The sequence below is a fragment of the Ectopseudomonas composti genome (assembly GCF_900115475.1).
Classification (GTDB): Bacteria; Pseudomonadota; Gammaproteobacteria; order Pseudomonadales; family Pseudomonadaceae; genus Aquipseudomonas; species Aquipseudomonas composti.
On the sequence record NZ_FOWP01000008.1, the window covers coordinates 115344 to 173014 of the forward strand.

Genomic DNA, 57671 nt, shown 5'->3' on the forward strand with positions numbered 1-57671 from the left:
CTGCGCCGCCAGCTGCCGTCGAGCCAGGGCGCCAGCGCGCCATAGAGCATGAACAGCAGCGCCACGCCGATCACCAGTGGCCGCGCATGCAGTTGCAGGGCGCTGGCAGCGTGATCGAGGAGGATGGTCGAGCGCCCGGCGATCTCGAACGGCACGAAGAACAGCAGCAGGCCGATCAGGCTGTAACCCAGCAAACGCGCCAGGGCGCGCGGGCGCGACACGCCGGCGCTCAGCGGCAGGGACTCAGACATGACGCGGCTCCTGGCCGCTGCGGCGAACGGTGGTGAACATCGGGGTTTCCTCGTAATTGTTGTTGTGCGAGAAGGTGTCGGGCTCAGAGGCTGAGCAGATGGATCAGCCGCGCTGCCACCTTGGCGGTGCGGTTGTCGATGTCGTGCTCGGGGTTGAGCTCGGCCAGGTCGGCCAGGCGCAGCTTGCCGCTGGCCTTGAGCCGTTCGAGCAGCGGTTCGAGCAATTCCAGGCGCACGCCACGGGCGGCCGGCGCGCTGACGCCCGGTGCTTCGCAGGCCGGCAGCACGTCGATATCGATGGTCAGGTAGAGCGCGTCGCACTCGGCGGCGAAGGCGTCCAGCTCGGCGCCGATGGCATCGAGGGTCGACTCGCGAATCTCATGATCCTCGCGCACCAGCACGTTCAGCTCGGCGGCGCGGGCGAACAGTGCGCGCGTGTTGCTGGCGCGGCTGACGCCAAGGCAGGCGTAGCGGAACGGCCAGCCGCGTGCAGCGCACTGCTCGGCGATCTGCGCGAAGGGCGTGCCGGAAGAATGCACATGGGCCGGGTCGCGCAGATCAAAATGGGCATCGAAGTTGACGATGCCAATCCGTGGCGTGGGATTGCCGGAGAGATGCTCGGCCAGCCCGGACCAGCTACCGAAGGCCACTTCATGACCGCCGCCGATCACCAGCGGCAGATGGCCGGCATCCAGCAGCGCGCAGACGTTGCGACCGAGGCGGGCCTGCGCCGCTTCCAGGTCGCCATCCTCGCAGGTGACATCACCGGCATCGTAGGCCGGTGCCTGACGGTGCCAGGCCAGGTTGGCCAGCGCCTTGCGCACGCTTTGCGGCGCAGCGGCGGCGCCGACGCGGCCATGGTTGCGGCGCACGCCCTCATCGCAGGCGAAACCGAGCAGGGCCAAGCCCGGCTGGCTGTCTTCAGTGAGTGAACGGATGCGCTGGTGCCAACGCGCGCTGTCGGTTTCCGGGTCGGTACGACCGCTCCAGGCGGCCATCGAGTGACGATCAGCGAGCATAGGTAATGGCTCCATTGAACACGCGCTGACGCAGGCGCCCGGCCTGCACCGCGTAGGCCAGTTCGGCCGGTTGCTGGATATCCCACAGGCACAGATCCGCCGGCGCACCGACGGCAATGCGGCCCAACTCGGGCAGCCCGAGCGCGCGGGCGCCATGGGCGGTCATGCCAGCCAGGGCTTCGCGCGGAGTGAGGCGGAACAGGGTGCAGGCCAGGTTGGCCATCAGCGTCGGCATGCAGATCGGCGAGGTGCCGGGGTTGGCGTCGCTGGCCACGGCCATCGGCACACCGTACTGGCGCAACAGCTCGATGGGCGGCAGCTGGGTTTCGCGCAGTACGTGGAACGCGCCAGGCAGCAACACGGCCACGGTGCCCGCCTCAGACATGGCGCGCACACCGGCTTCATCCAGGTATTCAATATGGTCGGCGGACAGCGCGCCGTAACGCGCGGCCAGGGCACTGCCGCCGAGGTTGGACAGCTGCTCGGCATGGGCCTTGATCGCCAGACCATGGGCCTGGGCTGCCTGGTAGATGCGCTCGCACTGCGCCGGGGAAAAACCGATGCCCTCGCAGAACACGTCCACCGCATCGGCCAGCCCTTCACGAGCAGCGGCCGGAATCATCTCGTCGCAGACCAGGCTCACGTAGTCGTCGGCGCGGCCGGCATATTCCGGCGGCAGGGCATGGGCACCGAGCAGCGTGGTGAGTACCCGCACCGGACGCAGTTCGCCGAGGCGACGGGCCACGCGCAGCATCTTCAGTTCGCCGGCAACGGTCAGGCCATAGCCGGACTTGATCTCCACCGTGGTCACGCCATCGGCCAGCAACGCATCGAGGCGCGGCAGGCTGGCGGCGATCAGCTCATCCTCGCTGGCTGCGCGGGTGGCGCGCACACTGCTGAGGATGCCGCCACCGGCGCGGGCGATCTCCTCGTAGCTGACGCCCTCCAGGCGCTGCTCGAATTCAGCGGCGCGGTCACCGGCATAGACCAGGTGGGTGTGGCAGTCGACCAGGCCTGGCGTCATCACGCCGCCACGCCCAGCTTCCACTGCGCCCTGAGCCTGTGCCTCAGCGAAACTGCGCGACGGCCACAGACCGGCAATGCGGCCATCTTCGACCAGCACGGTCATTGCCTCGTCCAGTTGCGCCAGGCCATCGAAGACCTGCACATCGCGCCAGAGCTGTTTCGAGGTGGAATGCATCGGCATGGGATTCTCCCCGCTTATTTTGTATATACAATATGAGTGGATCGATTCGGCGTCAAGCCAGCGCCATGCACCTGAAAGTCTGGCCACAGGCCTGCACCATTCAGTCAAAGTGCGCTGAATAGAGGGCTATAAGCTCCTATCCAGAGGCTTCAGCACCTGCGTTGCGCACAGGACCGTTCGTCGCCCAATCATTTTGTATATACATTTGGAGCAATCATGCCCTGCACCCTGCTCGACCCCGCCATGATCCGTGCGATGCCCTGGAAGAATGGCGGCGGCTCCACACTGGAACTGGCCATCGCGCCAAAGGGCGCCAGCCTCGACGATTTCGCCTGGCGCATCAGCAGTGCGCAGGTCGCGCTGGATGGTGCCTTCTCCAGCTTCCCAGGCATCGACCGCAGCCTGGCCGTGCTCGCCGGAAACGGCGTGTACCTGCAACGCGGAGACGGACAGCGCGAAACGCTGCTCAGCGGTGGCGCCATAGCGGTGTTCGGCGGTGAAGAGGCGATCAGCGCCCAGTTGCTGGACGGTCCGATCACCGACCTCAACCTGATGACCCGGCGCGGCGCCTGGAGCCATGAACTGCGCCTGGTGAGACTGCAGGGCGAGCAGGCGTTGGAGAACGATGCAGAGATTTTGCTGCTGTGGAATGCTGCGCCTGAAGCCCTGCACTATCGACTGCCAGAGGGCGGTCGGCAGATGCTGGCAGCGCACAGCGGTGCTTTGCTGGAGAACGAGCAGGGACGCATCGAGCTTGGCAGTGATCAACCATCGCTACTCTACGTTGGCCGGCTCTACAAAAGCTGAGCACTGACTCAGCGGATGCCAAAAGCGACCTTCACCCGATGCCCATGCGCCATCACGTCGGTATCTGACCACTGACCGTCGCTCTCGCCCCTTGCCTGCCCCCTCAGCTCCGTACCCTCCCCCGGGTTCGCCGCATGCGAACTCTGGGGGATTCGCTGCTTCACGGCCAGCACATCGGCCCTTCCAACAATCTCGCCTGACCAAGGGAGGACGCGACACCCCTTTCTCTGCCGCCAACGATGTCTAACAACATACGGAGAGCAAGCCATGTCACTTCGCAGAAAAACACTACTGGCCCTGGCCATCAGCACCGCAACGGGGGCACCGCTGGTGTTGGCCGATCAGGCCGAAAGCCAAGGCTTCATCGAAGACAGCCACCTGAAGTTCATGACCCGCAACATCTACTGGAACCACGACCGCCATAGCGGCGCTGATGATCGACGCGAATGGGGCCAGGGCTTTCGTCTCGACTACACGTCCGGCTACACCCAGGGTACTGTTGGTTTCGGTGTCGACCTGAGCGCTTATTCGGCGATCAAGCTCGATGGGGGTCGTGGCTACTCCGGGCAGGCGGGTGTACTGGTGCCAGAGGGTGACAGCACCCAGGACGTCGCAGGCTCTGCTGGTGCCTCGGTGAAGATGCGCCTGTCCAACACCGAACTGCGTTATGGCAACAACCTGCGCCCCTACAACCCGGTTTTCGCGCCGGCCGACGCGCGTCTGGTGCCGGGCACCGCTACCGGTTTCTGGCTGACCAGTTCGGAATGGACAGGGCTGGACCTCGAAGCCGGACACATGACCGCTGCCAAGGACTTCAACAGCACCAACAGCGACGATGACTTCTACGCCTCCTATGCCGGCGTCAGCACGGATACGGTGGACTTCGTCGGCGGCAATTACGCCATCACCGACAATCTCAGCGTCAGCCTCTATGGCTCGGAGTACAAGGACATCTGGCGCCAGTACTACGCCAACACCAACTACACCTACTCGCTGAGCGACGATCAGAGCCTGAACTTCGACTTCAACATCTATCGCTCGAACGATGAAGGCCGCAAGCTGGCCGGCGACATCGGCGTCACCGCCTGGTCGTTCGCCGCCGCCTACACCGTCGGCGCGCACACCTTCAAGGTTACCCACCAGCGCATCAATGGCGACCAGCCGTTCGACTACCTGGGCATGGGCCCTGGCACCTTCCACGACTCCATCTACCTGGCCAACTCCTCGCAGCTGGTCGACTTCAACGGCCCGAACGAACGCTCATGGGGTCTGTTCTACGACCTCAACATGGCCAGCTACGGCGTGCCCGGCCTGACCTTCCACGCGCGTTACATTCGCGGTACCGATGTCGATGGCAGCAAGATGGATCCGAGCAGCCCCTACGCCTACTACGCCGACAGCGAAGACCACTGGGAGCGTGATCTCGCCGTGGGCTATGTGGTGCAGAGCGGCCCGGCCAAGGATCTGTCCTTCAAGCTGCGTCAGGCCACCCACCGTATCGGTAATGGCAAGTCCGACGTGTCCTCCGATCAGGTTCGCCTGATCATCGAGTTCCCATACGAGATTTTCTGACCCTGTAAATGCACAAGCCCCGGCACTCGGACCGGGGCTTGTGTACGCACCACACTGAATCAGAACTGTGCAGCATCCAGCAGGTACAGCGATTCGCTGCCCGCCTTGACCGACGCACTCAGCGAGTGGATGCGCGGCAACAGGCGAGCGAAGTAGAAGCGCGCGGTGCCCAGCTTGCTGGCGTAGAACTCGTCCTGCCCTTCCTTGCCCAGTGCGGCTCGTGCCATCAACGCCCACATGTAGGCATAGGCGGTGTAGCCGAACACATGCAGGTACTCGACCGAAGCAGCACCGATTTCGTTGGGGTTACCCTTGGCACGGTCCAGCACCCAGGCGGTCAGCTCATCGAGGTTCTGCACGGCAGCCGCCAGCGGCTTGGTGAACTCGTCGAGATTGGCATCGGCCGAAGCGACGAAGGCGTTGATCTCGTCAGCCAGGTGCTTGTAGAAGCTGCCGCCGCTGCCGACGATCTTGCGCCCCATCAGGTCCAGCGACTGGATGCCGTTGGTGCCTTCGTAGATCTGGGTGATGCGGCAGTCGCGTACCAGCTGCTCCTGGCCCCACTCGCGGATGAAGCCGTGGCCGCCAAAGATCTGCTGGCCGTGCACGGTGGTTTCCAGCGCCATGTCGGTGAGGAAAGCCTTGGCCACCGGCGTCAGCAGGGCGACCAGTTCGTCGGCACGCTTGGCGGTGTCCTTGTCCTCGCTGTACTTGGCGGTGTCGAGCTGCATGGCGACGTAGCTGGAGAAGGCGCGACCGCCCTCGTTCAGCGCTTTCATGGTCAGCAGCATGCGGCGCACGTCCGGGTGCACGATGATCGGGTCAGCGGCTTTGTCCTTGGCCACCGGGCCGGTCGGCGCGCGGCTCTGGATACGCTCGCGGGCATATTCGACGGCACTCTGGTAGCTGCGCTCGCCCAGGGCCAGGCCCTGGATGCCAACGCCCAAACGCTCGTAGTTCATCATGGTGAACATGGCGTTGAGGCCCTTGTTCACTTCACCGACCAGGTAACCGATGGCGCCGTCGAAGTTCATCACGCATGTGGCCGAGGCCTTGATGCCCATCTTGTGCTCGATGGAGCCGCAGCCCAGCGCGTTGTGCTCACCCAGTGAACCGTCGGCATTGACCATCACTTTCGGCACGATGAACAGCGAGATGCCTTTCGGGCCAGCCGGTGCGTCCGGCAGCTTGGCCAGCACCAGGTGAATGATGTTCTCGGTCAGGTCGTGCTCGCCGCCGGTGATGAAGATCTTGGTGCCGCTGATCTTGTAGCTGCCGTCAGCCTGAGGTTCGGCCTTGGTGCGGATGATGCCCAGGTCGGTGCCGGCATGCGGCTCGGTCAGGCACATGGAACCGGCCCAGACGCCGGCGTACATGTTCGGCAGGTACTGCGCCTTCAGCTCTTCGCTGGCGTGGTTGAGGATCGACAGGCAGGCACCGGCGGTGAGCATCGGGTACAGGCCGAAGGACAGGTTGGCCGAGTTGACCATCTCCTCGACCTGGGCGCCGATCACCTTGGGCATGCCCATGCCGCCGAACTCCGGCGAACCGCCAACACCGACCCAGCCACCCTCGGCGTAAGTCTGGTAGGCCTCGGGAAAACCGGCCGGGGTTTTCACCGCGCCGTTGTCCCAGGAGCAGCCTTCTTCATCACCGCTGCGGTTCAGCGGGGCGATGCTGCCCGCAGTGACCTTGCCAGCTTCTTCCAGGATGGCACTGGCGGTATCGGCATCGACCACCTCGGCCAGGGCCGGTAGCTCGGCCCAGAGCTTGGAGACTTCGAATACTTCATTGAGCACGAAGCGCATGTCGCGCAGGGGGGCTTTGTAATCGGCCATGGCACATCCTCGAAAACGGACTTACGTGAGAGGACCGAGTTTACTTGAACAACTTTATAGACACATAGGGTCGTGTTGTGACCATTGATTCACAAAAAGTCAGCAACTATTTGATGTGAAAACCCTCTGCCGCACGGCTGGAAAGCGCTTACGACCATTGGTCTGCCAGGGTCTCATTCGCCCCCTGGAGCCAGTTTGACGGCACCTCGTCGATGTGTAGCGCTGCGTATGCAATTACGCCCGGCAGCCTTGGCACTGTAGAGCGCCTTGTCTGCTTCCTTGATCACTTCCTGCGGGGTGCGCTGCTCAGCCTGACGTTCAGCTACGCCCATGCTCACGGTCACCGACACCTCACTGGCACTCTTGCCAGCGCGGCGCTGCTTGCCTTCGCGGTTATCACGAGGCCGACTCTGCGAGTCGCGCAACTGCATGCGGTACTGCTCGATGGCCAGGCGCACGGCCTCCAGATGCGGCACACACTGCTCCACGTTCTTGCCGGGGAACAGTAAGGTGAATTCCTCACCACCATAGCGGTAGGCCTTGCCGCCACCACCGACCTTGCGCATCTGGCTGGCGACCAGGCGCAACACCTGATCACCGACATCGTGGCCGTGGGTGTCGTTGAATTTCTTGAAGTGGTCGACGTCGACCATGGCGATCACATAATCACGCCCCAGGCGCTGCAGGCGCTCGTTGAGCGCGCGCCGCCCCGGCAGCCCGGTGAGCTCGTCACGAAAGGCCATCTGGTAGGCCTCGTGCGCCACCGCGGCAACCAGCATGAGCATCACCATGCTGATCATCACCTGCAGTGCATTGGCCAGGATGAACACCTGCGGCAACATCCACAGCAAGCCGAACAGCCCCACCAGTTGCGCGGCATGCAATGGCCGTGGCCGACGCAGGTATTGCACCAGCAGGGCAATGAAGGCGATCAGGAACATCAGGTACACCAGCTGCGCAAGATTCATCCAGGCAGCATGCAGCGACGGCCAGTGAATCTGCGCCAGCCACTCGGCGATACCCTGCGGATAGCGTCGCGCCAGGCCGAACGCTACGGCACTGACGGCCAGCAACACCAGGGCACGGGCAAAGATGTCCTGCAGCAGATGCGAACGCTCCTCCCAGCAGCCGTAGAGGGCATAGAGCAAGGGCAGCAACAGGCAGATCAGATGGAAGACCAGCGCGGCGTCATCGCGAACCTGGCCGCTGTCGCGAAAATGGTCGACCTGAACATCCAGTAGGAAGTAGCCGACATACAACGCCAGCAGCAGAAACACCTCCCGCTGACGGCCATAGACCAGACAGAACGCACCACCGAGCAGCAACAGCAGGGTCGGCAAGACATTGAACAGGGAGATGAAGAACTCGCTCAGCACCGGCAAGCGTGCAGCCACCACCCCGCCGACCAGCAAAGGCAACGACGAGTAGAAGTGACTGAGGCGCAGATTGGCCGGACGGATCACGCTGGCATCCTGTGCGAGAGATGCAGGCATTCTGCCTGCTTCGACTCCTGAAAACAGCGACAGGATGCGACATTCGCTTCAGTGCACGGCGCAAAAACGACAACGCCGCCCTAGAGGGCGGCGTTGCGGTTCAACCGAATAAAGATAGCTTAGAGCCTGTTTACGATCTCGCGAGCTAGAGCCATGCAAGGCAAAAACAGGCGAGGACGCGGAGTTTACGAGCTGTAAATGAGCAGTCCGAGCCTGTTTTTAACGCAGCAGGGCCGACGCGCAGCAGATCATAAACAGGGTCTCAGAAGCCGAGCGCGAAATGCTCTTCATCCATCTCCATCAGGTTGCTGGCACCGGACAGCATGGTTTCGACATGCGTACGGGTACGCGGCAGGATGCGCGCGAAGTAGAAGCGAGCGGTCTGCAGCTTGGCTTTGTAGAAAGCCTCGTCGCCAGTACCGGCAGCCAGCTTCTCGGCAGCCAGACGCGCCATGTCAGCCCAGAAGTAAGCCAGGCAGGCGTAGCCGGAGTACATCAGGTAGTCCACCGAAGCGGCACCGACTTCCTCGCGATCTTTCATCGCGGCCATGCCGATCTTCATGGTGATGTCGCCCCACTCTTTGTTCAGCTTGACCAGCGGCTCGACGAATTCCTTGACGGCGTCGTTGCCTTCGTTGGCCTGGCAGAACTTGTGCACGATCTTGGTGAAGTTCTTCAGAGCGCCGCCCTGAGTCATCAGCACCTTGCGGCCCAGCAGGTCGAGCGCCTGAACGCCGGTGGTGCCCTCGTACATCATCGAGATACGGCAGTCACGCAGGTTCTGCTCCATGCCCCACTCGCTGATGAAGCCGTGGCCACCGTAGATCTGCATGCCGTGGGAAGCGGACTCGAAGCCCACTTCGGTCATGAAGGCCTTGGCGATCGGGGTCAGGAAAGCCAGCAGTTCATCAGCGGCTTTCTTCTCTTCTTCGTCCTGGCTGTGCTGAACGATGTCCACCTGCTTGGCGGTGAAGTAGACCATGGCGCGGTTGCCTTCGGCGAACGCCTTCATGGTCAGCAGCATGCGGCGTACGTCCGGATGCACGATGATCGGGTCAGCGGCTTTGTCCGGCGCTTTCGGGCCAGTCAGCGAACGCATCTGCAGGCGCTCACGGGCGTACTTGATGCCACCCTGGAAGCCGACTTCGGCGTGGGCCAGGCCTTGCAGCGCGGTACCCAGACGAGCGGTGTTCATGAAGGTGAACATGCAGTTCAGGCCTTTGTTGGCCGGGCCGATCAGGAAGCCAGTAGCACCGTCGAAGTTCATCACGCAGGTGGCGTTACCGTGGATGCCCATCTTGTGCTCGATCGAGCCACAGGAAACGGCATTGCGCTCGCCTACGCCGCCTTCGGCATTGGGCATGAACTTCGGCACGATAAACAGCGAGATACCCTTGGTGCCAGCCGGGGCATCGGGCAGGCGGGCCAGAACGATATGGACGATGTTGTCGGCCATGTCGTGCTCACCAGCGGAAATGAAGATCTTGGTACCGGAGACCTTGTAGCTGCCGTCGGCTTGCGGTTCAGCCTTGGTGCGCAGCATGCCCAGGTCGGTGCCGCAATGCGGCTCGGTCAGGCACATGGTGCCGGTCCACTCGCCGGAAACCAGCTTGGTCAGGTAGGTGTGTTTCTGATCGTCGGTGCCGTGAGCGCTCAGGGTGTTCATCGCGCCGTGGGAGAGGCCTGGGTACATGCCCCAGGACCAGTTGGCCGAACCGACCATCTCGCTGACGGCCAGGCCGAGCGATTCCGGCAGGCCTTGGCCGCCGTGCTCGACGTCATGAGCCAAGCTCGGCCAGCCGCCTTCGACGAACTGCTGATAAGCCTCTTTGAAGCCGGTCGGCGTCTTCACGCCGGATTCGCTCCAGGTGCAGCCTTCGGTGTCACCCACACGGTTCAGCGGAGCCAGAACCTGCTCGCAGAACTTGGCGCCTTCTTCGAGGATGGCGTCGACCATGTCCGGAGTGGCGTCCTGGCAGCCAGGCAGGCTCTGGTAGTGCGCTTCATAACCCAGCAGTTCGTCGCGAACGAAACGAATGTCACGCAAGGGGGCCTTGTAGTCAGGCATAACGGTAAACCTCTGCGGTGGATTCCTAGTAGTTGGGGTGACCGTCTTGGCGGTCGCTCTCGGGATGAGTCCCGGCTGCCTGGCCACGTGGCTGCGGCCGAAGCAATCAAACAGGCGTTTGAAACATACGTTTACGCCATCCCCTTGTCAAGCGCTGCCAATCGGCCGGCTACGCGACCAGATCGATGCGGGGCTCCGGCGCAGGCAATTCGCCCAGGCGCCGATACAGATCAAGATTAGGCGCTGGCGGCAAAGCCTGCTGCGACTGCTCGGCCGACGACTCATCGGCGGGTCGAGCCGTATCATCCGCCTTGCCCTCCGCGTCGGTAGCGGTGGCCTCATCACGCCGCAACTCGGCCAGTTCGACACGAGCCTGCGCCGCTTGCGCCTGGGCCAGAGCAGCTACGCGCAAGTCCTGCGGGGAAGGTTCGATGGGCGCGAGTGCCGCACGCAGGACGATCTCCATCTTGCGCAGCGTCGCTTCGGGATCGTTGGGGACAGGGGCGGTATCGATGCCGACTTCACCGGAAACGGCATAACGCTGCCCATCGGGGCCGCGTTTGAAACTGTAGGTCGGCGCCCCTGCGTATTGCCCACCAACGGCAGCATGCGCCTGTTCGTGGGTGCGTACTTCACGATCACGCTGCACGAGGTCGGCGATTTCCAGCTGCTGCTGGCGCTGCTCCTGAGGGCTTGGTTCGGGCTTGCCTGCGCCGGGCGATGAGCGGGCGTCGCGATCCGCTTCCTCTCGACCAGAGGCTGCGGAATCGGCCTGCTGCTCCTGCGGCGCCGCGACAGGTGCCTGGTCGGCACGGGCGATATCAGGGGAAACATCGGACGACAGCGGTCTTGCCGAACTGACGGACGGCGCGGGAGTGAAAGGTGGCAGGCTGCTGCCGATCTGCATGAGCGCCCTCCCGCCCCGCTGCTGGCCGCATCCTCGCGGCGGGGTGAAACGACTTAAGCGCGGGTATCGATCAGGGTGCCCAGCACCTCGTCGGCGGTGTCGACGACACGTGCGTTGGCGCGCACTTCGTTTTCACCGACACGCAGCGCCACGAGGCTTTCGGTCAGGTCGGGGCGGTTGCGCTCGGACACCTGCGAACTCGGGTTGACCTGATTCTGCGGCGGGGTCTGATTAGCCTGCTGCGCAGGATTGATGGTGTTGCTGGCGATATCACCGGCCGCCTGCTCGACACGGCGTTGCCCGGCCTGAATACCGTTCAAACCCGAATTGAATGCGTTGGCGGAAATTTCCATCGGCAGCCCCCAGGGGGAAGTAGAAACTTGATACCTGTATTGAAGCAGAGATCGGCTAAAAAACGTACAGACAAAAGGCTATGGTCGTTTTGCTGTTTATTACCAGTCAGCCAGCAACTCGAGATTCAGATGCTCCGACACCGCTGCTGGCGTCGCTTTGCCCAGGTGCGGCACACGCCCCAGGCAGGGTGCTGGCAGCCGTTCACTGAGGGTGGCGAGATTCTCTTCCAGGCGTGAGGTCTTCGGTTCGACGATATTGGCCACCCAGCCGGCCAGCTTCAGCCCGTCACGTTCGATCGCCTCTGCACTGAGCAGTGCGTGATTGATGCACCCCAGACGTACACCCACCACCAGAATCACCGGAATGCCCAACGCAATGGCCAGGTCCGACAGGTTTTCCTCGCCGCCCAGCGGTACGCGCCAGCCGCCTGCGCCCTCCACCAGCGAGAAATCCGCGCCCTTGGCCAGGATCGCCCGCACCGGTTGCAGCAGGCTGGCGACATCCAGCTTGATAGCCACTTCGCGGGCCGCCAGGTGCGGGGCAATGGCCGGCTCGAAGGCCAGCGGGTTGACCTCTTCATAGCGCAGCGGCAACGAACACTGGGCGAGCAAGGCCAGCGCGTCGTCGTTGCGCAACCCGTCGGCAGTGCGCATGCAGCCGGAAGCGACCGGTTTGGCCGCCGCAGTGCTCAGGCCCTGTAGACGTGCTGCATGGAGCAGTCCAGCGGCGATAGTCGTTTTGCCGATTTCGGTGTCCGTGCCGGTGACGAAGTAGGCTTGAGTCATCTGATCTTCCCGTAGCAGCGAGCTCTGCTCGCGAAGCGTGTTGGCGAGCGAGGCTCGTTCATATCAAGGCTTCTGCAGCACGCCGTACACCACCTGATAGGTTACCGGCAGCCCTTGTGGCTGGCGAAAGTGCTCGTAGGCCTCTATCAGCGCACGAATGCGTGAGCGCCCGGTCAGCCCACCCGGACGCCCCGGGTTGAGGTTGTGCGCCCCGAGGTCCTTCAGCGAAGAGGTCAGGCTGCGCAGATCAGGAAAATGCAGGACTTGCGCTTCACGCTGGAGCGCCAGCACCTGCAAGCCACTGGCCGCGCACATGTGTTGATAGTCCTCGAAATGGCGGAAGCGATTGACGTGGACCAGACCGTCGACCGCCAGCCAGCTGTCACGCAGTTCCTGCAACGTGCCCACGCACAGGCTGGAGAACGCCAGCACGCCACCGGGACGCAACACCCGCTGCGCTTCGCTCAGCACGCGCGGGAAATCAGCACACCATTGCAGTGCCAGGCTGGAGAACAACAGCTCCACGCTGGCATCCTGCAGCGGCAGGGCTTCGGCATCGCCAGCGATGAAATATGCAGCACCGCCCTGGAGGCGAGCGTGGCGCAGCATGCCTTCGGCGATATCCACTGCCAGCCCTTCGCCCTGCGCATAACGCTGAGCCAGAGCGCGGGTGAAATGGCCCGTGCCGCATCCCAGGTCCAGCCAGCGACGCGGCTGTAGCGAGACAGGCAAATGCGCCAGCAGCTGGCTGCCGACGTTGCGTTGCAGCTCGGCTACCGAGTCGTAGCTCGCGGCCGCGCGAGAAAACGACGCGGCGACCTGACGTTTGTCCGGCAGCGCCGCATCACCGTAGGGTGCACCGTGCGCACCAGGGAACGCATGAAGCGCCCCACGTAGCTCAGACATCGCTGGCCTCGCGAATGAAATCGAGCATCAAGGTCGCCAGGACATCCGCCTGTTCGCGCACGAAGGCGTGGCCACAGTCTTCCAGCACATCCACCTGACCCGCCGGCAGCAGCGCCAGCAGCGCGTCGCCAGCCGCTGCCGGCACCAGCGCATCCTGCTCGGCCAGCAGGTGCAATTGCGGCCCGTCGAACGCGGCCAGCGCCGCGCAATTGTCCAGGCTCGCCAGCAGCCGCAGCCCGCCCAGCAGAGCAGGTTCGTCGCTGGCCGCCAGATTGCTTTGCAAGCGTCGTGACAGGCCGCGCGCATCGGCGCTGCCCTGGGCACAGAGCATGGCGAAGCGTTTGAGGGTAGCGCCGGCGTTCTCCTGGCAGCCCTCATAAAAAGCGCCATAGGTCTGCGCCGGCATGGCCGTCGGCCAGGTATCGCTGGCGACGAAACAAGCATTGCTGGCCAAGGTGATCAGGCCACGGCAGCGCTCGCCACGCCGCGCAGCCAGGGCGGCGGCCAGCATGCCGCCCAGTGACCAGCCGGCCAGCCAACAGCCATGCGGCAGGCGCGTATCCAGCTCGTCGAGCCAGTCGGCAGCGGCCGCACTGCTCAGTCGCGGCAGTGCCGGTACCTGCACCTGCATGTCACTGCGCAGGGCCTCAGCCAGCGGTTGCAGCACGGCACCGTCCAGGCCCCAGCCCGGTAGCAGGATCAACGTCTCACGCATCGTTCTGTACCTGCGGCCAGCACTCGGCCAGCGCCTCGAGCAACAGTTCGAGCTGTGCATCGTTGTGCGCGGCTGACAGCGTCACGCGCAAGCGGGCACCACCTGCCGGCACGGTCGGTGGACGAATGGCGCCGACCAACAGGCCGCGATCCTTGAGCAATGCCGACAGCTTGAGCGCACGCGTGCTGTCGCCCACCAGGATCGGCTGAATAGGAGTAGGACTGTCCATCAGGCTCAGGCCGATCTCGGCGGCGCCCTGACGAAAGCGGGTGATCAGTCGCTGCAGATGTTCGCGACGCCAGCTTTCGCTGCGCAGCAGCTCCAGACTCTTCAACGTGGCACAGGCCACGGCGGGCGGCTGGCTGGTGGTATAGATGTAGGGCCGGGCGAACTGGATCAGCGTCTCGATCAGTTCCTCGCTGCCGGCGACGAAGGCACCGGCTGTACCAAAGGCCTTGCCCAGCGTACCGACCAGCACCTGCACATCATCCTGGCCCAGGCCGAAATGCTCGACAATGCCGCCACCGTTAGCGCCCAGCGGGCCGAAGCCGTGAGCATCATCGACCATCACCCAGGCCTGGCTCGCCCGCGCTTCGGCACACAGTGCCGGCAGGTCGGCCAGGTCGCCGTCCATGCTGAACACACCGTCGGTGACCACCAGGCAGTTGCCCGTCGCCTTGCGCAAGCGGTTGGCCAGGCTCACCGCATCGTTGTGCAGGTAACGGGAAAAGCGCGCGCCACAGAGCAGCCCGGCATCGAGTAGCGAGGCGTGGTTGAGGCGATCCTGCAGCACGCTGTCGCCCTGCCCGAGCAAGGCGGTGACGACCGCCAGGTTGGCCATATAGCCGGTGGAGAACAGCAGCGAACGCGGCCTGCCGGTGAACGCGGCCAGGGCCTCCTCCAGCTCGTGATGCGGGGTGCTGTGGCCAATCACCAGATGCGAGGCGCCGCCACCCACGCCCCATTTCTCCGCGCCCTGCTGCATGGCGCGAATCACCTCGGGGTGGTTGGCCAGGCCGAGATAGTCGTTGGAACAGAAGGCCAACAGCTCCTGGTCATCCGCGCGCACCTGCGGCCCCTGCGGGGTCTGCAACAGCGGGCGCTGGCGGAACAGATCGGCGGCCTGGCGTTCGGTCAGGCGAGCGGAGAGATCGAAACTCATGCACGTTTCCCGTAGGAGCGAGCGTCGCGAGCGAAAAACCAGGACAGGAGGTCATTCGCGAGCAGAGCTCGCTCCCACATAAAAGGAATCAGGCCGAAGCGGCGTTGTAGAACAGTTTGGAATCACGCTGCTCGACCAGGGCCTGCTCGATGGCTGCCTGGTGCACCTCGTCGGCATGCTCTTCGCGCTCTTCGGGCTTGATGCCGAGGCGCTTGAACAGGGCCATGTCCTTGTCCGCCTGCGGGTTGGCCGTGGTCAGCAGCTTCTCGCCGTAGAAGATCGAGTTGGCGCCAGCCATGAAGGCCAGGGCCTGCATCTGCTCGTTCATCGCCTCGCGGCCAGCGGACAGGCGCACATGGGATTTCGGCATCATGATCCGCGCCACCGCCAGGGTGCGGATGAAGTCGAACGGATCGACGTCCTTCTCTTCGGCCAACGGCGTGCCCTTGACCTTGACCAGCATGTTGATCGGCACGCTCTCCGGATGCTCAGGCAGGTTGGCCAGTTGGATCAGCAGCCCGGCGCGGTCGTCCACCGATTCGCCCATGCCGAGGATGCCGCCGGAGCAGATCTTCATCCCGGACTCGCGCACGTAAGCCAGGGTCTGCAGGCGCTCGCCATAGGTGCGGGTGGTGATGATGTTGCCGTAGAACTCCGGCGAGGTATCGAGGTTGTGGTTGTAGTAGTCGAGGCCCGCTTCGGCCAGCGCCTGAGTCTGCTCCTGGTCGAGGCGACCGAGGGTCATGCAGGTTTCCAGGCCGAGTTTCTTCACGCCTTTGACCATTTCCAGCACATAGGGCATGTCCTTGGCGGACGGGTGCTTCCAGGCCGCGCCCATGCAGAAGCGCGTGGAGCCGATGGCCTTGGCCTCGGCGGCCGCCTCCAGCACCTTCTGCACCTCCATCAGCTTTTCCTTGTCCAGGCCGGTGTTGTAGTGGCCGGACTGCGGGCAGTACTTGCAGTCTTCCGGGCAGGCGCCGGTCTTGATCGAGAGCAGGGTCGAGACCTGCACGCGGTTCGGGTCGAAATGCTGGCGATGGACGCCCTGCGCCTGGAACAGCAGATCGTTGAAAGGCTGCTCGAACAGCGCGCGAACCTCGGCGAGGCTCCAGTCGTGGCGGGTGGTGATTTCAGCGGTTGCGCTCATCTGAGAAGTCCTTCGACGCTTGGTGGCATCTGTTGTCAGGCCCACGCGGGGCGTTCAGGCTTTGGCCATCATAAGTGGCGATTGGATGCTGTCAACCACATGAAAGACACAGGTTTACATTTGATCAAATATCGATCAATAGAACTTATGTCATGGCACAAGGCCAAATGCTTACCCCTCCCACAGGATGTTCTGCATGCAGGTTGAAGGTTTTTTCGAAGGTCTCGGCGAAGCGCTGGGCCGTGCCATCCGTTTCATCGTCGACATGCTGTCCGGCGTGCTGGGTGCCATGGCCGATGCGATTGACGACTTTCTCCAGGGTATGGCCAGGGCCATCGGCATGGATGTCTCGATATTCAGCATCATCCTGCTGATCATCGGTCTGCTGTTTCTGTTCAGCGGTGCTCGCTCGCTGCTGCGCGGTTCGATCATCGGCGGGGTGATCTGGCTGTTTCTCGGCCTGGTCGTCATGGGCTGGCTCATCCGCTGACGCGAACTACACTTCAGGCACCACCGCTCATGGATGAGCCGCCATGCCACCGCTCGACCTCACCGCCCTGCAACGCCTCCCCTGGCGGCGCCCGCGCCACCATTGCCAGCTTTGCGACGAAGCCACCGATCACCCCACGCACAGCATCTGCACCGCCTGCGAGGCCGAACTGCCGTGGCTCGCTGCGCACTGCCAGATTTGTGCGGTGCCGTTGCCGGCACACGGCATGATCTGCGGCGCCTGCCAGAACAAGCCGCCGAGTTTCAGCCGGGTGGAAGCGCCCTGGCGCTATGCCTTCCCCGTCGACAACCTGATCACCCGCTTCAAGCACCAGGCGCAATGGCCACATGGCCGTCTGCTCGCCGAGCTGCTGGCCGAACACCTGCGCCACGCCTTCGATGAAGGCCTGCCACGCCCCCAGGCGCTGCTGCCAGTACCGTTGGCCCGCAAGCGCCAACGGCGACGCGGCTTCAACCAGGCGCAGATGCTCGCCGACTGGCTGGGCGCCAGCCTCGACCTGCCCGTGCAGCATGACTGGCTGCAGCGCCGCGTCGATACGCCCGCCCAGCAAGGGCTGGATGCCGCGACGCGCAAGCGCAATCTGCGCCAGGCCTTCAGCCTGGAACTGCAAGCCCAGGTCGCCGGCGCTCACCTGGCGTTGGTCGACGATGTGCTCACCACCGGCGCCACGGCAGGCGTGCTCGCCCACCTGCTGCGGCGCGCCGGTGCGCTGCGCGTCGACGTCTATTGCCTGGCCCGCACACCACGGCCGGGCGATGGCTGACTTGACGCGCCAGGCACAGTCGCGCACCTTGCCCGGCATCCTACTTGGCCATGCCTGAATCATGTCGCAGCTCGATCCCATCGCCCAACTGCTTAGCCGCCGCCCGAAACGCCTGGCTCTGCTCGAGCAGATCGCCGAACAAGGCTCCATCACCCGCGCTGCCAAGGCCGCCGGGCTGAGCTACAAGGCTGCCTGGGATGCCATCGACGAGCTGAACAACCTGTCAGAGCAGCCCCTGGTCAGCCGCAGCGTCGGTGGCAAGGGCGGCGGCGGTGCGCGCCTGACACCAGCCGGCGAGCGCCTACTGGCACTGCAGCAACGCCTGCAGGCGCTACAGGTGCAACTGCTGCAGGCCGCCGGTGACGATGCCGACCTGCAACTGCTTGGCCGCCTGATGCTACGCACCAGCGCGCGCAACCAGTTGACCGGTCGCGTACGCGCTATTCACCGCCACGGGCACAACGACCTGATCGACATCGAACTGCCAGGCGGTGGCCGTCTGCAGGCGCAGATCACCCATGACAGCACCGAAAACCTGCAACTGAGCGAAGGCAGCAGCGTGGTCGCCCTGATCAAGGCCGGCTGGCTGGAGCTGCAGCCGCTCGATGCATCGCCTGCAGAACAGCACAATGCGCTCGAAGGCCGTATCGAGCAGATTCTCAGCGCCAGCGATGGCCCCAGCGAAGTACGTGTGAGCCTGGCCAACGGCCAGACGCTGTGCGCGTCGCTCGAACCCGAGCGCCTGGCCGCTCTGATGCTGAAGGTGGGCGATCCGGTACGCGCGCAGTTCGCCGCCAGCCAGGTGCTGCTGGGTACGCAACTGTAGGGCGGATGCAGCCGCCAGTCATTTCAGCGGCGGGTTGTACCCGCCCTACGGCAAGCGCATCCGCCAGGTACACTGTGTGCCCCCTTATGCGGAGCCGTTCATGAGCCATCCCTTTTCCACCCTCACCCCGGATCTGGTGCTCGATGCCGTGGAGAGCCTTGGCTACCTCAGCGACGCCCGCGTATTGGCCCTCAACAGTTACGAGAACCGCGTCTATCAAGTCGGCATCGAGGACGAAACACCGTTGATCGCCAAGTTCTATCGCCCGAATCGCTGGAGCGATGCAGCAATCCTCGAGGAACACAGTTTCAGCGCCGAACTGGCCGAGCACGAGGTTCCGGTAGTGGCGCCACTGGCGCGCGATGGCGAGACACTGTTCGAGCACGGCGGCTTCCGCTTCGCCCTGTTCCCCCGTCGCGGCGGCCGCGCGCCGGAGCCGGGCAACCTCGACCAGCTGTACCGCCTCGGCCAGTTGCTCGGACGCATGCACGCCATCGGTGCCAGCCGTCCCTTTGCTCATCGTGAAACCCTGGCAGTGGATAACTTCGGCCACGCCGCCCTGGCTTCCCTGCTCGACGGTGGCTTCGTGCCGCGCAGCCTATTGCCGGCTTACGAGTCGGTAGCCCGCGATCTGCTCGCACGCCTGGATGAACTGTTCGCCCGCGCGCGCTACACGTCCATTCGCCTGCATGGTGATTGCCACCCTGGCAACCTGCTGCACCGCGATGACGCCTTCCATGTCGTCGACCTCGACGACTGCCGCATGGGCCCGGCGGTACAGGACCTGTGGATGATGCTGGCAGGCGAGCGCCATGAACGCCTCGGTCAGTTGGCCGAACTGGTCGACGGCTACCAGGAGTTCCATGATTTCGCCGCCCGCGAGTTGCCGCTGATCGAAGGCCTGCGTGCTCTGCGCCTGATGCATCACAGCGCCTGGATCGCCCGGCGCTGGGACGATCCGGCGTTCCCCATGGCCTTCCCCTGGTTTGCCGGCGAACGCTACTGGGGTGACCAGATTCTCGCCCTGCGCGAACAGATGGCCGCTCTGAATGAAGAGCCGCTGCGACTGTTCTGAGCTGATCGCATCCGGAACCGCAGTTCCCGGATTGCATCCGGGCTACCCAAATGAGCGTAATAATTGAGGCTATCCGAGCGCTGAAGCGTTCGCGGCTGAAGCCGCTCCTACAGGTGTTCACCTGCCCCGTAGGCGCGGCTGGGCAGCACTCCGCTTCAACCGCGATGCTTTCCGTTACATCCCAGGGCTCCGGATTGCATCCGGGCTACCAACGACCGCGCCAACCCCGCAGACCGATACAGTTGCGCGCGCCGCGTAAAGTTTGCCTTACGACTTTGCCGGCGCTTCGGTATACAGAAAAAGCTGAACGAACAGACAAGGCAGAGGCCAGAGCGCTAGAATTTCGCGGCAAACGTTAGCTGCCTAACCAAGGATTTTCGATGGCCACCGCCAACCCGCAACGCGGGTACATTCTGGGTCTCACTGCCTACATCATCTGGGGCCTGTTCCCGCTCTACTTCAAAGCCCTGCAAAGCGTACCGGCGATGGAAATCATCGTGCACCGCGTGCTCTGGTCGGCGCTGTTCGGCGGTTTGCTGCTGCTCGTCTGGAAGCACCCGGGCTGGTGGCGTGAACTGCGCGACAACCCCAAACGCCTGGCGGTGCTGGCCGGCTGCGGCCTGCTGATCGCCACCAACTGGCTGGTGTACGTGTGGGCGGTGAACAACGATCGCATGATCGAAGCCAGCCTGGGTTACTACATCAACCCACTGATCAACGTATTGCTCGGCCTGCTGATTCTCGGTGAGCGCCTGCGTCGCCTGCAGTGGCTGGCCGTGGCCCTGGCCGCGATAGGCGTGCTGCAACAACTATGGCAGGTCGGCAGCCTGCCCTGGGTGTCGCTGGTGCTGGCGCTGACCTTCGGTTTCTACGGTTTGATCCGCAAGCAGGCGCCCGTGGCTGCACTGCCCGGGCTGGTGGTGGAAACCTGGCTGCTGGTACCGGTGGCACTGGTCTGGCTTGTACTGCATCCCGCAGCGATGAGTAGCCAGGCAAGCTTCTGGACCAGCAGCGAAGCGTTGTGGCTGGCTGCCGCCGGGCCGATCACGCTAGTGCCGTTGGTGTGCTTCAACGCCGCAGCACGGCATCTGCCCTACACCACGCTGGGCTTCTTGCAATACCTGGCACCGACCCTGGTGCTGCTGCAGGCCATCCTGCTGTTCGATGAACACTTCTCGCCAAGCACCCTGCTGGCCTTCGCCTGCATCTGGGCTGGGCTTTTTGTATACAGCCTGGATATCTGGCTGAACCTGCGCAAGCGCTCGACGCAGTAAAAGGCTGGTGCGCACGGCGCACCCTACGACCCGCGCCGGCGTATCTGCGAACCTCGTAGGGTGTCGCGAGGCCGCTCAGGTTGTGCGCACTGGCGTCGATAGGGTACTGAGCAGAAAACGCTCAAGCATCGCCAGGCCGCGTCAGTCCTGAGGCTGCACCCGTCACCCCCGGCTTATCCACAGATCCATCCCCGGCATTTGTGCACAAGCCGTTGATTCTGATGAACTTTTAACCAGCCAATGAAAAGCCCCGGCGCACTAAGCAGTGCGCCGGGGCTCCAGAGCTTATCCACAGGCTGATCCACACAGGCCGTGGATATCAGTCCTCGGCGCGCAGGTTCAGCTCCACCATCAGGTCATCGGCCAGGGTTTCCAGGTGTGCCTGCAACTGCTCCAGGGCCAGCGTTTCCGGCACGGCCAGCAACGCTTCGGCGGTGAACAGCAGCTCGCCACTCATCGGCGCTGGCGCCACTTCGGTAAGCAGGCTCTCCAGGTTGACGCCCTGCTCCGCCAGTACGCGGGTAATGTCGCGGACGATACCGGGCCGGTCGTTGCCCACCAGCTCCAGACGAATCGCGGTGAAGCGCCCGCCCGGCTCGCTGCCGCTGGCCGCCAGTTGCACGCGAATGCCCTGCGCGCTGAGGGCTTCGAGCGCCTTGATCAGGCCACCATGGGCCTCAGCCGGTACATCCACTCGCACGATCCCGGCGAATTGCCCGGCCATGCGCGCCATACGGCTCTCCAGCCAGTTGCCACCATGGGCAGCCACACAACCCGCCAGGCGCTCGACCAGGCCAGGTTGGTCCTCGGCAATCACCGTCAGTACCAGATGATCCATGCACTACCTCACTCATTCACAGGATTCGAAAAAGTCAGCCGCGCAGCGACAACCAGTAGGTGAAGAACTGCTCGTCACGCACGTAGCCGAGCCGCTCGTAAAGGCTCTGCCCGGCCAGGTTGGTTTTCGCCGTTTCCAGCTGCAGACCGCAGGCGCCGGTCGCCTCGGCATGCGCGCGAGCGGCATTCATCAGCGCCTCACCAACGCCGGAGCGGCGCGCACGTTCGTCGACATACAGATCACTGAGCAACCAGGCCGGTTCCAGCGCCAAAGAAGAATGAAAGGGATAAAGCTGCACGAAACCCTGCGCGGAGCCCTCCTCGTCTCGGGCGATGAACAGTTGCGAATCCCTGCGCTGCAGGCGTTGGCCAAGAAAACTGGCAATCTCCGGCTCGTCCCGCGGCACTTGATAGAAGCGCAGGTAGCCGGCGAACAGACGAGTGAGATCAATGAGGTCGGCAGTAACAGCAGCAGATACCGTCATGGCAGGCTCCAGAATGCGTAAAAAGCAGTATAGGCGAGGTGGCGTAGGCCATATTGGCGCCGCTGTCAGCAGCCAATTCAATTAATCGTGTACGTTTTTACATTTTTTATGGAACAATAGCGCACTTTTTTGCACACATAGCGTACTGAATGTGACCGTAAATAGTCTTTTGGTCGCAGACTGACGCAACCCCGCTGCATTTCCCCAGGATCTTGATGTAGTATGCCGCGCTTTGGACTACAAGACGGAAAACCCGTCTCCAAAGCGGCTATTGAGTAGAGCTCAGAGAGAGTGAGGCAAGTGATGACTGAACGCGTTCAAGTCGGCGGCCTGCAGGTCGCCAAAGCCCTGTACGACTTCGTGAACAACGAGGCCATTCCCGGTACCGGCATTGCTGCCGACAAGTTCTGGGCTGGTGCCGCTGCGGTCATCAAGGACCTGGCGCCGAAGAACCGTGCCCTGCTGGCCAAGCGCGACGAACTGCAGGCGCAGATCGATGCCTGGCACCAGGCGCGCAAGGGTCAGGCCCATGACGCGGCTGCCTACAAGGCCTTCCTCCAGGAAATCGGCTATCTGCTGCCGGAGCCGGAAGACTTCCAGGCCACCACCACCAATGTCGACGAAGAGATCGCCCGCCTGGCCGGCCCGCAGTTGGTCGTACCGGTGATGAACGCACGCTTCGCCCTGAACGCCTCCAACGCCCGTTGGGGCTCGCTGTACGACGCGCTGTACGGCACCGACGTGATCAGCGAAGAAGGTGGCGCCGAGAAAGGCAAGGGCTACAACAAGGTCCGTGGCGACAAAGTCATCGCCTTCGCCCGCGCCTTCCTCGACGAGGCAGCGCCACTGGCTGCCGGCTCGCACGTCGACTCCACCGGTTATGCCATCGTCGACGGCAAGCTGGTCGTCGCGCTCAAGGGCGGCAGCAACAGCGGCCTGCGTGACGACGCGCAACTGGTCGGTTTCCAAGGCGACGCCAGCGCGCCGATCGCCGTGCTGCTCAAGCACAACGGCCTGCACTTCGAGATTCAGATCGACGCCTCCAGCCCCATCGGCAGCACCGACGCCGCTGGCGTGAAAGACGTGCTGATGGAAGCCGCGCTGACCACCATCATGGACTGCGAAGACTCCGTCGCCGCCGTCGATGCCGATGACAAGGTCGTGGTCTACAAAAACTGGCTGGGCCTGATGAAAGGCGACCTGGCCGAGGACGTGTCCAAGGGCGGCAAGACCTTCACCCGCACCATGAACCCGGATCGCGTATACACCCGGCCGGACGGCTCCGAGCTGACCCTGCATGGCCGTTCGCTGCTGTTCGTGCGTAACGTCGGCCACCTGATGACCAACCCGGCCATCCTCGACGCCGAAGGCAACGAGATCCCGGAAGGCATCCAGGACGCGCTGTTCACCAGCCTGATCGCGGTGCACAACCTGATCGGCAATACCAGCCGCAAGAACACCCGCACCGGCAGCGTGTACATCGTCAAACCGAAGATGCACGGCCCGGAAGAAGTCGCCTTCACCAGCGAAATCTTCGCCCGTGTCGAGGATGTGCTGGGCCTGGCCCGCAACACCCTGAAAGTCGGCATCATGGACGAAGAACGCCGTACCACCGTCAACCTCAAGGCGTGCATCAAGGCCGCCAGCGAGCGCGTGGTGTTCATCAACACCGGCTTCCTCGACCGTACCGGTGACGAGATCCACACCTCCATGGAAGCCGGCGCCGTGGTGCGCAAGGCCGCCATGAAGAGCGAAGCCTGGATCGGCGCCTACGAGAACAACAACGTCGACGTCGGCCTGGCCACCGGCCTGCAAGGCCGTGCGCAAATCGGCAAGGGCATGTGGGCCATGCCAGACCTGATGGCCGCCATGCTCGAGCAGAAAGTCGCGCACCCGCTGTCCGGCGCCAACACCGCCTGGGTTCCGTCGCCGACCGCCGCAGCCCTGCATGCCCTGCACTACCACAAGGTCGACGTGTTCGCCCGTCAGGCCGAACTGGCCAAGCGCACCCCGGCTTCGGTCGACGACATCCTGACCATTCCACTGGCCAAGGACACAAACTGGAGCGAGGAGGAAATCCGCAACGAGCTGGACAACAACTCGCAAGGCATCCTCGGCTACGTGGTGCGCTGGATCGACCAAGGCGTCGGCTGCTCCAAGGTGCCAGACATCAACGATGTCGGCCTGATGGAAGATCGCGCCACCCTGCGTATCTCCAGCCAGCTGCTAGCCAACTGGCTGCGCCACGGCATCGTCAGCGAAGCGCAGGTGGTCGAAAGCCTCAAGCGCATGGCGCCGGTGGTGGATCGTCAGAACGCCAATGACCCGCTGTATCGCCCGATGGCCCCGGACTTCGACAACAACATCGCCTTCCAGGCTGCGCTGGAGCTGGTCGTCGAAGGCACCAAGCAGCCCAACGGCTACACCGAGCCGGTACTGCACCGCCGTCGTCGCGAGTTCAAGGAAAAGAACGGTCTGTGATGCGCAGGCTGCGCAAATAAAAAAACCGCCCTCCGGGGCGGTTTTTTTATGGGAAGTGTCGCGGCTAAAGCCCCTCCCACAAAGTTGAGTGTCCCATGGGAGGGACTTTAGCCGCGACAGGCAGTCAGGGCTTAGTCTGCGCCGCCTTGTCCGCCGTCACCCCCGTGGTATTACCCTGCAGACTGGAGGTCGCGGTCTGCACGAAGGCCGACAGCTTGCGCTCCAGATCGCTGCGCCGCTGTGCGTCATCGACCACCTCGGCACGAGCCTCGTGACCCAACTGGTAGCGATACAGGCGCGCATCACGGTCACGCGGTTTGATCAGGATGTTATCGCCTGTCACCAGGCCCACGGTCTGGTCGCTTCCGGATGGTTTGATCACCGCCACGCCGGCATCGCCCTCAGGCAGCGCCAGCAGGTCGCGGCCCCAGCACTGCTGCTGCACAGGCTGACCGAGGCGCCCCATGATGGTCGGCACCACGTCGATCTGGCTGCCAACGGTGTCGCGACTGCTGCCGAAGGTGTCCTGCACGCCGGGGCCGATCAGCAGCAGCGGGATGCTGAAGCGTGACAGGTCCATCTCGGTGATCTGCTCGTCGTTGCCGAAGCCGTGATCACCCAGCACCACGAACAGGGTGTCCTTGAAGTAAGGTTCCTGGCGAGCTTTGGCGAAGAACTGGCCGAGCGACCAATCGGCGTAGCGCATGGCGGTCAGGTGCTCATCCAGGGAGCCGTGGCCGGTGACGCGTTCGACCGGGAGGTTTTCCGGCAGGGCGTAAGGCGTGTGGTTGGACAGCGTCTGCAGCAATGCGTAGAACGGCTTGCCCTGGCGCCCGAGCTTGGCCAGCTCATCGGCACCGCGACTGAACATGTCCTGGTCAGACACGCCCCAGGTCGGATCGATGAACACCGGATCGACAAAATCGTCACGGCCGACGAAATTGCGCATGCCCTGGTTGGCGAAGAAGCCGGACTGGTTATCCCAGGCGAAGCTGCCGTTGTACACGTAGACGTCGTCATAGCCGCGGGCGCTGAGCAACTGCGGCAGGCCGGAGAACTGGTGACCGCCCTCGGGCATGCGCATCAGGTATTCGAACGCTGGCAAGTTGGGGAAGCAGGCCATGGTGGCGAACATGCCCTGGTGGGTGTGGGTGCCATTGGAGAATACGCGCTGGAACAGCAGCCCCTCCTTGGCCAGGGCATCGAAGTTGGGGGTGATGCCGTCCTGGTTGCCCATGGCGCCGATGTAGCGACCAGCCATGCTCTCCATGAGGATCACCACCACGTTGCGCACCTGCGGCAACTGGCCTTCGGCCGGCGGCGTGTAAAGGCGGCGCACAGCAGCCTGGTCGGCGTCGATCAGCTTGTCGCGCGGGGTCAGCAGCAGGTCGCGGGTGATCTGTTGCGCCTCGTCAGCCGGCAGTGTCGCCTTCCAGCTGTTGTCACGGTGCTCGGAGAAGAAGTTTTCGGCGGCGTCGACCAGGGTCAAGGTGCCATTGAGGCCCAAGTGATTGGCGAACATCGAATCGGTGGTATAGGCGTCGCCCCAACGCAGCGGCGGGCCGGAGCGCAGAGTGCCACGGGCAGCGATCACACAGACCAGCAGGAACAGCACGAACACAGCCGTGCGCACAGGCCAGCGCGGCGGCGTGGCATGACCACGTGCCCGGGTGGCGCGCTCGATACGGCGGAACAGCCAGGCCAGCAGCAGCGTGGCCAGGGCCCAAGCCAGCAGCAGACGCAGCACCGGGAAGCCATTCCAGATCATGCTGGTGACGGTGCCCAGGTCTTCCTGCATGTACTGGAATACCAGGCTGTTCAGGCGCTGGTGAAACTCACGGTAGAAGTTCAGCTCGACCACGGCGAAGAACAGGCACAGGCTGGTGGCGACCGTCAGCCAGGCCACATGCAGGCGCCGCGCACGCATCGCCGTGGCGCTGAGCAGCGACAGGCTGAGCGGAATGCACAGGTAGACGATCAAGCGCAGGTCGAAGCGCGCGCCGTTGACGAAGGCCTCGGCGAAGGTGCTGGCCGGCGTATCGGCGATCAGCGCATGGTTGTAGGCCAGCAGCCCCAGACGGGCCAGGGCGAAGAGCAGCAGCATGCACAGCGCGCTGCCGAGGATGAAAGCCAGGTGACTACCAACACTGACCTGCGCCGCCTCACGGGCAGCTGGTACGGATGACTGCATGGATGTGCCTTGCTCTTTACGAAATAGGAGGGCCGGTGCAGTTTGCCTGAGTGCACGTCAAAATTTCGTCAAAACTGCGTTGCCTGCACCCTACTTAGGTGCAATGGGCAACACGCCAGGCCAGGGCCACACTGACAACATCCCGAAACTGCGAGGCGCAAGCCCATGAGCAAGGCCGACGCAATGGCCGACGCGGGCAAGACTGCGGTGCTTCAGAACATCCACGGCACCATGGAGTTCCTGCAGAAGTTCCCGCCCTTCAACCAGATGGACACCGCTCATCTGGCGTTCCTGGTCGAGCACTGCCAGCTGCGCTTCTATGCCGAGGGCGACTCGATCATCAAACCCAGCGATGGCCCGGTCGAGCACTTCTATATCGTCAAACAGGGGCGCGTGCACGGCGAGCGCCCGCACAGCGCCCGGCGTGGCACGGAAACCACCTTCGAGATCACCGCTGGCGAGTGCTTCCCCCTGGCGGCGCTGATCGGCGAGCGTGCAACGCGTACCGAGCACCTGGCCGCCGAGGACACCTTCTGCCTGCTGCTGGCCAAGCACGCGTTTATCAAGCTGTTCGCCGTCTCCAACCCGCTGCGCGACTTCGCTCTGCGCGGGGTCAGCAGCCTGCTCGATCAGGTCAACCAGCAGGTACAGCTGCGTGCGGTAGAAACACTGGGGGCGCAATACTCGCTGGACACTCGCCTGGGTGAGCTGGCCATGCGTCAACCCATCGGCTGCGCCCCGGACACGCCGGTTCGCGATGCCGTGCGGCTGATGCACGAGCAGCATGTGGGCAGCATCGTGGTGCTCGACCCAGCCGACAAACCGCTGGGCATCTTCACCCTGCGCGACCTGCGCCGGGTGGTGGCCGACGGCATCGACCTGGCCCAGCCGATCGACAACCTGATGACGCGCAACCCCTTCCATCTGGCACCGGATGCCAGTGCCTTCGACGCCGCCATCGCCATGACCGAACGGCATATCGCCCACGTCTGCCTGGTGGAACACGAGAAACTCTGCGGGGTGATTTCCGAACGCGACCTGTTCAGCCTGCAGCGTGTCGACCTGGTGCACCTGGCGCGCACCATTCGCCATGCCGGCAAGGTCGAGACCCTGGCCGGGCTGCGCAGCGACATCCGCCTGCTGGTCGACCGCATGCTCGCCCACGGCGCCAGCTCGACGCAGATCACCCATATCGTCACCCTGCTCAACGACCACACCGTAAGCCGGGTGATCGAGCTGACCCTCGAGCAAATGGGCGACCCGGGCATCCCCTTCACCTGGCTGTGCTTCGGTAGCGAGGGCCGGCGCGAACAGACCCTGCACACCGACCAGGACAACGGCATCCTCTTCGAGGCCGAGAACGCCAGCGAGGCCAACGCCATCCGCGAGCGCCTGCTGCCAATTGCGCGCGAGATCAATCAGCGCCTGGCGCAGTGCGGCTTCACCCTGTGCAAGGGCAACATCATGGCCGGCAACCCCGAGCTGTGTCTGTCACGTCAGGAATGGTCGCGACGCTTCGCCGGTTTCGTCCTCGAGGCTACGCCGGAGAACCTGCTGGGCTCGTCGATCTACTTCGATCTGCGCACCATCTGGGGCCCGGACGAAGGCTGCGAGCAACTGCGCGAAGAGCTGCTCGGACGCGTCGCCAGCAACAGCCTGTTCCAGAAGATGCTGGCCGAGAACGCCCTGCGCCAACGCCCACCAGTCGGGCGGTTCCGCGATTTCGTGGTGGCGCGCTCCGGCGCCGACAAGGACACCCTCGACCTCAAGGTGCAGGGCCTGACGCCCTTCGTCGATGGAGCACGCCTGCTCGCGCTGGCCAACGGTATTGGCGCGGTCGGCACCCTTGAGCGCCTGCGCGCGTTGATCGCCAAGGGCGTGATCGACGCACTGGATGGCGCCGCCTACGAAGAGGCCTACCATTTCATTCAGCAGACGCGCATGCAGCAGCACCAACTGCAGGCGCGCGACGAGCAGCCCTACTCCAATCGGGTCGATCCCGACCACCTCAATCACCTGGACCGGCGTATTCTGCGCGAGTCGTTCCGCCAGGCGCAGCGCCTGCAGAGCAGCCTGGCCATGAGGTATCAGCTATGAGCAAGTTCACCTGGTTCACTGGCCGTGGACCGGCCCTGACCCAGCAGCAGTTGCAACGCCGCCAGGCCCTGAGTGCGCCGGCAGCGTTCGACGAACGCCCACTGCATCAGCAGCGCTTCGTGGTGCTCGACCTGGAAACCACCGGCCTGAACATGCGCCGCGATCAGGTGCTGGCCATCGGCGCGGTGGTGATCGACAACGGCGCCATCGACTTCGCCGAGCAGTTCGAATGCACCCTGCACCGCGCCGATCACCAGGCCAGCGCCAGCACCCTGATTCACGGTATCGCGCCCAGCGAAGTGGCCCGCGGCGTCGAACCGAGCGAAGCGCTGCTGGACTTCATGGAATTCGTCGGCAGCAGCCCGCTGCTGGCCTTCCATGCCGAGTTCGATCAGCGCATGCTCGCTCGCGCACTGCGTCAGAGCCTGGGCTATCGCCTGCAGCACAACTTCTTCGATGTCGCCGAAATCGCGCCGCTGCTGTGCCCGCAGTCGCGTGTTCGCCAGGGCGGGCTCGATGACTGGGTCGCCGAATTCGGCCTCCAGGTGCACCAACGCCACAACGCCAGTGCCGACGCACTGGTCACCGCCGAACTGGCACTGATGCTGTTCAGCAAGGCACGCCGTCAGGGCATCGACAGCCTCGGCGAGCTGGAGCGCCAACTGGCCAGCCGGCGTCGGCGCCAGCAGGCCATGTAGCCGCACGCAGCCAATCGCCTACCAGCAGGCTCCTCCATCTTGCCGCACGCCTCGTGCGCATCGGAGCCACCAAGATTCGCGGCTTAAGCCGCTCCTACAGGTTGGTTTGCGGCAGGCAATGCATCCAACGAGAAGCCTACAGATCCCGCATCAGCAGGCCGTATTCCAATTGCACATCTGCCGGCAGCGGCAAGTACAGGATGTGGCCGTCGCCCGGTGCCACCTGCTGCGCCCGCCCTTGAGCGTTCTGCAGTTGCTCCAGAGTGAAGCGCAGGTTGCCTTGCGGGGTCATCAGTTCCAGTCCGTCGCCTACGGTAAAACGGTTCTTCACCCGCACTTCGACCAACTCGCCACGGCGCTCGCCAGTCAGCTCACCGACGAACTGCTGACGATCCGCAAGCGAGCTGCCGCGCTCGTAGTTCTGGTATTCGTCATGCACGTGGCGACGCAGAAAGCCCTCGGTGTAACCGCGATGCGCCAGTGAGTCCAGGCTGCCCAACAGGCTCGGGTCGAAGGGCTTGCCAGCCAGTGCATCATCGATGGCACGGCGGTAGACCTGCGCGGTGCGTGCCACGTAGAAGTGACTCTTGGTGCGCCCCTCGATCTTCAGCGAATGCACGCCCATGTGCACTAGACGCCCGACATGCTGCACCGCACGCAGGTCCTTGGAGTTCATGATGTAGGTGCCGTGCTCATCCTCGAAGGCGGTCATTTCCTCGCCCGGCCGCCCGGCCTCTTGCAGCACGAAGGCCTGACTCGTCGGCGTACCCTGACCGAGAGTCGGATCGACCATGCGCACGATCTCGCCCAACTCGTTCTCTGCGGCCGGTGTCGCCTGGTACTGCCAGCGACAGGCGTTGGTGCAAGTGCCCTGGTTGGGATCGCGGCGATTGATGTAGCCCGACAGTAGGCAGCGCCCGGAGTAAGCCATGCACAGCGCACCGTGAACAAAAACCTCCAGTTCCATAGCGGGTACCTCGCTGCGAATCTCCTCGATCTCTTGCAGTGACAGCTCGCGCGACAGGATCACCCGCGTCAGCCCCTGCTGACGCCAGAACTCGACGCTGGCCGAGTTCACCGCATTGGCCTGTACCGAGAGGTGAATCGGCATCTGCGGATAGTGCTGGCGCACCAGCATGATCAGGCCTGGGTCGGACATGATCAGCGCATCCGGTGCCATCTCGATAACCGGCGCCAAGTCCTTGAGGAAGGTCTTCAGCTTGGCGTTGTGCGGAGCGATGTTAGCCACCACGTAGAACTGCTTGCCCTGCGCGTGCGCCTCGGCGATGCCGAGCGCGAGGTTGGCGTGGTCGAACTCGTTATTGCGCACGCGCAAGCTGTAACGCGGCTGCCCGGCGTAGACCGCATCGGCGCCATAGGCGAAGGCGTAGCGCATGTTCTTCAGGGTGCCGGCTGGCGACAACAGTTCGGGAAAACGAGGCATGACCGCAAGCTCGAAAAATCGGGGCTGGCGATTCTATGCAGGTGGCAGGTGTGGATATTGATCTGGGTCTATCGGGCGCTGAAAAGCGGCCGAGTCAGGCACCATCGGTGAAGGGTCGGTGCGCACGGCGCACCCTACAGTGAGAGGCATCCGCAAATAGGGAGTGGTCACCCAGGTCACGCGCACCGATGCGCTTTCGGGCAGGGTGCGCTGCGCGCACCACCCCCGTAACGCACGGATAGCGCGCTAGCGACACACCTGACGATACAGCGCGTCGTCCTTGTCGATGCGCTTGAGCTGAGCCAGCTGAGGCTGCTGCTTCTCGTCCAGCGGCAACAGCTCGCCAGTTGTGCAATTGAGCAGATGGGCACGATGCGAAACGTGATCGATATGCTGTTTCTCGAAACGATAGAGCATGAACTCGGCCACTTGCGCATCCGCCACCTGCTCGCGCACGACGCTCTTGCTGTCGAGCACGGTGAACGCAGTGACCATCGGCACGAAGTAGCTCCACGGGCGCCAGAACACGTGACCGGTTTCGGTCGCAACCACCACCGACTCCTTGGGCTGACGCGCCTGCTGATGCTCGAACCAGGAATACTCGTAGAACACCTGATAACCCAGCATCCCCAAACCACCGAACAGTGGCACGATCCACTTCGGCAGCTTGTTACGCGTCAGTTTGCGCAGCAGCAGAGCGATACCGGCAGCACCGAGCCCCGCTACCACGATGGCAAGCAAAGTCCACAACATATGATTGTTCCCGAAAAAAGACGGGCCTCCAGTGGAGGCCCGTCTGTCAGACCCTGGACCATCGACAGATGGCGTCAGGCCAGGATTATGCTTAGTGGTTCAGAGCGGCACCAGCACCTTTCGGGGTACGTACGCTTTCCACCAGGTCCTGGATTTCCTGCGGCGGCTCGGCGGTGACCATCGATACGCCGTAGGCTACGGCGAAGTTGATCAGCGCACCGACGGTACCGAAGGAGGCCGGGGAGATACCCATGAACCACTGGTCCGGGGTATTGGGCAGCATGTTGGTCTCCGGAATGAAGAACCAGCCCAGGTAGGTGAAGATGTACAGCAGGGTGATCACCAGGCCGGCGACCATGCCGCAGATCGCACCCTTGTCGTTCATGCGCTTGGAGAAGATCCCCATCATCAGCACCGGGAACAGGGTCGCAGCGGCGATACCGAAGGCCAACGCCACCACCTGCGCAGCGAACCCGGGTGGATTCAAGCCCAGATAGGTCGCCAGCAGAATCGCGCACGCCATCGATATCCGCGCCGCCCTCATCTCGTTCTTCTCGCTGATCTTCGGATTGATCAAGGTCTTGATCAGGTCATGACTGATCGCCGAAGAAATCGCCAGCAACAAACCAGCCGCTGTCGACAGTGCCGCCGCAATGGCGCCCGCTGCGATCAGACCAACGACCCATGCAGGCAGGTTGGCGATCTCAGGGTTGGCCAGAACCAGGATGTCGTTGTTCACGGTCAGCTCGTTACCGTTCCAGCCACGCTCCTGAGCGGTAGCGGTGAAGGCCGGTGCGGCATCGTTGTACATCTGGATGCGACCGTCGCCGTTCTTGTCTTCCCACTTGATCAGACCGGTCTGTTCCCAGTTCTTGACCCACTCAGGACGCTCTTCGTAGGACAGGGACGGGGCCGTAGCGCCTTCCGGATAGATGGTGGTCACCAGGTTCAGACGTGCCATGGAGGCTACGGCCGGAGCGGTGAGATACAGCAGGGCGATGAAGATCAGAGTCCAGCCAGCGGACCAACGAGCATCGGCCACCTTCGGTACGGTGAAGAAGCGAATGATCACGTGCGGCAGACCGGCAGTACCGATCATCAGCGACATGGTGAACAGCACCATGTTCAGCTTGTTGTCGACATCGGCGGTGTAGGCAGCGAAGCCCAGCTCACGGACCACTTCATCGAGTTTCTGCAGCAGCGGCACGCCAGACTCGACATGGTCACCGAACAGGCCCAGCGGCGGAATCGGGTTACCGGTCAGCTGCAGGGAGATGAAGATGGCCGGGATGGTGTAGGCGACGATCAATACCACGTACTGAGCGACCTGGGTGTAGGTGATGCCCTTCATGCCGCCGAATACGGCGTAGGCGAACACCACTGCCGCAGCGATCCAGATACCCGTGGAGTTGCTCACCTCGAGGAAGCGCGAGAAGGCAACACCGGCACCGGCCATCTGCCCGATCACGTAGGTCACGGAGATGATCACCAGGCAGATCACTGCAGTCAGGCGCGCGCCACGACTGTAGAAGCGATCACCGATGAAGTCCGGCACGGTGAACTTGCCGAACTTGCGCAGGTAGGGCGCCAGCAGCATCGCCAGCAGGACGTAGCCACCGGTCCAGCCCATGAGGAACGTGGAGTTGGCATAACCACCGGCGGCAATCAGGCCCGCCATGGAGATGAAGGAAGCAGCGGACATCCAGTCAGCGGCTGTCGCCATGCCGTTGGTGACCGGATGCACACCACCGCCAGCGACGTAGAACTCTTTGGTGGAGCCGGCACGCGCCCAGATGGCGATACCGATGTAGAGCGCGAAGGACGCACCTACGAACAACATGTTGATAACGAATTGGCTCATGACCACTTACTCCTCAACGCCAAATTCTTTATCAAGTTTGTTCAGTCTCCACGCGTAGTGAAAAATGAGCCCGATAAAGAAGAGGATTGAGCCTTGCTGCGCGAACCAGAATCCGAGGTCGGAACCGCCAACGGAGATTCCCGCAACCATCGGGCGCAGAATCATGGCGAATCCATAGGAAACCAGCGCCCAGACAATCAGGCTCCAGGTGATGAGCCGCACATTGGCCTTCCAATAGGCCGCGGCATTTGCTTGTTCAGAAGTCATAGACGCCTCCGGTTATTTTTATTCTGATGCAGCTTCAAGCTATCAGCAGGCCAGCACTGGCCGACAGATAGACATTGGTATTAGCCGCATCGCGACGTTTCGGACACTTGATGGGAAACGCTGAAACTGTAGAAGAAAAACGAGCCTTCCGAAGGTAGTTTTGCGACAAGCACGCATTTGATAATGATTATCTAAAACATTAGAATCCTGGGCCCTCACCTCCCCCCGCCCCAAGGATTCACACCATGCGACGCCTGGTCGTACCGCTGCTCGCCCTTCCCGCCCTCACCTGCCATACCACCTTCGCCAGCACGGACAACGACACCCCGCTGGCGCTGGAAGAAATGCAGATCACCGCCCCCGGCGAGCAGGCAGACGGCCCGCTGGATGGCTACCGCGCCACTCGCTCGGCCAGTGCGACACGCACCGACACGCCGATTCATGAAATCCCGCAGTCGATCAGCGTGGTACCGGCGCAGGTGGTGCAGGACATTGGCGCGGTGCGCCTGGAAGATGCGCTGGACTACGCCGGCGGCGTGGAACGCGGCAACAACTTCGGTGGCCAGGGCCTGACCGAGTTTCTGATTCGCGGCTTCAACAGCCAGGAGTTCTACCGCAACGGTTTCGCCGCCAACCGTGGCTACCCGAACATGCCCGACGCCAGCACCATCGAGCGCATCGAGGTGCTGCGCGGACCGGCCGCCATGCTCTATGGCCGCAGTGATCCTGGCGGTACCTTCAATATCGTCAGCAAGCAGCCACAGGTTGAGCGCCGCACCGTACTGGGCAGTCAGATCAACAGCGAGGGCCGGCGCCGTGGCACCCTCGACACCACCGGAGCGTTGGATCAACAGGCCGACTTCACCTATCGCCTGAATTTGGTGGCCGAGGGCGGCGACAGCTTCCGCGATGACGTCGAGAGCGAACGCTACAACGTCGCCCCGGTGCTGCGCTGGCAGCTCAACGAAGACACCGCCGTCACTCTCGAAGGCGACTACCTGCACAATCGCCACCCGCTCGATCGTGGCGTTACCCGCTACTCCAACCAGAACGGCAAGCTGCCGCGTGACCGCTTCCTCGGCGAGAAGGATGCCGGCAAGCTGACCAACGAGAACGCCACTACGCAACTACGCATCGAGCACCTGCTCAATGACAGCTGGACCCTGCGTGGCGGCGTGCAGTACCTCGATGGCAAGATCTACGGCGGCGCCGTGGAGAACAACAGCAACGCCTACAGCGGCCTGCCTGCAGGCAGCAGCACCGTCGGGCGCAACTACAACGAGCGCTGGCTGAATTGGAACGACGTCAACGCCCAGGCCAACGCCGAAGGCAACTTCGACCTTGCCGGTTTCGCCCACACCCTGCTGGTGGGTGTGGAGTACGACAAGTTCAACTACAACTCGCTGATCATCCGCTCGCCAGGTGGTGGCGCTTACCCCATCGACCTGTACAACCCGGTACACGGCCAACCGCTGCCGGCGCTGACCCGTACCACCACCCACGACGCCGAGACACTGGAGTCCTACGCCTTTTTCCTGCAGGACCAGATCGCGCTGACCGAACGCCTCAAGGCGCAGGTGGGTGCGCGTATCGAGCGCTTCGAGCAGAGCTACGTGGACAAGCTCAACTCTGGCGGCGACTGGGATCAGGCGCACAATGCCGTCACCCCACGCTTCGGCCTGATCTACGACCTCACCGACGAGCTGGCGGTATTCGCCAATATCTCGCGTTCGTTCAAGCCCAACCGTGGCGCGGATCGCCTGGGCAATGCATTCGACCCGGAAAAAGGCATCGCCCATGAAGTCGGCATAAAGTACGACATGGCCGACCGCGACCTGAGCCTGACCGCCGCGCTGTTCCATATCGTCAAGGAAAACGTGCTGACCAGCGACCCACTGGACAGCACTCGCAGCATCGCTGCCGGCGAAGTACGCAGCCGTGGTTTCGACATCAACCTGGCCGGCAACATCACCCCGCAATGGCGGGTGATCGGCGGCTATGCCTATGTCGACGCCGAACTCACCGAAAGCACCAGCGCCACCATGCCGGTGGGTACGCGCCTGGCCAACGTGCCGCGCCACAGCTTCAACCTGCTCGACACCTACGAGTTCGACAGCGGAGCCCTGGCCGGCCTGGGGCTGGGCATTGGCCTGAAATACGTCAGCGAGCGTCAGGGCCAAACCAGTAATAACACCTTCGACATGGACGGCTATGGCCTGGTCGACCTGCTGGCCTACTACCCGCTGACCGAGAACGTGCGCCTGAATCTCAACCTGAACAACGTCTTCGACAAGCACTACGAAGAGCGCGCCTGGAACGTCTGGAGTTATCCGGGTGAACCACGCACGCTGCAGGCGGGGATTTCGGTCAGCCTGTAACCACGAGCGTCAGGTGGGCGGCGCTCACCTGGCGTTCAGCGTTGTAGCCCTGATGCAATCCGGGGATGGTCTGTTGCACTGTTTCCGGATTGCATCCGGGCTACATGCCTTCAGAGCGGGTCGGAAGCCAGCTCGATCGGCAGCAGGTAACGATCGTCGCCGTATTCGATAGGCAGTTGGTAGCGATGCGTGCTCTCCTCGACGGTCTGGCATTCGCCATCGCCCTGGGCCGTGCGTCGTTCGACGCGGGTGTCCTTGAGCAGCAGGTCGCGATAGCCCTGGTTACCGATGCGCTCGGTAATGATGACCACCCCCTTGGTTTCGCTGAACTCTCCCGTGCAGTTGGTATCCCACTCGCCCCAGGACAGTGCGACCGGTAACTCTCCCAGCAGCGGTCGAAGGCGCTGTGCCTCCAGCTCATACAGATGCAGCTGCGTTTTGCTGAAGGGATTCGCCCGCGAACTGTTCTCGCGCGAGATTCGCAGACCAAAAGCCAGATCATCCCCACGCAGGCGATAAGGCGCGGTATCGAAGGCCAACCTCGTCACGTAGATCGCATCCCAATCCAACCGATTGGGCTCCACCAGCCGTGCCACGACCTGCTGCTTGACGCTATCGAGCAGCAGCACTTCAAGATCCGTCTCGCCATGACTGTCGTGCTCTGCACGCACCAGCGGCATCGCGATCAAGGTCAGCTCAGGCCGCGCCGGCCAGACCTTGCAAATGCTCTGTTCGGCATCCACCCGATAGCGCCCGCGCTCATCCTCGAGCACCTGACGGGCTGTATGGCCCGGGTGAGCCATCTCGATCCAGGTGGGTAGCTGCTGCCGGCAATCATCGGCCTGTGCCAGGCTCGCCAGCAGCAGACCACCAAGGGCTATGGTCAGTCTCTTTTTCATCCTTGAAGCACTCCCGTTCAACGAGCCGCGAGTCTACGCGGCTACCTGCGCACTGCACATGATGGACATCGCGAAACAGCCAGGCGATGCGCAGCGCCAACAGGTGCCCGGCACGCGCGTCCTCACGCAAACCGATGTGCCCGCTCATGCCCGATACCACAGGCGCATGAAGCCCAGCGCCAACAGCAGGCCGACCTGGCCCAGCGCCGCGCACAGCGATAGGAAGGAGCGCAGCGTGCCGTTGCTCGCAGCATCCTGGATGCCGGTCAGGGCGTTCCAGAAGCCTTCCGGCAGCACCATCAGGCTCAGGCTGGCGAGCGGTTTGCCCGTCAGCAGCAGGCCATCGATCAGGTTGAACCAACCGCAGAACATCAAGCCGATGAGGATCATCACCGCCACCACCAGACCGAGGCCCAGGCACGCGGAAAACTGCATGAGAAGACGCATGGGATTACCTCCAGAGAAGGGGCGCGGCTCCCGCCGCGCCGTTCGGATTCAGGCTTGCGGAGCGCTACGGCCGACGCCGTACCAGTCCAGTTTGCGGGTCAGCACCATCACGCTACCGAGCACGCCGAACACCAGCAGCGAGCCCATCAGCAAGGCGTAGTCCTCGGCGTTGAGCAGGCCGTAGAGCATGGCGTACAGGGCTGCCAGCAAGGCGCCGAAGCCCAGCCCGCGCCGCCAGCTGTGCAACACGAAGCTGACGTAGAAGCCGATCAGGCCGACGCAGGCGCTGGCCGAGAGCAAATAGGCCAGGGCGAACTCCAGATGCTCGGACAGCGACAAGAGCAGCAGGTAGAACAGCGCCAGCGACAGACCGACCAGAGCGTACTGCACCGGGTGCACGGCCAGGCGCTTGAGCACTTCGAAGAGGAAGAAGGTGGCGAAGGTCAGGGCGATGAACAGCAGCGCATATTTGATCGCACGGTCGGTCTTCAGGTACTGATCGACCGGGTCGACGAAACTGACCCCGAAGTTGCGGCCGAACAGCCCCTGGCAACGATCACCGCCTACGCAGTCGCGCAGTGCCTCTTCCAGGTTGGTGGCGAAGAAGCTGGTCTGCCACTCAGCAGTGAAGCCTGCGGCGCTGATCTCGCGGCTGCTCGGCAGGTATTCACCGACGAAACTCGGGTGCGGCCAGTCGGAGTTCAGCTTGACCCGGCTGTCACGCCCAACCGGCACCACCGAGAGCTGCTCGGTGCCCTGTAGTTTGAGGTCGAAGGCAAATTCCAGTGTTTGCCCACCCTGCGCATCCAGAGCGGGAAGCGGTGCATGCACGCCAGCGCCGAAGTTATCGTCACCGCTACCCGGCGCGAAACTCAGGGTCTGACCATTCAGGCGCAGCTGCAGGTCGTTGCTGATGCCACGGATATCGCTGATGCCGACCGAGAGAAAGGGTTTCTCGAAGCGGTAGAAGCCCAGGTCGTCGCCCAGCCCCATACGCGCCGGCAGGCGGAATTGGCCGCTGACCTGGCTGTCGCTGCGGTACAGGCGCGCTTCATAGATGCCACGGGCGCGCAGTTCGGTGCCGACCTGCCCTTCGAGCACGAAGCGCTCCGGCAGGAAATACAGACGGCCGCGACGCTGACGCTCCTCGCTATAGCGCTCGCCGGTCTTCTCGTTGGTCTTCCACTCATGCGTGGTCTTGATATAGGGCAGCACCAGGATCGGTCCGGTGATCTGCTGGCGGTAGCTGGAACTGCGGGCGATATCCTGCAGCACCTCGTAGCGCATGCCTTGGCGCTCGTCGACCAGGCCATCGATCATCAGCAGGGGAATCATCAGCAGCAATATCAGCAGGGCAATGGCGCCCAACTTGAAGCCCAGGGTGCGGGTCATGGTACGGCTCTCCGTAGCGAGTGAAGGTACGGCAGAGTCTGGGCAGCTACGGTGGCAGGCGTGTGGGATGAGCGTGGAGATTGTGTGGAGAATGGGTGAAAGAGAAAGGGCGCCGATTGAGGGCGCCCTTTCTAACTGCAATGCGGCATAAGACTACTCCCGCGTGATGGAAGACCGAATTAGCTGATACGGCTGGCACCCACGCGGTCGGCACCATCTTCGGCTACACGGTTCAGGCCTACGCGATCTGCGCCACCTTCTGCTACGCGGTTCAGGCCAACGCGGTCAGCGCCACCTTCGGCAACACGGTTCAGACCAACGCGGTCAGCACCACCTTCTGCAACACGATTCAGACCAACGCGATCAGCGCCACCTTCTGCAACACGATTCAGACCAACGCGATCAGCGCCACCTTCTGCAACACGGTTCGGGCCAACACGATCAGCGCCATCTTCGGCTACGCGGAAACGCTCCAGCGTACGCTCGGCACCGCCTTCGGCTACACGGTTTACACCGACGCGGTCTGCACCATCTTCAGCGACTACAGGGGCTGCAGACTGTTGAGCGTTGATCTGCGGCAGGGCGAAAGCACTGGCGGACAGGGCGGCAATAACGAGGCTGGCGAGGATTTGCTTTTTCATGTTCGTTCTCCTGAGTGGGTAAGTAACTGGCTACGGTTGCCATGTTACGCACGCCCCAGAACGGCAAAAGGCACATCTCGGGATAGTGACCATCGACGCCATCGATACCTGGAAAAGCGCTTATCGATCAGACAGATAGTTGCCACGATCACTCGCACAGCGCCGCCCTCGCCTTCCGTCTACTCTGTGCGGTTGCGGGTGAACGGCACTGGCATCTGTATAAAAAACCAGTAAAACTTCGCAGCATGCTCAGCCTCGACGCCCCTGAACTCTATTACCTGGCCAACTTCCGCAAGGCCCTCGCCTGGCTCGACACCCATCACCGCGAACTGATGGATGGCGCCGAGCGCGCCTTCCTCGCGGATTTTCCCCAACTCCCCCTGCCTGCCCAGGCGCTGCTGGTACGCCTGGTGATGCGCAAGGGCGTGCACTTTCGCGTGAGTAAGCTGCGCTATGCCGAGATTGGCGATATCCCGACCGCTGCCGCGCCCTTGCTGGAACTAGGCTGGCTTATCGACTGCGCCGCACTGAGCTTCGACGAACTGGGCGCTCTGCTGCTCAAGGACGAACTAGCCGCACATTTCGCCAACGACCTGCCGCGCGGGCCGTTGAAAAAAAGCGCAGTGCTCGACCACCTACGCGAACTGCACAGCGAACCGCGCAGCCTCACCGACTGGTGCCCGCAACTGGACGAGCGCCTGCTGAGCCTGGCCATCGGCCCGCTGTGCGACCGCCTGCGCCTGATGTTCTTCGGCAACCTGGCGCAGGACTGGTCGGAGTTCGTGCTGGCCGACCTGGGAATATTCCGCTACGAGCAGGTGCCGATCACCCCTGGCTCGCGCGGTTTTCGCAGCCGCCAGGACGTGGACGACTACCTGCACCTGCGCACTTGCCGTGACGCCTTCGAGGCCGGCTTGGCAGTCACCGAGGTGCTGCAGCACCTCGGTGATTTCTCCAGCGACAGCCCGCATATCGGCGAACGCCACCAGCGCCTGCTGCTGCAATTGGCGCAGCATCTGGAGCGCGCTGGCGAGCTGGACTCGGCGCTGGCGCTATACCGCGACACCCGTGCGGTGGGTTCACGCCAGCGGCAGATTCGCGTGTTGGAGCGCCTGGGCCAAGATGCCGAAGCGCTAGCCTTGGCCGAGCAGGTAATAGCAGCACCGCACAATGCCGAAGAGGCGCAACTGGCCGAACGGGCGCGCACTCGCCTGCGCAAACGCCTCGGTCTGCCAGCAGCGGCCAAGGCGGCGAAACTGATCGAGGATCGTCTCGACCTGCGCCTGCCGCGCGCCGCCAGCGTCGAGCTGGCCGTGGCCATGCACCTGGCCGAACCCGACGCGCCGGTGTATTACGTGGAGAACACGCTGATCTGCGGGCTGTTCGGCCTGCTCTGCTGGAAGGCGATTTTCGCCCCGCTGCCCGGCGCTTTCTTCCACCCCTTCCACACCGGCCCGGTGGATCTGCACCGCGCCGACTTCCACGCCCGCCGCAGCGAGCTGTTCGCCGCCTGCATGGCGCGTCTGGAGGATGGAAGTTACATCGAGGCCATGCGCCGCACCCACTCTGAGAAATTCGGTATCCAGTCGCCCTTCGTGTTCTGGGAGCTGCTCGACGCCGAGCGCCTGGAGCAAGCGCTGGTCTGCCTGCCGCCGGAGCACCTGGCCGCCTGGTTCCGCCGCCTGCTGGGCGACATCCGCGAGAACCGCGCCGGCATGCCTGACCTGATCCAGTTCTGGCCCAGTGAGGCGCGCTACCGGATGATCGAAGTGAAAGGCCCCGGCGACCGCCTGCAGGACAACCAGAAACGCTGGCTGACCTTCTGCGCCGAGCACGGCATGCCGGTCAGCGTCTGTTACGTGGAGTGGGCCGAGTGAGCCTGCGCATCGCCGTGCGCGAGCTGTGCGAGTTCACCGCCAAGGAAGGTGACCTCGACCTGCGCTTCACACCCTCACCCACCGCGCAGGAAGGTATGGCAGGGCACGCCACGGTGGTGGCCCGGCGCGGCCCGGATTACGTCTCCGAGCTGCCACTGATAGGCGAGTTCGAAGGGCTGACGGTCAGCGGCCGCGCCGATGGCTTCGACCCCGAATTTCGCCTGCTGGAAGAGATCAAGACCCACCGTGGTGACATCTCGCGCATCCCGGCCAACCACCGCCTGCTGCACTGGGCGCAGGTGAAGATCTACGGCTGGCTGCTGTGCCAGGAACTCGGCTTCGAGGAACTGGATCTGGCGGTGGTCTACTTCAACGTCATGACCCAGCAGGAAACGGTGTTCCGCGAGCGCCACAGCGCCGCCTCGCTGGCCGACTTCTTCGCCCTGCACTGCCGCCGTTACATCGAATGGGCGCGGCAGGAACAGGCGCATCAGCACGCACGTAACCAGGCATTGGAAGCGCTGGAGTTCCCCTATGGCGAATTTCGTCATGGCCAACGGCAACTGGCCGAAGCCGTGTACCGCGCCGCACGTGACGGCCACTACCTGCTGGCGCAGGCCACCACCGGCATCGGCAAAACCCTCGGCACCCTGTTCCCGCAGCTCAAGGCCATGCCCGGCCAACAGCTCGACCGCCTGTTCTTCCTCAGCGCCAAGACGCCAGGCCGACGCCTGGCACTGGATGCCCTGCGACGCCTGCGCGAGCCGGACACGCCGCTGCGCGTGCTGGAGCACGTGGCCCGCGATAAGGCTTGCGAGCACCCGAGCAAAGCCTGCCATGGCGACTCCTGCCCGCTGGCCAAGGGCTTCTACGACCGCCTGCCGGCAGCACGCAGCGCGGCGCTCAAGGAGCGCTGGCTGGATCAGAAAGCCGTGCGCAATATCGCCATCGCCCACGGCGTGTGCCCCTACTACCTGAGCCAGGAACTATGCCGCTGGAGCGACGTGGTGGTGGGCGACTACAACTACTACTTCGACCTCGGCGCCCTGCTGCACAGCCTGACGCTGATCAACCAGTGGCGCGTCTGCCTGCTGGTGGACGAAGCGCACAACCTGGTGGAACGCGGGCGCGGCATGTACAGCGCCGAGCTGGATCAGGCGCGTTTCAAGGCCATGTGCCGCGACGCGCCGAAGCGTCTGAAGAGCGTGCTGGAACGAGTCGACCGCCACTGGGATCAACTGCACCGCGAGCAGGAGGTGCCCTACCAGGTCTACCCGCTGGCGCCGGACTTGCTGTTGGCCGCTCTGGGCAAGGCCGTCAGCGCGATCACCGACCTGCTCACCGACCAGCCCGAAGGCAATGGCGGCGAGCTGCTCAGTTTCTATCTCGACGCCATGCTGTTCTGCCGCCTGGCGGAAAGCTTCGGCCCGCACTCGCTGTTCGACATCAACCGAGATGAAGCCGGCAACGGGCGCAGCTATTCCACCCTGTGCATCCGCAATATCCTGCCGGCGCCCTTCCTCGGCCCGCGCTTCGAGGAGGCCCACAGCGCCACGCTGTTCTCCGCCACCCTCAGCCCCAGCCACTACTACCTAGACCTGCTCGGCCTGCCGGAGGAGACCCAATGCGTGGACGTCGCCTCGCCGTTCAGCGCCGAACAACTGCACGTACAGGTGGTGCGCAACCTGTCTACCCGCTACCAGCACCGCGACGCCTCGCTGGCGCCGATCTGCCAATTGATGGCGCGCCAGTACGCCGAACGCCCCGGCAACTACCTGGCCTTCTTCAGCAGCTATCAGTATCTGGAACAGGTGCTGCAGCAACTGCGCCGCGAGCACCCGCAGATTCCGGTATGGACGCAGTCACGGCAGATGGACGAGGCAGCGCGCCAGGGCTTTATCGAACGCTTCCAGATCGGCGGCCGCGGCATCGGCTTCGCCGTGCTCGGCGGTGTATTCGGCGAGGGCGTTGACCTACCTGGCGAACGCCTGATCGGCGCCTTCGTCGCCACCCTCGGCCTGGCCCAGCTCAACCCCATCAACGAAGAAATCCGCCAACGCATGGACACCCTGTTCGGCAATGGCTACGACTACACCTACCTCTACCCCGGTCTACAGAAAGTGGTGCAGGCCGCTGGCCGGGTGATCCGCACGCCAGAAGACCAGGGCGTGCTCTACCTGATCGACGACCGCTTCGCCCGCCCGGAAGTACGCAAACTGCTACCGACCTGGTGGCAGGTGGAGCTGCTGCGTTTGCCGCTCCAGGCACCGTTGCTGGAAAGCTGAAAAACGCGGTGCGCACGGCGCACCCTACGGGAACCGCGGCGCTATTGTAGGGTGCGCCGCGCGCACCATTGCCCGAAGGCTCAAGCGACTGGCAGCTTCAGCGTCACTTCAACACCGTTATCGACATTACGGATGTGCAGCGAACCACCGTGCAGATCAACCACCTCCTGCACGAAATTAAGACCGAGGCCGGTGCTCTTGCGGCCGCCATTAGGGCGTGGCAGGGAGTAGAAGCGTTCGGTCAGGCGCGCCAGGGCGTAATCGGGGATGGCTTCGCCTTGGTTGAACAAGCGTAGCACGATGCGCTCGCCGTGGCGTTCGGCGACGAGGCGGATAGTCCCGTCGGACGGGGTGAAGTCAAGTGCGTTATCCAGCAGGTTGGCCAATGCCTGACGCAGCAGGAAGCGTTCGCCGCGCAGGCTGAGACCGGCTGGCAGCGCCTGTTCGATCTGCAGGTTGGCAGCGGTGATACGCGCCTGCTGCGCTTGCAGCAGTTCGTCCACCAGCGCCGCCAGCGGCACGCTCACTCGCTCCTCGAGGCCCTGACGCTGTTCCACCTGGGCCAGGTGCAGCATACGTTCGATGAGGTTCTGCAGGCGCGCGCTTTCCTGCTGGATATTGGCCACGAAGCGCTGGCGCTGTTCGGTGGGCATGTCGCCGTCGAGCAGTTCAGCGGCGCCACGGATGGCCGCCAGCGGGCTCTTCAGTTCGTGGGTCAGGGTGTGCACGTAGCGCTCGACATAGGCTTTGCCTTCCAGCTCGGTGCGCATGCGCTCGACCGCCACAGCCAGTTGCCCGAGTTCGCCGCCGCGCACAGCGGGCATCTCGGCGCGTTGGCCCTCGCTGACGGCCTGGGCGTAGCGAGTGAGCTTGCCCAGCGCAGCGCTGAGCCACCAGGACAACCCCGCGCCAATCAACAGACCAAGGCCGATCAACCCGGCACCGAGCCAGCCGAGGCGCGTCTGCGAGCGCTCGATATAAGGCTGCAGGGTGCGGTTGGGTTTGGCCACCGAGACCACGCCGATGATGCGCTCGCCATCCTTGATCGGCGCGGCGACATACATAACCGAGGAGTCGGGGTCGTTCGGGTCTTCGCGGGTCGAGCGCGCGCCGTACTGGCCACGCAGAGTCAGCAGCACATCATTCCAACGCGAGTAGTCCTGGCCAATGGCCTGGCCGGTGGAGTCGAGCAGGACGATGCCATGGGCATCGGTGACGTAGATACGGTGATTGACCTCGGCCTTGGTCAGCCCCCAGATGCTCGCCTGCGGCTGGCGTCGGCCATAGGCCTCCAGCGCATCGTTCAGGCGGCCCTGCCCCAGAGAGCCGGCCTTGACCTCGTCACGCAGGATCTCGGCCAGCAGATTGGCGGTATCGACCAGCGTCTCCTCGGTGCTCTGGCGCACGCCGGGGCGAATCTCGTCCATCACCGTGCTCAGCACGAACCAACCGGCCAGGCCGACAAAGAGGAAGTAGACGAGAAAAATGCGTACGCCCAGCGGCATAGCTCTAGGCCTCCGGCTCGTAGCTGTAACCGAGACCACGATGGGTCTGGATCGGCTCTTCGCTCGGGGCGATGGCGCGCAGTTTGGCGCGCACGCTCTTGATATGGCTGTCGATATTGCGCTCGTAGCCGGCCTCGCTGGCCACGCCAAGGGCATCGAGCAATTGCTCGCGCGAATAGACCCGTCGTGGCTGACCGAGCAATGTACGCAGCAGGCGGAATTCATGGCGGGTCAGGCTCAGCGCCTGGCCGTGGTAGTGAATGCGAAAGGAGGCATCGTCGATCTGAAAGGTGCTCGGCGCACTGGCTGCAGGCGCTTCACGTGGCGCCACGCGCTTGAGAATGGCCTTGACCCGCGCGGCTACCTCGCGCGGGCTGAAGGGCTTGACCACGTAGTCGTCGGCGCCGATCTCCAGGCCCACCACGCGGTCGATCTCCTCGCTGCGCGCGGTGAGGAAGATCACCGGCACCTCGGAGAAACGGCGTAGGCGCTTGCACACGTCGAAACCACTGATATCGGGCAGGCCGACGTCGAGAATGGTCAGGTCGAAGGTGCCGTTCTCCAGCAGCGTCAACGCCTCGCCACCGAGGCTCGTCCACTGCGTGACGAAGCCTTCGGCCTGCAGGGCATAGACCAGCGTATCGGCAATTGCGGCTTCGTCTTCGACTATGAGTATCTGCGGCATCGGGCGTCCTGCACCTGTGGGGCGACGGCAGGAGACTGCCGAGCGCGGGAGCCAGCGTCAAGCGAGGGATAGGCGGGCAAGTGAAACCCGCCAGTCAGGTATTGGCGGGTTTCACCCGCCCTACGGGACAAACGCCGCTATTGCATCCGGGCTACCCGTTCAGGGAATCTCGCCGCGAATGTACTGCTCCAGCTGGCGGATCAGGTCAGCCTGCTCGGCGATGGTTTCCTTGACCAGGTCACCGATGGACAGCAGGCCGATCAACTCGCCTTCGGCCAGCACTGGCAGGTGGCGCAGGCGCCGCTCGGTCATCAGCTCCATGCAGTGCTGAAGGCTATCGCGCGGGCCGACGCTGATCACGTCGCGGGTCATGATTTCGCTGATCTTGGCGCCCAGCATGGAGCGCTCGGCCAGAGCCACTTTGCGCACGTAGTCGCGCTCGCTGACGATGCCCACCAGGCGACCACCGGACAGCACCACCAACGCACCAATGCCCTTCTCCGCCATGATGCGCAGTCCATCGAGCAATGAATCATCCGCGTCGATGCTGTAAAGAAGAGCGTTCGACTTGGTTCTGAGGACTTCGGCAACCGTTTTCATGCTGGGGCTCCGTGTTGTTTGCATTGTTTTTAGCAGAGTTGGCCAGCCAGGTCAGCCTCGACCTCAGTCGAGACTGAAGCGCCCGGTATTCTGCGCCAGCCCTTCGCTGCCCCTGCGCAGTTGTTCGGCAGCGCTGCTCACGGCCTGGGCACCATCGAGCAGTTGGCCGGCAGCCTGATCGACCTGCTGGATGTTGCCACTGACCTCATCGGCAGTCGCCGCCTGTTGCTCGGCGGCCGTGGCGATCTGCGCCAGGCGGTCACTGACGCGCTGCACCGAGTCGACGATGTTCTGCAACTCGTCGCCCATGGCCAGCACGCTGCCGATATCGCCATCGGCCTGGCTGCAGGCCTCTTCCATCAGGGTGACCGACTGGCCGACCACGCGCTGCAGGTTGTCCACGGTCTGGGCGATTTCCTGGGTCGAATCCTGGGTGCGCTTGGACAGCGAGCGTACCTCGTCGGCGACTACGGCGAAGCCTCGCCCTGCCTCACCGGCACGCGCGGCCTCGATGGCGGCATTGAGCGCCAGCAGGTTGGTCTGCTCGGCGATGCCCTTGATTACCTCGACCACGCGGTTGATCTGTTGGGTCTGGTCACGCAGTTGCTGCAACGCCGCCGCGCTGTCGCCCAGGCGACTGCTGAGATGGCGCATGCTGGCGCTGGTGCGCTCGCTGCGCTGGTTACTGCTGAGCGCCACTTCACGGGTCTGTTGCGCTTCCATAGCCGCCTGCTCGCAGCTTTGCGCCACGCTCTGCGCGGTGGCGGCCATCTGCGTCGCCGCGGTGGCGATCTGGCTCATTTGTGCCTGTTGCTGCTCGACAGCGTCCAGCGCATCGCGTGCCTGGCCACCGAGCAGTTGCACCGTGCTGTCCAGTTGCTGGCTTTCGCGGTTGACCCCCTGCAGAGAGTCACGCATCTGCTCGACTGCGGTATTCAGTGCCTGAGCGATGGCGGCCAGGTCGTCACGGCCGTTGACTTCCATGCGCACGCGCAGGTCGCCGTCTCGCAGGCCACGCGCAGCGTCGATGATGTTGCTGGTGCTGATGCGAATAGAGGCGTTCAGACACATCAGCACGTACATCGCCAGCAGGGTCAGCACGATGAAGGCGCCAATCACCTCGATCATCGAATGCAGCGCCTGTTGCCGGTAATGGCCGAGGCTGGCGGAGAACTGCTGGTAGATCGCCTGCTGCAGGCTCTGCAATTGGGTCTCCAGCGCTTCGACGCGTTGCACGAACTGCTCAGGCGTGAGTGCCATGGGACTGGCCTCGAACATGTCGCGGTCGATCTGGGCGAGGAATTCATCGAACGCCTTGAGCGAGGCATCGAAGGGCGCGCTCAGTTGACGCATCGCCCGCGGCGCCTCGCGCGACAGGGTGATCTGCGCCTTGACCAGTTGCGCCCGCTGCTCGTCCAGGCTGCGTCGCAGGTCGCGGATCAGTACTCGGCTTTGCAGGGTGAAATGCTGCGAAACCACGGCGCCATGGCCTTGAGCGGCGAAGGTGCCGAGCTGCTCGAGCAGCCGCGGCATGACGTAGGTGATCTGCTCCATCATCAGGTAGGTATCGAGGCGTGGATCGAGGATCAGGGTGCTGTCGGTCGCCACTTGCTCGCGCAGGGCAATCAGCGACAGCAGCGCCTTCTGGTAGCGCTCCAGCGCATCCGGTAGGGCAACCTTGGTCAGCCCGGCAGCTCGCAGACCATCACGCTCGCTCTGCAGGGCCTGGAAATGCTGGCGCGCCTGGTCACTGATCAGCTCGCTCTGCAGCGGCTCGGCCGCTTGCTGCAAGGCCTCATCGAGCTTGCCCTCACGTTGCTGCAGCAGCCCCTGAGCGGCATTTTCGGTGCCTTTCCAGCGCGCCAACAGCGTGCGCTGGGCGACCAGCTCATGCTGTACCTGCGCCATGCGTTCCAGTGCCCGCGCGCCTTCAACCTCGTAGTCCACGGATTGCAGGCGCGACAGGTAGTCGCTGCTGATGATCCACAGCGCGTAACCCAACGGAAGCGCGAACAACAGGAACACCAGCTGGAACTTGTGGGCAAAACTGAAACGCTGTAGCAGCCGTACACCCGGCTTGAGTACTCCCGTCATAGCGACACCTCAGTACCTTTAGGGCCTACAGGCCTGGCAAAGAATTGCACGAAGCAAAAAGCAGGCCCGGCTGTCCTGGGTATGAGGAAGTCGTTACAGGGCACTCTCGACGAGTGTAATGGCCAATGGGTATCAGCCTTTTCCGAAATGCGACAATTAACTCAGCATTGGGGACGATCGCGGGTGTAACGCTCGGCTGGGTCCACTGCCGCACCAAGATCGCGCATGGCACTGGCGCCGATCAGCAGTGGGTAGCTGAAGGTGCTGCGGTCGGTCAGGTTGACCTCGATGGTGCGCTCTTCCTCGCCCAGGCAGATCGGCATCTCGATCACCGGACGCTGCGAGTAGGCGACTTCCTTGACCTCGGCGTCGCCCTCTTCGGTGCGCTTCTTGATCTCTGCGATGCGCACCAGCGGGTGTTCGTAAACCGTATCTTGGGCGCCGTCGACGGCCAGGCGGAAGCGTACCCAGTCCTCACCATTGCGCTCGAAGGGTTCGATGTCCTTGGCTGACAGCGAGGCCGTCATCGCGCCGGTGTCCATCTTGGCCTTGAGGGTCTGGCCCAGAGCGGGGAGCTTGATCAGTTCGTAGCGGCCGTAAAGGTCCGGTTGTTCATCGGCCATGGCCGGCAGGCTGATGGCAGCGGCCAGCAGGAGCAGAGCGTATTTCAAGGTTCGGTCCTCTCGTTTGCGGTGACCGAACCTCCGACTGCTCTGCGCCTGACATGTTCCGCCGAAAGCGTTACAGCGTGCTGCGAACCTACGACTATGGATGCAACAGCCTGTCAGCGACCGCGCCCCTCAAGCTCCATCCCGCTCCAGAGTTCATCGAGCCGTTCGAAGCCCCACTCCTCGGCCGATTCACGACCGACGATGCGGTCCTGGTCGGTGACCTTGCTCAGGTCAACGACGCTCTGCGGCAACGGCAGGCGCGACTTGGCCGAGAAAAACACCTTGACCCTGGGCGCCAGCAGCGCCTTGGGATTCTGCTCCATGACCACCGCCAGGCGCCCGCTCTGCAAACGCACCAAGGCGCCGACCGGGTAGATGCCCACGGTCTTGACGAAGGCCTGGAACACCAACTCGTCGAAATGCCCTTTCCACTCGGCCATCTTGCGGATCGACTCGGCCGGGTCCCAGCCCTGCTTGTAAGGCCGGTTGGAGGTGATGGCGTCATACACGTCGCACACCGCGCCCATCTTCGCCAGCAGGCTGATCTGATCGCCCTGCAGGTGATGCGGATAGCCACTGCCGTCGACCTTCTCGTGGTGATGCAGGCAGACGTCGAGCACCAGCGCGCTGACCTGCTTGCTGGCGATCAGAATGCTGCCACCCTCCTCCGGATGACGGCGCACCGTGGCGAACTCGTTGTCGGTGAGCTTGCCGGGCTTGTCCAGCAACTCCTGCGGCACCGCCATCTTGCCGATGTCGTGCAGCAGCCCGGCCAGGCCGGCTTCACGCACGGCAGCCTCGGGCAGGCCGAGCTGACGCGCCAGAGCGATCATCAGCGCGCAGACGGCGACCGAGTGCATGTAGGTGTATTCGTTGCTGTGCTTGAGCCGCGCCAGGCTGATCAGCGCATTGGGGTGGCGCATCACCGACTCGGAGATTTCCTCGACCAGCGACTCGGCCTGCTCGAACTGCAGCGCCTGGCCCATGCGCGCATCGCAGAACATGTCCATCACCGCCTGCTTGGAGCGCGCGCAGAGCTTCACCGCCTGCTCCAACTCCTGCTCCATCGACAGCGTCTTGATCTTTGGTGGCTCGATGGCGGCCAGCAGTCGCGCCTCGGCTTCGCACTGGACCTCGGCTTCGGTCGCGGCCTGGACGCCAGCGGCGACATCGGCGCCCCTGCTGACATCGATCCACAACTCGCTGATCGCGCTATCGCGAATACGAGCGAGATCTTTTTCGGAGTTGAGGAGAAACTTGGACTTCCAGAAGGGATGATCCATCCAGGAGCCGCAGAACTCCTGAATGAACATTCCGACGCGTAGATCAGCGACGGCGATCCGTTTGAGCATGATGCGTACCGGCAGATTGAGGCGCCTTCCGTGGGCAGGGTGTCCCGTGGTTACGATCATCGGGTTATAGACGCTGATCTGGCAATAGGCCAGTGGGGGCACACTTTGAGCAATCTGTCGCGCTTGCATAAGATGACCGCTCACCGCCCGCCATGGAGTCGACATGCGCCCTCTGCTGACCGGCCTAGCCAACATCGTCCTGCTGCTCGCCAACACCTTGATATTGATCGGCCCGCTGCTGCTGATCGCCCTCGGCAAATTCGTGCTGCCCGGGCAGAGCGCCCGCGACGCCTGCTCACGCGGGGTGATGTGGGTGGCCGAATTCTGGGCGGAAAACTGCAAACGCATCTTCGCCTTGCTCACCCCGACTCACTGGGACATTCGCGGCAATGCTGACCTGCGCAGCGACCGCTCCTACCTGGTAATCAGCAACCATCAGTCCTGGGTCGACATTCCGGCGCTGGTGCAGGCGTTCAATCGCAAGACACCGTATTTCAAGTTCTTCCTCAAGCAGCAGTTGATCTGGGTTCCCTTTCTTGGCCTGGCCTTCTGGGCGCTCGATTACCCCTTCATGAAGCGCTACTCCAAGGCCTTCCTGCAGAAGAATCCGCACATGAAGGGCAAGGATCTGGAGATCACCAAGGCCGCCTGCGAGAAGTTCAAGCGCCTGCCGGTGACCGTGGTGAACTACCTGGAGGGCACTCGCTTCACCCCACGCAAGCAGGCCCAGCAGCAGTCTCCCTATCGCTACCTGCTCAAGCCCAAGGCCGGCGGCGTGGCCTTCGTACTCGCTACGCTGGGTGAGCAGATCGACGCCGTGCTGGACGTCACACTGGTGTATCCCGGCAAGCAGGTGCCGGGCTTCTGGGCACTGCTCAGCGGCCAGGTGCCGAAGGTGATCATGGATATCCAGACCCTGGAACTCGACCCGGCGCTGTACCAGGGCGACTACGAGAACGACGCTGCATTCCGCCAGTACCTGCAGGACTGGGTAAGCCAGCTGTGGCGGGACAAGGACGCCCGGATCGAGCAGTTGCGCGAGCGCGCCACATCCTAGGGTGCGTGCGCACCGATGCTGCAGAGCCATTGCTGCGCACGCCTGGGCGGCCCTGCGAGCCTTGCCGTTCGGCTTTCCGAACGAGCCACCCCTACTTATTCGCCCAGCCGAACGCATTACTTCGCCGAATAAAAATAAATTCTTTTAAATTCAGATAATTAACTGATGATTAGGTACTGGCACATATCCTGCTCCGTCCTCCTCAGGAATGCGATAGACCTTCCCTGAGCAAAGTGGCGTACCGCGCCATCACAACAACAACATCGAGGACTCGATTCATGCGTACCTTCCACCGTGTACTGAGCGTGGCCATTGCCGCTGCCGTCCTTTCCACTCCGGTGATCGCCGAGGAACTGACCGGCACCCTGAAGAAGATCAAGGACAGCGGCACCATCACCCTGGGTCACCGCGATTCGTCCATCCCCTTCTCCTACTTCGGCGACAACTCGCGTCAGCCGATCGGCTACTCCCACGACTTGCAACTGAAAGTGGTCGAGGCGCTGAAGCAGGAACTGGGCATGCCGGAGCTGAAGGTGCGCTACAACCTGGTGACCTCGCAGACCCGTATCCCGCTGGTGCAGAACGGCACCGTCGATCTGGAGTGCGGCTCCACCACCAACAACATCGAGCGCCAGCAGCAGGTCGACTTCTCGGTTGGCATCTTCGAGGTGGGCACCCGCCTGCTGGCCAAGAAGAGCAGCGGCATCAACGATTTCGACGACCTCAAAGGCAAGAACGTGGTGACCACCGCTGGTACCACCTCCGAGCGCCTGATCAAGTCGATGAACGCCGAGAAGAAGATGGGCATGAACGTGATTTCCGCCAAGGATCACGGCGAGTCTTTCCTGATGCTCGAATCCAACCGCGCCGTCGCCTTCATGATGGACGACGCCCTGCTCGCGGGCGAAATGGCCAAGGCCAAGAAGCCGGATGACTGGGCCGTGGTCGGCACCCCGCAATCCTTCGAGATATACGGCTGCATGGTGCGCAAGGGCGACGCTGGCTTCAAGCAAGTGGTCGACAAGGCCATCAGCGCCACCTTCGCTTCCGGCGAGATCAACGATATCTACAACAAGTGGTTCCAGCAGCCCGTCCCACCGAAGGGTCTGAACCTGAATTTCCCCATGAGCGACGAGCTGAAGAAGCTGATCGCCAACCCGACCGACAAATCTGCAGAACAGATCTGACGGTGATGCGCCGCCACGCTCACAAAGCGTAGCGGCGCGGGGACTCCGGGGAAGCCAGCGGCTTCCCCAACCTAATTTCTGACGAAGCCGAGACCATCCGCCCAGGCGGATACGAGCGACTCTTGCCTTCGTCAAAGTAGAAACATATCCACGATCTCGCGAGCTAGAGCTATGCAAGGCGTAACGACCAACGGGAGTAACAGCCAAAGGCTGGCCCGAAGGGCGAGCGCCAGCGAGTAAAACAGACGAGGAAGCGGAGTGTGCTGTAGCACATGAGCATGACTCACTTCGTTCGCCCCCTCGGGGCCGCACTGAAGTGCGTTAGTCGCAAACGACTTCCGAATCTGCTTTTAACGCAGCAGAGCCGACGCGCAGCAGATCGTTTCCTCACAAGAGGGAATCTGCAATGAATTACAACTGGGACTGGGGTATCTACTTCAAGTCCACCGGCATCGGCAGCGAGACCTACCTGGACTGGTTCATCACCGGCCTGGGCTGGACCATCGCCATCGCCCTGGCTGGCTGGATCATCGCCCTGGCGCTGGGCTCGCTGCTCGGCGTCATGCGTACCCTGCCGAACCGCTGGCTGTCCGGCCTGGCCACGGCCTACGTGGAAATCTTCCGCAACGTGCCACTGCTGGTGCAACTGTTCCTCTGGTACTTCCTGGTGCCGGATCTGCTGCCCGAGCCGCTGGAGCTGTGGTTCAAGCAGGATCTCAACCCGGCCACCTCGGCCTACCTGTCGGTGGTGGTGTGCCTCGGTCTGTTCACTGCCGCGCGGGTGTGCGAACAGGTGCGTACCGGCATCGAGGCGTTGCCCAAGGGGCAGACTGCAGCGGCCTACGCCATGGGTTTCCGCATGCCGCAGATCTACACCAACGTGCTGCTGCCGCAGGCCTACCGCATCATCATTCCGCCGCTGACCAGCGAATTCCTCAACATCTTCAAGAACTCCTCGGTGGCATCGCTGATCGGTCTGATGGAGCTGCTGGCACAGACCAAGCAGACCGCCGAATTCAGCGCCAACCTGTTCGAGGCCTTCACCCTGGCCACGCTGATCTACTTCACCCTGAACATGAGCCTGATGATGATCATGCGCCTGATCGAGAAGAAGGTCGCCGTGCCGGGCCTGATTTCCGTAGGGGGTAAATGATGGACTTCAGCGAAATCATCCCCGCTCTGCCGGGCATGTGGGACGGCATGCTGGTGACCCTGCAGCTGATGGTGCTGGGCGTGCTCGGCGGCGTGGTGCTGGGCACCCTGCTGGCGCTGATGCGCCTGTCGCACAGCAAGCTGCTGGCCAATATCGCCGCCACCTACGTCAACTACTTCCGCTCGATCCCGCTGCTGCTGGTGATCACCTGGTTCTACTTCGCAGTGCCGTTCATCCTGCGCTGGATCACCGGCGAAGACACACCGGTGGGGGCGTTCAGCTCGTGCCTGGTGGCCTTCGTGATGTTCGAGGCAGCCTACTTCTGCGAGATCGTCCGCGCCGGCATCCAGGCCATCCCCAAGGGCCAGATGGGCGCTGCCTCGGCCCTGGGCATGACCTACGGCCAGAGCATGCGCCTGATCATCCTGCCGCAGGCCTTCCGCAAGATGACGCCGCTGCTGCTGCAGCAGAGCATCATCCTCTTTCAGGACACCTCGCTGGTGTACACCGTGGGCCTGATGGACTTCCTCAACGCCGCTCGTTCGCGTGGCGACATCATCGGCCAGCCCCATGAATTCCTGATCTTCGCCGGCCTGGTCTACTTCACCATCAGCTTCGCCGCCTCGCGCCTGGTCAAGCTCCTGCAAAAAAGGTTAGCCGTATGATTTCCATCCAGAACGTCAACAAGTGGTACGGGGACTTCCAGGTGCTGACCAATTGCAGCACCGAGGTGAAGAAGGGCGAAGTGGTGGTGGTGTGCGGGCCGTCCGGCTCGGGCAAGTCGACCCTGATCAAGTGCGTCAACGCGCTGGAGCCGTTTCAGCAGGGTGACATCAACGTCGACGGCACCTCGATCGCCGACAAGAAGACCAACCTGCCCAAGCTGCGCTCGCGCGTCGGCATGGTGTTCCAGCACTTCGAGCTGTTCCCGCACCTGACCATCACCGAGAACCTGACCATCGCGCAGATCAAGGTGCTCGGCCGCAGCAAGGCCGAGGCCGAGAAGAAGGGCCTGGCCCTGCTCGAGCGCGTCGGCCTGGCTGCCCATGCGCACAAGCACCCTGGCCAGCTCTCCGGTGGTCAGCAGCAGCGCGTGGCCATCGCCCGAGCCCTGGCCATGGACCCGGTGGTGATGCTGTTCGATGAACCGACCTCGGCGCTCGATCCGGAGATGGTCAACGAGGTGCTGGACGTGATGGTGCAGCTCGCCCACGAGGGTATGACCATGATGTGCGTGACCCACGAGATGGGCTTCGCCCGCAAGGTCGCCGACCGAGTGATCTTCATGGACGCCGGGCAGATCGTCGAGGATTGCCCCAAGGAAGAGTTCTTCGGCGACATCAACGCCCGCTCCGAGCGCGCTCAGCAGTTCCTGGCGAAGATCCTGCAGCACTGAACGACATGTGGCCCCGGATTGCATCCGGGCTACAGGTAGGGTGCGCTGTGCGCACCAATGCCTCCGCACCACAAGCCGGTGCGCGCGGCGCACCCTACTTCGGGTATCTGGCCAGTCTGGGGAGGACTATGATGCAATGCCTGCCCGCCCCTTCTCGCGCCGATCTGACCGTGAAACCGCGCCTGCTCCGTCACCTGTTGCTGATTCTGCTGTTCCTGCTGCTGGTGCTTGGCTGCGGCTACGCCGGCTATCACATCAGCGACCGCGCCGGTATCCGCGCGCTGGCCGAGAACGGCGAGCGTCAGCTGGAGCTCAACGCCCGCGCGGTGGAAAGCGAAATCACCAAGTACACCTACCTGCCCAGCCTGCTGGAGCTGGAAGGCAATGTCTCGCGCCTGCTGCTGGCGCCCACCGCCTACCGCCGTCATCACGTCAACATGTACCTGCAGGGGCTCAACGAGCGCAGCGGCAGCCTGGCCATCTACGTGCTCGATCCGGACGGCCGGGTGATCGCTACCAGCAACTGGGACGAGGCCGACAGCTACCTCGGTGAAGACCTGTCGTTTCGCGCCTATTACCAGGACGCCATCAAGGGCCGCCCCGGCCGTTTCTATGGCATCGGCAGCACCACCGGCGAGCCCGGCTACTACCTGGCCCATGGTCTGCGCGACGGCAATCGCATCATCGGCGTGGCGGTGGTCAAGGTGCGTCTCGACGCCCTCGAAGAACGCTGGCAACGCGCCTTGCTGGAAGCCTACGTCAGCGACGAGAACGGCATCATCATCCTCGCCAGTGATCCGATGGTGCGCCTCAAGGCCGTGCGCCCGCTCAACGATGAGACCAAGGAGCGCCTCGCACGCAGCCTGCAATACCACTGGGCGGCGCTGGAGGAGTTGCAACTGTTCAACCGCTCGCCGCTGGACAACGGCATCGAACAGGTCAGCTTCGCCACCGCCGGGGTGCCCGCCAACTACCTGCTGCAAACACGTCGCCTGGAAGACACGCCCTGGCATCTGACCCTGCTCAGCCCACTGCAGGAACAACGCAGTGCGGCTATGAGCCACGGCACGCTGGCAGCCGTGGCGGCGGCCCTGCTGGCCTTCCTGCTGATCGCCTGGAACGAGCGCCGCAAGGTCATCGCCACCCGCCTAGCCGCCCGCGAGGCACTGCAAGCGGCCAACGACGAGCTGGAACGCAAGATCACCGAGCGCACCGCCGACCTGCAGGCCAGCAATGAACGCCTGCAAGCCGAGGTGCGCGAGCGCAAGCAGGCCGAAACCACGTTGCGCCAGGCCCAGGACGAACTGGTGCAGGCCGGCAAGCTGGCGGTGATCGGGCAGATGTCCACCAGCATCGCCCATGAGCTGAACCAGCCGCTGGCGGCGCTGCGCACGCTGTCCGGCAATGCCGTGCGCTTTCTCCAGCGCGGCGCCCTGGATGTCGCCAGCAGCAACCTGCAGAACATCGCCGAGCTGGTCGACCGCATGGGCAAGATCACCGGTAGCCTGCGCGCCTTCGCCCGCCGCACCGGCGACAGCGGCGAGGCCTCGCTGCAACAGGCTGTGGATGCGGCCGTGCTGCTCCTGCACCCGCGCCTGCAACGCACCAGCATGAAGATCCATCGCGACTATCTGCCCCCGGAGCAGGACGAGGTGCGCCTGGCCATCGAACAGATTCGCCTGGAGCAGATTCTGGTCAATTTGATCAGCAACGCCCTCGACGCCATGCGCGACCAGGTCGACCGGCAACTGTGGCTAAGCGGTAGCGCCGACAACGACGGTTACCGCCTGGAGGTCCGCGATAACGGCCCCGGCATTGCCCCGGAAACCCGCGTGCACCTGTTCGAACCCTTCTTCACCACCAAACCCGGCGAGCAGGGTCTTGGCCTCGGCCTGACTCTTTCCGCCAGCCTTGCCGCCGCGGCCGGTGGCAGCCTCACCGTACGCCACCCCGAAGAAGGCGGCACCGCCTTCATCCTCAGCTTGCCCTACCCGCGAGAGCCCAACGCATGAGCGACCGCCTCACCGTCCTGATCGTCGAAGACGATCCCCATGTGCTGCTCGGCTGCCAGCAGGCCCTGGCGCTGGAGGAAATTCACAGCATTGGTGTCAGTAGCGCCGAGGAAGCGCTGGCGCAGGTCGATGCGGACTTCGCCGGCATCGTCGTCAGCGATATTCGCCTGCCCGGCATCGACGGCTTGGAGCTGCTCACCCGCCTCAAGCAGCGTGACCCAAGCCTGCCGGTGGTGCTGATCACCG

Annotated in this window: 50 protein-coding genes (2 of these 50 cut by a window edge); 20 read left to right on the plus strand and 30 right to left on the minus strand. The window is 63.4% G+C overall.

Annotated elements, in window-relative coordinates:
- From BM059_RS15870 to hutI, 3 genes are all read right to left on the minus strand, one after another.
- Positions 1-251, minus strand: the beginning of a protein-coding gene (locus BM059_RS15870) for a YjiH family protein (protein ID WP_037003534.1). Its footprint begins 1075 nt before the window's first position; 251 of the gene's 1326 nt are visible here — the first part of the coding sequence; the start codon lies at positions 249-251; its stop codon lies beyond the left edge, outside the window.
- Between the two features lie 83 nt (positions 252-334).
- The gene (gene hutG, locus BM059_RS15875; protein WP_037003535.1) at positions 335-1270 is read right to left on the minus strand and encodes a formimidoylglutamase; all 936 of its coding nucleotides are present in this window, start codon (positions 1268-1270) and stop codon (positions 335-337) included.
- Positions 1260-2477, minus strand: a complete 1218-nt coding sequence (gene hutI, locus BM059_RS15880) for an imidazolonepropionase (RefSeq protein ID WP_074939900.1) — start codon at positions 2475-2477, stop codon at positions 1260-1262. Before hutI ends, hutG begins: the two co-directional genes overlap by 11 nt.
- A 216-nt stretch (positions 2478-2693) precedes the next feature.
- Between hutI and BM059_RS15885 the strand changes: the two genes are divergently transcribed.
- Positions 2694-3284 (plus strand): HutD/Ves family protein, encoded by a 591-nt coding sequence (locus BM059_RS15885; RefSeq protein ID WP_074939903.1) that lies wholly within the window; start codon positions 2694-2696, stop codon positions 3282-3284.
- Between the two features lie 267 nt (positions 3285-3551).
- Entirely contained in the window at positions 3552-4856 is a 1305-nt protein-coding gene (locus BM059_RS15890) for an OprD family porin (protein ID WP_074939906.1), read from the plus strand.
- 59 nt (positions 4857-4915) lie between these two features.
- Here BM059_RS15890 and BM059_RS15895 read toward each other — a convergent pair whose 3' ends face one another.
- From BM059_RS15895 to bioB, 10 genes are all read right to left on the minus strand, one after another.
- The gene (locus BM059_RS15895; protein WP_074939909.1) at positions 4916-6694 is read right to left on the minus strand and encodes an acyl-CoA dehydrogenase C-terminal domain-containing protein; all 1779 of its coding nucleotides are present in this window, start codon (positions 6692-6694) and stop codon (positions 4916-4918) included.
- A 173-nt stretch (positions 6695-6867) separates the two neighbouring features.
- Entirely contained in the window at positions 6868-8187 is a 1320-nt protein-coding gene (locus BM059_RS15900) for a GGDEF domain-containing protein (RefSeq protein WP_220131918.1), read from the minus strand.
- A 262-nt stretch (positions 8188-8449) separates the two neighbouring features.
- Complete coding sequence (locus tag BM059_RS15905) at positions 8450-10255, minus strand: phenylacyl-CoA dehydrogenase (RefSeq protein ID WP_074939911.1); 1806 nt, start codon at positions 10253-10255, stop codon at positions 8450-8452.
- Between the two features lie 169 nt (positions 10256-10424).
- Positions 10425-11162, minus strand: a complete 738-nt coding sequence (locus tag BM059_RS15910) for a putative metalloprotease CJM1_0395 family protein (RefSeq protein ID WP_074939913.1) — start codon at positions 11160-11162, stop codon at positions 10425-10427.
- 53 nt (positions 11163-11215) lie between these two features.
- The gene (locus BM059_RS15915) at positions 11216-11515 is read right to left on the minus strand and encodes a hypothetical protein (RefSeq protein ID WP_037003002.1); all 300 of its coding nucleotides are present in this window, start codon (positions 11513-11515) and stop codon (positions 11216-11218) included.
- A 99-nt stretch (positions 11516-11614) separates the two neighbouring features.
- Positions 11615-12301, minus strand: coding sequence for a dethiobiotin synthase (gene bioD / locus BM059_RS15920; protein WP_074939915.1), 687 nt, complete (start codon positions 12299-12301; stop codon positions 11615-11617).
- Between the two features lie 63 nt (positions 12302-12364).
- A complete protein-coding gene (gene bioC / locus BM059_RS15925) occupies positions 12365-13207 on the minus strand; it encodes a malonyl-ACP O-methyltransferase BioC (protein WP_074939918.1) in 843 nt (280 codons plus the stop codon).
- Positions 13200-13922 (minus strand): alpha/beta fold hydrolase, encoded by a 723-nt coding sequence (locus BM059_RS15930; RefSeq protein ID WP_074939920.1) that lies wholly within the window; start codon positions 13920-13922, stop codon positions 13200-13202. Before BM059_RS15930 ends, bioC begins: the two co-directional genes overlap by 8 nt.
- Positions 13915-15084: an 8-amino-7-oxononanoate synthase gene (bioF, locus tag BM059_RS15935; RefSeq protein WP_074939922.1), complete on the minus strand. Its 1170-nt coding sequence runs from the start codon at positions 15082-15084 to the stop codon at positions 13915-13917. The genes BM059_RS15930 and bioF overlap by 8 nt, the downstream gene beginning before the upstream one ends.
- 88 nt (positions 15085-15172) lie before the next feature.
- A complete protein-coding gene (bioB, locus tag BM059_RS15940; protein WP_074939924.1) occupies positions 15173-16231 on the minus strand; it encodes a biotin synthase BioB in 1059 nt (352 codons plus the stop codon).
- Positions 16232-16427: 196 nt separating this feature from the next.
- On the opposite strand from bioB, the gene BM059_RS15945 reads away from it, so the two are divergent.
- The 5 genes from BM059_RS15945 to rarD all read left to right on the plus strand — a co-directional run bounded on the left by BM059_RS15945 (position 16428) and on the right by rarD (position 20680).
- Complete coding sequence (locus BM059_RS15945) at positions 16428-16721, plus strand: hypothetical protein (RefSeq protein WP_074939927.1); 294 nt, start codon at positions 16428-16430, stop codon at positions 16719-16721.
- 43 nt (positions 16722-16764) lie between these two features.
- The gene (locus tag BM059_RS15950; RefSeq protein ID WP_074939929.1) at positions 16765-17505 is read left to right on the plus strand and encodes a ComF family protein; all 741 of its coding nucleotides are present in this window, start codon (positions 16765-16767) and stop codon (positions 17503-17505) included.
- A 61-nt stretch (positions 17506-17566) separates the two neighbouring features.
- The gene (locus BM059_RS15955; RefSeq protein WP_074939930.1) at positions 17567-18331 is read left to right on the plus strand and encodes a TOBE domain-containing protein; all 765 of its coding nucleotides are present in this window, start codon (positions 17567-17569) and stop codon (positions 18329-18331) included.
- Positions 18332-18431: 100 nt separating this feature from the next.
- Positions 18432-19406 (plus strand): serine/threonine protein kinase, encoded by a 975-nt coding sequence (locus BM059_RS15960; RefSeq protein WP_074939933.1) that lies wholly within the window; start codon positions 18432-18434, stop codon positions 19404-19406.
- 380 nt (positions 19407-19786) lie between these two features.
- Positions 19787-20680, plus strand: a complete 894-nt coding sequence (gene rarD, locus BM059_RS15965) for an EamA family transporter RarD (RefSeq protein ID WP_037003020.1) — start codon at positions 19787-19789, stop codon at positions 20678-20680.
- Positions 20681-20999: 319 nt separating this feature from the next.
- Here the strand turns inward: rarD and BM059_RS15970 are convergent, their stop codons facing one another.
- Positions 21000-21518: a glycine cleavage system transcriptional repressor gene (locus BM059_RS15970; RefSeq protein ID WP_074939936.1), complete on the minus strand. Its 519-nt coding sequence runs from the start codon at positions 21516-21518 to the stop codon at positions 21000-21002.
- 34 nt (positions 21519-21552) lie between these two features.
- The gene (locus BM059_RS15975) at positions 21553-22002 is read right to left on the minus strand and encodes a GNAT family N-acetyltransferase (protein WP_074939938.1); all 450 of its coding nucleotides are present in this window, start codon (positions 22000-22002) and stop codon (positions 21553-21555) included.
- Between the two features lie 303 nt (positions 22003-22305).
- Here BM059_RS15975 and BM059_RS15980 point away from each other — a divergent pair, with 303 nt between their 5' ends.
- A complete protein-coding gene (locus BM059_RS15980; protein ID WP_074939941.1) occupies positions 22306-24483 on the plus strand; it encodes a malate synthase G in 2178 nt (725 codons plus the stop codon).
- A gap of 124 nt (positions 24484-24607) precedes the next feature.
- On the opposite strand, the gene BM059_RS15985 is transcribed toward BM059_RS15980, so the two are convergent.
- The gene (locus BM059_RS15985) at positions 24608-26674 is read right to left on the minus strand and encodes an LTA synthase family protein (protein WP_074939943.1); all 2067 of its coding nucleotides are present in this window, start codon (positions 26672-26674) and stop codon (positions 24608-24610) included.
- A gap of 165 nt (positions 26675-26839) precedes the next feature.
- Between BM059_RS15985 and BM059_RS15990 the strand changes: the two genes are divergently transcribed.
- Both BM059_RS15990 and BM059_RS15995 read left to right on the plus strand, forming a co-directional pair.
- A complete protein-coding gene (locus BM059_RS15990) occupies positions 26840-28771 on the plus strand; it encodes a putative nucleotidyltransferase substrate binding domain-containing protein (protein WP_037003590.1) in 1932 nt (643 codons plus the stop codon).
- Positions 28768-29469 (plus strand): 3'-5' exonuclease, encoded by a 702-nt coding sequence (locus tag BM059_RS15995; RefSeq protein WP_074939946.1) that lies wholly within the window; start codon positions 28768-28770, stop codon positions 29467-29469. Before BM059_RS15990 ends, BM059_RS15995 begins: the two co-directional genes overlap by 4 nt.
- 136 nt (positions 29470-29605) lie before the next feature.
- Here the strand turns inward: BM059_RS15995 and trhP are convergent, their stop codons facing one another.
- From trhP to BM059_RS16015, 4 genes are all read right to left on the minus strand, one after another.
- Positions 29606-30913, minus strand: a complete 1308-nt coding sequence (trhP, locus tag BM059_RS16000; protein ID WP_074939949.1) for a prephenate-dependent tRNA uridine(34) hydroxylase TrhP — start codon at positions 30911-30913, stop codon at positions 29606-29608.
- Positions 30914-31159: 246 nt separating this feature from the next.
- Positions 31160-31666 carry a hypothetical protein gene (locus BM059_RS16005; RefSeq protein WP_074939952.1) on the minus strand — a complete coding sequence of 169 codons (507 nt, stop codon included), beginning with the start codon at positions 31664-31666 and terminating at the stop codon, positions 31160-31162.
- A 91-nt stretch (positions 31667-31757) separates the two neighbouring features.
- Positions 31758-33527 carry a sodium:solute symporter family protein gene (locus BM059_RS16010; RefSeq protein WP_037003602.1) on the minus strand — a complete coding sequence of 590 codons (1770 nt, stop codon included), beginning with the start codon at positions 33525-33527 and terminating at the stop codon, positions 31758-31760.
- 6 nt (positions 33528-33533) lie between these two features.
- Positions 33534-33794, minus strand: a complete 261-nt coding sequence (locus BM059_RS16015) for a DUF4212 domain-containing protein (protein ID WP_037003603.1) — start codon at positions 33792-33794, stop codon at positions 33534-33536.
- A 245-nt stretch (positions 33795-34039) separates the two neighbouring features.
- Between BM059_RS16015 and BM059_RS16020 the strand changes: the two genes are divergently transcribed.
- Positions 34040-36172, plus strand: coding sequence for a TonB-dependent siderophore receptor (locus BM059_RS16020; protein ID WP_074939955.1), 2133 nt, complete (start codon positions 34040-34042; stop codon positions 36170-36172).
- Positions 36173-36282: 110 nt separating this feature from the next.
- Here the strand turns inward: BM059_RS16020 and BM059_RS16025 are convergent, their stop codons facing one another.
- The 4 genes from BM059_RS16025 to BM059_RS16040 form a co-directional block, all read right to left on the minus strand.
- On the minus strand, positions 36283-37071 hold the full coding sequence (locus tag BM059_RS16025) for a PA3715 family protein (protein ID WP_074939957.1): 789 nt from the start codon (positions 37069-37071) through the stop codon (positions 36283-36285).
- Positions 37072-37215: 144 nt separating this feature from the next.
- The gene (locus BM059_RS16030; RefSeq protein ID WP_037003607.1) at positions 37216-37518 is read right to left on the minus strand and encodes a hypothetical protein; all 303 of its coding nucleotides are present in this window, start codon (positions 37516-37518) and stop codon (positions 37216-37218) included.
- Positions 37519-37566: 48 nt separating this feature from the next.
- Positions 37567-38910 carry a cell envelope integrity protein CreD gene (gene creD, locus BM059_RS16035; protein ID WP_074939960.1) on the minus strand — a complete coding sequence of 448 codons (1344 nt, stop codon included), beginning with the start codon at positions 38908-38910 and terminating at the stop codon, positions 37567-37569.
- 179 nt (positions 38911-39089) lie between these two features.
- Positions 39090-39551 (minus strand): phage infection protein, encoded by a 462-nt coding sequence (locus tag BM059_RS16040; protein ID WP_074939962.1) that lies wholly within the window; start codon positions 39549-39551, stop codon positions 39090-39092.
- Between the two features lie 245 nt (positions 39552-39796).
- On the opposite strand from BM059_RS16040, the gene BM059_RS16045 reads away from it, so the two are divergent.
- Positions 39797-41428 (plus strand): VRR-NUC domain-containing protein, encoded by a 1632-nt coding sequence (locus BM059_RS16045; RefSeq protein ID WP_074939965.1) that lies wholly within the window; start codon positions 39797-39799, stop codon positions 41426-41428.
- Complete coding sequence (locus tag BM059_RS16050) at positions 41425-43713, plus strand: ATP-dependent DNA helicase (RefSeq protein ID WP_074939967.1); 2289 nt, start codon at positions 41425-41427, stop codon at positions 43711-43713. The genes BM059_RS16045 and BM059_RS16050 overlap by 4 nt, the downstream gene beginning before the upstream one ends.
- Positions 43714-43793: 80 nt before the next feature.
- On the opposite strand, the gene creC is transcribed toward BM059_RS16050, so the two are convergent.
- From creC to BM059_RS16080, 6 genes are all read right to left on the minus strand, one after another.
- Positions 43794-45218: a two-component system sensor histidine kinase CreC gene (gene creC, locus BM059_RS16055; protein WP_074939970.1), complete on the minus strand. Its 1425-nt coding sequence runs from the start codon at positions 45216-45218 to the stop codon at positions 43794-43796.
- Positions 45219-45222: 4 nt separating this feature from the next.
- The gene (creB, locus tag BM059_RS16060) at positions 45223-45903 is read right to left on the minus strand and encodes a two-component system response regulator CreB (protein WP_074939973.1); all 681 of its coding nucleotides are present in this window, start codon (positions 45901-45903) and stop codon (positions 45223-45225) included.
- A gap of 159 nt (positions 45904-46062) precedes the next feature.
- Positions 46063-46503, minus strand: a complete 441-nt coding sequence (locus BM059_RS16065; protein WP_074939975.1) for a CBS domain-containing protein — start codon at positions 46501-46503, stop codon at positions 46063-46065.
- A 63-nt stretch (positions 46504-46566) separates the two neighbouring features.
- The gene (locus BM059_RS16070; RefSeq protein ID WP_074939978.1) at positions 46567-48597 is read right to left on the minus strand and encodes a methyl-accepting chemotaxis protein; all 2031 of its coding nucleotides are present in this window, start codon (positions 48595-48597) and stop codon (positions 46567-46569) included.
- A 161-nt stretch (positions 48598-48758) separates the two neighbouring features.
- Entirely contained in the window at positions 48759-49268 is a 510-nt protein-coding gene (gene rloA2 / locus BM059_RS16075; protein WP_074939980.1) for a retropepsin-like aspartic peptidase RloA2, read from the minus strand.
- Between the two features lie 113 nt (positions 49269-49381).
- Positions 49382-50620, minus strand: a complete 1239-nt coding sequence (locus tag BM059_RS16080) for an HD-GYP domain-containing protein (protein ID WP_074939983.1) — start codon at positions 50618-50620, stop codon at positions 49382-49384.
- Positions 50621-50783: 163 nt separating this feature from the next.
- Between BM059_RS16080 and BM059_RS16085 the strand changes: the two genes are divergently transcribed.
- The 7 genes from BM059_RS16085 to BM059_RS16115 form a co-directional block, all read left to right on the plus strand.
- Complete coding sequence (locus tag BM059_RS16085; protein ID WP_074939986.1) at positions 50784-51677, plus strand: acyltransferase; 894 nt, start codon at positions 50784-50786, stop codon at positions 51675-51677.
- Between the two features lie 278 nt (positions 51678-51955).
- On the plus strand, positions 51956-52864 hold the full coding sequence (locus tag BM059_RS16090) for a glutamate/aspartate ABC transporter substrate-binding protein (protein ID WP_037005479.1): 909 nt from the start codon (positions 51956-51958) through the stop codon (positions 52862-52864).
- Between the two features lie 406 nt (positions 52865-53270).
- The gene (locus BM059_RS16095; protein WP_074939989.1) at positions 53271-54017 is read left to right on the plus strand and encodes an amino acid ABC transporter permease; all 747 of its coding nucleotides are present in this window, start codon (positions 53271-53273) and stop codon (positions 54015-54017) included.
- Complete coding sequence (locus BM059_RS16100; RefSeq protein WP_179526525.1) at positions 54014-54682, plus strand: amino acid ABC transporter permease; 669 nt, start codon at positions 54014-54016, stop codon at positions 54680-54682. The genes BM059_RS16095 and BM059_RS16100 overlap by 4 nt, the downstream gene beginning before the upstream one ends.
- Positions 54679-55413 (plus strand): amino acid ABC transporter ATP-binding protein, encoded by a 735-nt coding sequence (locus BM059_RS16105; protein WP_074939991.1) that lies wholly within the window; start codon positions 54679-54681, stop codon positions 55411-55413. The genes BM059_RS16100 and BM059_RS16105 overlap by 4 nt, the downstream gene beginning before the upstream one ends.
- Positions 55414-55541: 128 nt before the next feature.
- Complete coding sequence (locus BM059_RS16110; RefSeq protein ID WP_074939993.1) at positions 55542-57425, plus strand: sensor histidine kinase; 1884 nt, start codon at positions 55542-55544, stop codon at positions 57423-57425.
- Positions 57422-57671, plus strand: partial view of a two-component response regulator AauR gene (locus BM059_RS16115; RefSeq protein ID WP_074939996.1) — the beginning only. Its footprint extends 1073 nt past the window's final position; 250 of the gene's 1323 nt are visible here — the first part of the coding sequence; its start codon is at positions 57422-57424; the stop codon falls past the right edge of the window. The genes BM059_RS16110 and BM059_RS16115 overlap by 4 nt, the downstream gene beginning before the upstream one ends.

Coding starts and splice junctions, on each gene's coding strand:
- hutG (WP_037003535.1), bottom strand. CDS start 1,270: ATGCTCGCTGATCGTCACTCGATGGCCGCCTGGAGCGGTCGTACCGAC.
- hutI (WP_074939900.1), bottom strand. CDS start 2,477: ATGCCGATGCATTCCACCTCGAAACAGCTCTGGCGCGATGTGCAGGTC.
- BM059_RS15885 (WP_074939903.1), top strand. CDS start 2,694: ATGCCCTGCACCCTGCTCGACCCCGCCATGATCCGTGCGATGCCCTGG.
- BM059_RS15890 (WP_074939906.1), top strand. CDS start 3,552: ATGTCACTTCGCAGAAAAACACTACTGGCCCTGGCCATCAGCACCGCA.
- BM059_RS15895 (WP_074939909.1), bottom strand. CDS start 6,694: ATGGCCGATTACAAAGCCCCCCTGCGCGACATGCGCTTCGTGCTCAAT.
- BM059_RS15900 (WP_220131918.1), bottom strand. CDS start 8,187: ATGCCTGCATCTCTCGCACAGGATGCCAGCGTGATCCGTCCGGCCAAT.
- BM059_RS15905 (WP_074939911.1), bottom strand. CDS start 10,255: ATGCCTGACTACAAGGCCCCCTTGCGTGACATTCGTTTCGTTCGCGAC.
- BM059_RS15910 (WP_074939913.1), bottom strand. CDS start 11,162: ATGCAGATCGGCAGCAGCCTGCCACCTTTCACTCCCGCGCCGTCCGTC.
- BM059_RS15915 (WP_037003002.1), bottom strand. CDS start 11,515: ATGGAAATTTCCGCCAACGCATTCAATTCGGGTTTGAACGGTATTCAG.
- bioD (WP_074939915.1), bottom strand. CDS start 12,301: ATGACTCAAGCCTACTTCGTCACCGGCACGGACACCGAAATCGGCAAA.
- bioC (WP_074939918.1), bottom strand. CDS start 13,207: ATGTCTGAGCTACGTGGGGCGCTTCATGCGTTCCCTGGTGCGCACGGT.
- BM059_RS15930 (WP_074939920.1), bottom strand. CDS start 13,922: ATGCGTGAGACGTTGATCCTGCTACCGGGCTGGGGCCTGGACGGTGCC.
- bioF (WP_074939922.1), bottom strand. CDS start 15,084: ATGAGTTTCGATCTCTCCGCTCGCCTGACCGAACGCCAGGCCGCCGAT.
- bioB (WP_074939924.1), bottom strand. CDS start 16,231: ATGAGCGCAACCGCTGAAATCACCACCCGCCACGACTGGAGCCTCGCC.
- BM059_RS15945 (WP_074939927.1), top strand. CDS start 16,428: ATGCAGGTTGAAGGTTTTTTCGAAGGTCTCGGCGAAGCGCTGGGCCGT.
- BM059_RS15950 (WP_074939929.1), top strand. CDS start 16,765: ATGCCACCGCTCGACCTCACCGCCCTGCAACGCCTCCCCTGGCGGCGC.
- BM059_RS15955 (WP_074939930.1), top strand. CDS start 17,567: ATGTCGCAGCTCGATCCCATCGCCCAACTGCTTAGCCGCCGCCCGAAA.
- BM059_RS15960 (WP_074939933.1), top strand. CDS start 18,432: ATGAGCCATCCCTTTTCCACCCTCACCCCGGATCTGGTGCTCGATGCC.
- rarD (WP_037003020.1), top strand. CDS start 19,787: ATGGCCACCGCCAACCCGCAACGCGGGTACATTCTGGGTCTCACTGCC.
- BM059_RS15970 (WP_074939936.1), bottom strand. CDS start 21,518: ATGGATCATCTGGTACTGACGGTGATTGCCGAGGACCAACCTGGCCTG.
- BM059_RS15975 (WP_074939938.1), bottom strand. CDS start 22,002: ATGACGGTATCTGCTGCTGTTACTGCCGACCTCATTGATCTCACTCGT.
- BM059_RS15980 (WP_074939941.1), top strand. CDS start 22,306: ATGACTGAACGCGTTCAAGTCGGCGGCCTGCAGGTCGCCAAAGCCCTG.
- BM059_RS15985 (WP_074939943.1), bottom strand. CDS start 26,674: ATGCAGTCATCCGTACCAGCTGCCCGTGAGGCGGCGCAGGTCAGTGTT.
- BM059_RS15990 (WP_037003590.1), top strand. CDS start 26,840: ATGAGCAAGGCCGACGCAATGGCCGACGCGGGCAAGACTGCGGTGCTT.
- BM059_RS15995 (WP_074939946.1), top strand. CDS start 28,768: ATGAGCAAGTTCACCTGGTTCACTGGCCGTGGACCGGCCCTGACCCAG.
- trhP (WP_074939949.1), bottom strand. CDS start 30,913: ATGCCTCGTTTTCCCGAACTGTTGTCGCCAGCCGGCACCCTGAAGAAC.
- BM059_RS16005 (WP_074939952.1), bottom strand. CDS start 31,666: ATGTTGTGGACTTTGCTTGCCATCGTGGTAGCGGGGCTCGGTGCTGCC.
- BM059_RS16010 (WP_037003602.1), bottom strand. CDS start 33,527: ATGAGCCAATTCGTTATCAACATGTTGTTCGTAGGTGCGTCCTTCGCG.
- BM059_RS16015 (WP_037003603.1), bottom strand. CDS start 33,794: ATGACTTCTGAACAAGCAAATGCCGCGGCCTATTGGAAGGCCAATGTG.
- BM059_RS16020 (WP_074939955.1), top strand. CDS start 34,040: ATGCGACGCCTGGTCGTACCGCTGCTCGCCCTTCCCGCCCTCACCTGC.
- BM059_RS16025 (WP_074939957.1), bottom strand. CDS start 37,071: ATGAAAAAGAGACTGACCATAGCCCTTGGTGGTCTGCTGCTGGCGAGC.
- BM059_RS16030 (WP_037003607.1), bottom strand. CDS start 37,518: ATGCGTCTTCTCATGCAGTTTTCCGCGTGCCTGGGCCTCGGTCTGGTG.
- creD (WP_074939960.1), bottom strand. CDS start 38,910: ATGACCCGCACCCTGGGCTTCAAGTTGGGCGCCATTGCCCTGCTGATA.
- BM059_RS16040 (WP_074939962.1), bottom strand. CDS start 39,551: ATGAAAAAGCAAATCCTCGCCAGCCTCGTTATTGCCGCCCTGTCCGCC.
- BM059_RS16045 (WP_074939965.1), top strand. CDS start 39,797: ATGCTCAGCCTCGACGCCCCTGAACTCTATTACCTGGCCAACTTCCGC.
- creC (WP_074939970.1), bottom strand. CDS start 45,218: ATGCCGCTGGGCGTACGCATTTTTCTCGTCTACTTCCTCTTTGTCGGC.
- creB (WP_074939973.1), bottom strand. CDS start 45,903: ATGCCGCAGATACTCATAGTCGAAGACGAAGCCGCAATTGCCGATACG.
- BM059_RS16065 (WP_074939975.1), bottom strand. CDS start 46,503: ATGAAAACGGTTGCCGAAGTCCTCAGAACCAAGTCGAACGCTCTTCTT.
- BM059_RS16070 (WP_074939978.1), bottom strand. CDS start 48,597: ATGACGGGAGTACTCAAGCCGGGTGTACGGCTGCTACAGCGTTTCAGT.
- BM059_RS16080 (WP_074939983.1), bottom strand. CDS start 50,620: ATGCTCAAACGGATCGCCGTCGCTGATCTACGCGTCGGAATGTTCATT.
- BM059_RS16085 (WP_074939986.1), top strand. CDS start 50,784: ATGCGCCCTCTGCTGACCGGCCTAGCCAACATCGTCCTGCTGCTCGCC.
- BM059_RS16090 (WP_037005479.1), top strand. CDS start 51,956: ATGCGTACCTTCCACCGTGTACTGAGCGTGGCCATTGCCGCTGCCGTC.
- BM059_RS16095 (WP_074939989.1), top strand. CDS start 53,271: ATGAATTACAACTGGGACTGGGGTATCTACTTCAAGTCCACCGGCATC.
- BM059_RS16100 (WP_179526525.1), top strand. CDS start 54,014: ATGATGGACTTCAGCGAAATCATCCCCGCTCTGCCGGGCATGTGGGAC.
- BM059_RS16105 (WP_074939991.1), top strand. CDS start 54,679: ATGATTTCCATCCAGAACGTCAACAAGTGGTACGGGGACTTCCAGGTG.
- BM059_RS16110 (WP_074939993.1), top strand. CDS start 55,542: ATGATGCAATGCCTGCCCGCCCCTTCTCGCGCCGATCTGACCGTGAAA.